This window comes from Rhodanobacter aciditrophus (assembly GCF_042679525.1).
GTDB classification, from domain to species: Bacteria; Pseudomonadota; Gammaproteobacteria; order Pseudomonadales; family Marinomonadaceae; genus Marinomonas; species Marinomonas aciditrophus.
Genome location: NZ_JBHTMN010000003.1, coordinates 1 through 57671 on the forward strand (window position 1 = coordinate 1; position 57671 = coordinate 57671).

Below are 57671 nucleotides of genomic sequence, written 5' to 3' on the forward strand. Positions count from 1 at the left end.
CATGTGAGAGTAGGTCGTCGTCAAGCTTCAAATACGAAGCCCTGATCAGAAATGGTCAGGGCTTTTTTAGATAGCATACTAGATTCTATGCTGTAGCAAATGAGCGGTTGAATAGAGTAAACCCTGTTTGTTCAAGCATGTACCAGTTTGCTTGACGATCATAGAGGCGTTGAACCACCTGATCCCATCCCGAACTCAGAAGTGAAAAGCGCCATCGCCGATGGTAGTGTGGGAGATCCCATGTGAGAGTAGGTCGTCGTCAAGCTTCAAATGAAAAGAACCCCGTCCTGCGAAGCAGGGCGGGGTTTTTTCGTTTTGAATCACGTCACCTGTCTGTCCACTACAATGGATCCATGTGATGACACCATGCTCCGTAGGAGCCAGTGGCAGACATCCGAAGGATGCCCGCAGGGGATGACGCGCAGCGTCAGATCATTGTAGGTCGTCGTCAAGCTTCAAATACGAAGTCCTGATCAGCGATGGTCAGGGCTTTTTTTGTGCTTGTTTAAAAAAGCGATTAACCCCATCCTAGCCTTCCCCTTAGAAAGGGGAAGGAACCTGAGACCTCAGTGCGTGAGTCCGCTTCTATAAAGGGGTCAGATCCCTTTACATACATTAGTCTCTAGTAGCCGCTAACAGGATTAGGATCTGACCCCTATGAGTACGATCCCCATCCTAGCCTTCCTTTTAAAAAAGGGGAGGGCACATTAAGTGGCTAGCATGCGCATTTTGTTCGTCATGCTTGGCATTTATCTGTCATGTCGCATGCTATTATCTTATGGATATCAATTACATCTATCTATTTAGTGCTGCGGAGTAATGAATGTCTCAACCCCATTGGCCTGTGCTTCTCTATCGGCGAATTGTTAAAACTCAAAATGATAATACGGATTCTAAGACCGCTAAGAATTTTTTGAAGCTTATTTTTGCTCAATTCCTAACGAACATCGGCGATGCTTTGGTCAATCCAAAAGTCACTTTACCCTGGCTGATGAACAGTGTTGGTGCGCCAACTTTTTTAATTGGTTGGTTGGTTCCCATTAGGGAGTCAGGTTCGCTATTGCCTCAGTTGTTTATTGCAAATGCTATCAAGCGGTTGAGTATTCGTAAGTGGGTGTGGGTGAGCGGCAGCTCGATTCAGGCATGTAGTTTATTAGGTATGGCGGCTGTGGCCGCGTTAGTTGAGGGCGCTCTTGCTGGTGTTTTGATTCTATTATTGCTGACGGTGTTCAGTTTTGCTCGGGGCTTGAATTCAGTTGCCAATAAAGATGTCTTGGGTAAGGCTATTCCTAAGGCACAGCGTGGACAGGTAACAGGTCTTTCCGCAAGTGCTGCTGGTTTAGTGACTGTTGGTATTGGGGGGTTGATGGCGGCTAGCTATGCCCTAGATTGGAATCAATCCGGTTACTTTGTCTGGGGGCTGGTGTTAGGGGCTGTTATGTGGCTGGTGGCTTCCCTTGTGTTTGCGAAGGTAGACGAGGATAAAGGGGAAACTGAGAATTCCGACTTGTCTGTGCTAGCTGTATTGAAGCAACTTTCTTTGCTTAAAACAGACAAGGCATTTAGGCGCTTTGTTATCACCCGTGCCATGTTTCTAGGAACCGCTCTGAGTGCCCCATATTATGTGTTGTTGGCGGAACAGAGTATTGGTAGCAGTATTTGGGTGTTAGCGCTGTTTATGGTGATCAGTGGCCTTGCTGGTTTGTTATCAGGCCCGTTTTGGGGAAGGTTTTCTGATGTTTCCAGCCGTAAGGTGTTGGTGTTTGCTTCTGCAATGGGGGGCGTTACTGGGGTGTTGCTTTGGGCTATTGGTTTTTGGCTGCCTGACCTGCTGGGAAGTATTTGGTTGTTACCGTTATTTTATTTTTTATTAACGGTATTTCATCAGGGCATTCGTGTGGGCCGTAAAACCTATTTAGTGGATATGGCGGAAGGTAATAAACGAACCAGTTATACCGCGGTAGGAAATACTGCGATTGGTATTTTGCTGTTGATACTCAGTACGCTTGGAATACTGAGTGAAGTGCTAAGTTTGCAGGCGCTTGTGGGAATTTATTCGTGCATTACGCTGGTAGGGGTTGTGTTTGCTCTACGCCTACCGGATGTGTCCCATTCTTAACTAGGTAATGGGACACTGCTACATTGTTTTACTTTGTTCAGGACAACGGTTGAGCTAGCGTCTCGAACACCTTCCATGTAGGCCAAATCTTCGCTTAGGAAATTAGCGAGGGCAGGTAAGTTTTGAGCAATCACTCTTAGCCAGTAGTCGCATTCGCCGGTGACTGAGTAGCACTCTAGGACTGTGTCCATTTGTTCGACTCGTTCTTGGAAATTTTTCCGTGCACGGGTATTACCTTTCTCAAGGGTTACTGTCACGAAAGCTGTTACTTGGTAACCGAGTTCTGCCGTATTGAGTTGGGTATTATAGGATTCGATTAACTTGCTTTGTTCTAAGCGTTGAAGCCGTCTAGAGCATTGAGAGGGTGATAAATTAACTTGTTCTGACAGGGCGACATTTGAAAGTCGAGCGTTAGCCTGTAGGGCTTGTAGCAGCTTCCAGTCGTAGCTGTCGAGTTCGAGTGTGTTCATTCAAGGTTCCTTGGAATTATCGCCCCAGCTTAATTGGTTATCGGAGATTAGCTGGCGTCTTTATAGTTATTATCCTAGGGAATTTTACATAATAAACAAGCACATTCTTTGCTTTATTTGCGAATACTTTGCAGATTTAGGTAGGAAAGTGAATGAAAAAAGGCTGCCCTAGGGCAGCCTTTTTCCTTATGCCTGAGACGGCAAATGTTGGCTTAGCCAAGCGAGCGCTTCGTCATAAGGCGCGGGCATTGTTTTAAGCTCTTTAAGGATGGTTTGTAGTTCTTCTAAATTGCCAGAACAGGCATTTAGATGGCCTACTTTTCGGCCAGGGCGTACTTCTTTTTTGTACCAATACAGCTCTAGGCCTTTGATCGCTAACCAGTTGTAATCCACGTCTACACCAATTAGGTTCACCATCATGCTTTGGTTCTTAATTTCGGCAGGGGCTAAGGGCAGTCCTGCTACAGCACGGATGTGATTTTCAAATTGGTCGACACTTGCTCCCGCTTGTGTCCAGTGGCCACTGTTATGAACCCGAGGGGCTAATTCATTGATCAATAGGTCGTCGCCACAACGGAAACATTCCATGGCCATGACACCAACGTAATCTAGGGCATCCATCAGCTTTCCGAGCATGGCTTCTGCTTTAGGCTGAAGGTGCTCAAGGCGCTGTAACGGGGAAATGGACGCGTACAAGATGCCATTGATGTGAAGGTTCAGAGTCAATGGGTAAAAGTACTTTTCGCCATTTTTACCGCGTACGCCGACAACGGATACTTCTTCGTCGAAGTTGATGGCTTGCTCAGCAATGGCGAAGCCTTTCCAGTCATCTGGAATTTCTGTGGCTTCAGCTTGTTTGAGCCAATATTGGCCCTTGCCATCGTAACCACCTCTGCGGCGTTTCATTAGGACGCGCTCGCCCAATGTTTCATAGGCTTTCGTGGCAGTAGAATCGGCTTCGACAGGGAACCAAGGGGCTGTTGCAAGCTCTAGTTTGTCGATCCATTGCTTTTGCGTCAATCGATCAGCCAGCTGAGGAAAAGTGTTGAGGTTTACAAAATTAGGGTGCGCTGCCAGCTGTTTTGTAGCGGCAGTTTCAGGCCAGTCTTCCCGCTCTGCGGTAACAATGTCGTCCGCCTGAAGGGGTAGGACTTCGTCTGTTTCAATGTCGACTGGCTTTACATCTAAGCCAAGCGGGTTAGCTGCTTGTTTTAGCATAGCGCCCAGTTGGCCTGCGCCAAGTACCCAAATAGAAGACATGAGTTACTCCTCTCGTGGATCTGGGTTAGCCAATACAGTGTCCGTTTGTTCGTCACGGAAGGCGTCAATACGCTGTGCTAGGGCTTCGTCTTCATTTGCTAAGATTTGGCAAGCGAGTAGGCCTGCATTGAAGGCACCTGCTGTACCAATGGCTAGGGTGCCTACTGCCACGCCTTTTGGCATTTGTGCAATAGACAGCAAGCTGTCCATGCCGTTTAGGGCTTTACTTTGAACCGGAACACCCAACACAGGTAAACGTGTGTGTGCTGCCACCATGCCTGGTAAGTGAGCTGCACCCCCAGCACCGCCAATGATGACCTTAAAACCGCGCTCTACGGCGCTTTCTGAAAATTCTGCTAGCTTAACGGGTGTGCGATGTGCAGAGACCACTTCTACATGGTAGGCAACGCCTAGTTTGTCCATGATTTCCGCGGCGGCTTCCATGGTTGCCCAGTCACTTTTTGATCCCATAATAAGGGCTACTTTCGCTTGCAAAATCGTTCTCCTGCGCTGTGCTCCAACGGGTATGAGGGGGAAGTGTCGGAGTAGTGGTACAAATCAGAGGAGGAGCTGTGCTCAACTCCAGCAAATAGGGGCGATAATATAGCCGATTTTCGTCGAAATCGCGAGCTGAGGACGGCTTATAAACGACTTTTTATTGCTTAGAAGTTAGGTGCTCTAAATAAAGAAGGCGAGTTAAAGTCTCGCCTTGAGGTAGGTTTCGTAATCTGGAATTTGCTTCTCAAACGGCGCATCGAACAAAGGCGAGCTGATTAAGAAGTTTGCAGAGGAGACGCTACAAGCAATTGGAATATTCCAAACCGCTGCGACTCGAAGCAAGGCTTTGATATCTGGGTCATGGGGCATGGGCTCAAAAGGATCCCAAAAGAAAATCAGGATGTCGATCTTGCCTTCTGCAATCAGACCACCAAGCTGTTGATCGCCTCCCAATGGGCCGCTGATTAGGGCATCCACAGGAACACCAAGCTGCTTCTGTAATAAATTACCGGTTGTGCCAGTGGCCATGAGTTTATGCTTAATCAGCTTTTCTTTATGCTGAACGGCCCAAGTGGTGAGCTCGGGCTTCATATTATCATGAGCCACCAAAGCAACGCGTTTCTGCGCTGCTGTGGTAACGGTCTTCTTTTCCATTAGGCGACTTCGCCTACTTTAACAACTTTGATCATGTTAGTTGTGCCATGGGATACCAAGTGGTCGCCTTTTGTCACAATAACTAGATCACCCTCTTTTACGTAGCCTAAGGATTTCACCTTGTTCACCAAGCCCGCGATGATGGTATCTACGTTGAATTCTTGTGAAGAGAAGGCAACAGGAGTAACACCACGGTAAAGGGCGGTTTTGTTAAGCGTTTCTTGGTTTGGCGATAACGCAAAGATTGGCAGACCTGATGAAATGCGAGACAGCAACAAAGGTGTTGTACCAGAAGCCGTCAGACTGATGATCGCACGCACACCTTCTAGGTGGTTAGCTGCATACATAGCAGACATAGCAATGGTTTCAGAGATGGACGTAAAGGTCACATCTAAGCGGTGCTTAGAGCGCATAACAGAAGGCTGCTTTTCTGCTCCTAAGCAGACGCGGTTCATCGTTTTAACCACTTCTTCTGGGTAGTCGCCTGCTGCTGTTTCCGCCGATAGCATCACCGCATCAGTGCCGTCTAATACCGCGTTTGCTACGTCGAATACTTCTGCACGTGTTGGCATGGCTTGAGTGATCATAGTTTCCATCATTTGAGTGGCAGTGATCACTGGACGGTTCAACTGTCGGCAGCGTTTGATCATGTGTTTTTGAACGCCGATCAATTCCGCATCACCGATTTCAACACCAAGGTCACCACGGGCAACCATCACAGCGTCAGAAGCTTTGATGATGGAATCTAGGGTTTCGTCGTCCGCAACGGCTTCAGCGCGCTCCACTTTAGAAACGATGCCAGTTTCTAGGCCAGCAGCCAGAGCAAGGGCGCGAGCTTCTTCTAGATCCGCAGCGCTACGTGGGAAAGATACCGCTAAGTAGTCCGCTTTAAGTGCTGCGGCAGTTTTGATGTCTTCTTTATCTTTGTCTGTCAGAGCAGCGGCAGATAAGCCACCACCTTGGCGGTTGATGCCTTTGTTGTTAGACAAGGCGCCACCCACGATGACTTTAGTGATAACTTCAGTGCCTTTTACTTCAAGTACTTCAAGTACTACTCGGCCATCGTCTAGCAATAATACGTTGCCAGGAGAAGAATCCTCAGCAAGTTGAGGGTAGTCGATACCGACTCGAGTTTCGTCGCCCGCATTTTTGTCAAAGCCAACGTCTAGAATGAAGGTTGCCCCTTGTTCTAGATGGATTTTTGTTTCTTTGAAGCGGGCGATACGGATTTTAGGGCCTTGAAGGTCTCCTAGAATGGCAACATGACGGTTGTTTTTCGCAGCCATCTCGCGAACGATCTTTGCTCGGTTGATATGGTCTTCCGGCTGTCCGTGAGAGAAGTTCAAGCGGAATACGTTAGCGCCTGCAAGGATAAGTTTCTCAATCATTTCTGGAGAGCTAGAAGCTGGGCCTAATGTAGCAACGATTTTTGTTCTGCGAGTCATATTCATTCCAAGAAAATTTATAAAGCGTGTGGGAGTAGTATAAGAGACGAAAAAGGCTGCGTCAGCAGCCTTTTTAAAAACGCCTTATTTAGCGTTCATCAATGCGATGGTGTTATCTAACATTCGGTTAGAGAAGCCCCACTCGTTGTCATACCAAGACATCACTTTAACAAGTTTGCCCTGAACGCGTGTTTGAGTCGCGTCAAAGTTAGATGTAAATGTGCTGTGGTTGAAGTCCATAGACACCAATGGCTCATTGTTAACGCACAATACTTGAGCTAGAACTGGGTCCGCTGCGATGGCGTCGGCAATGATTTGGTTAACTTCTTCTACTGTGGTTTCACGAGGAGCTTGGAACGTCAGGTCAACCAAGGAAACGTTGATCGTCGGTACACGAACCGCCATGCCGTCAAATTTACCTGCCAATTCTGGAACCACTAAGCCAACGGCTGCCGCAGCACCTGTTTTAGTTGGGATCATGTTCATCGCTGCTGCACGGGCGCGGTATAGATCAGAGTGGTATACGTCTGAAAGACGCTGGTCATTCGTGTAAGCGTGGATAGTAGTCATCAAGCCACTTTCGATGCCTAGCTTGTCGTTCAAAGGCTTAGCGATTGGTGCAAGACAGTTAGTTGTACAAGATGCGTTAGAGATAACCGTCATATCAGAAGTTAAAACGTCTTGGTTAACACCGTATACGACGGTTGCATCGACTTCTTTACCCGGTGCAGAAATGATGACTTTCTTCGCGCCGGCAGAGATATGAGCACCTGCTGTTTCTTTAGTTGTAAAGAAGCCAGTACATTCGTAAACAACGTCAACACCAAGATCCGCCCAAGGAAGTTTCGCTGGATCACGTTCAGAGAAAGTAAGAATCTTATCTTGGTTGATGTACAGAGCTTCGGCATCAAATGTCACATCGGCATTGAAACGCCCGTGAACTGTGTCATATTTAGTTAAGTGAGCATTGATTTTGGAATCGCCAAGATCGTTAATGGCAACAACTTGGATTTGGTCGCGTTTGCCAGACTCGTAAAGCGCTCGAAGAACGTTACGTCCGATACGTCCATAACCGTTGATAGCTACCTTAATCGTCATATCTCACTCCTAGAATAATTGAAGAATATATCTATCCTAAAGTTAGTGTAGGACAGATTTATTTAGATGTTATTGTAAAAATACTACAAAAATTAAAAATTACTTCCTAGAAAAAGACTTGGATCAACAGATTCAATCGAATCAACTTGTAAGAAGTCTCCAGAGTCTTTGTCCTTTAGCTTGCTAGTCGTCCTATTCTAACCAAAAAAAAGACCGTTGCTACAGTTTTTGGTAAATTAATTACACAAAAGGGCTTATAAAGTCATATTTAGGCTTGTTTGTCCCGATTAAATTATTAAAATGTAGTAAAATTACATAAATTAGATTTTTCAGGCTGTGCCAGCATGCCTGTACGGAGAGGAAGAATGAACCCTATCGTGGAAAAAGTCACACAGGCCATTATTGAGCGTAGTAAGCCACTGCGTACTCAATATCTCGCAGATATGCAGCAGGCTGAGTTGAAAGGTCCACACCGAGGGACGCTGTCTTGCGGTAACTTGGCCCACGGCTTTGCAGCATGTCAGCCACAGGAAAAGCAAAAGCTTAAGTTACTCGATGAAGCGAACATTGCCATCGTATCCTCTTACAACGATATGTTGTCTGCTCATAAACCTTACGAAGATTACCCAAACATTATTCGTAAAGCCGTAGCTGAAATGGGCTCCATTGCTCAGTTCGCTGGTGGTGTGCCGGCTATGTGTGATGGGGTCACTCAAGGTCAAGACGGCATGGAGCTTTCTCTTTTTAGCCGCGACAATATTGCACAAGGGGCAGCCATTGCCTTGTCCCACAATATGTTTGATGCGGCCTTGTTCTTAGGCATTTGTGACAAAATCATTCCAGGTTTGTTGATTGCGGCGTTACGCTTTGGTCATCTGCCATGTCTATTTGTACCTGCTGGTCCGATGCCTACAGGTATTACCAACGCCCAAAAAGCCGCAGTTCGTCAACGCTTTGCGAAAGGTGAAGCGACCCGCGATGAGTTACTGGAAGCTGAGTCCGCTGCTTACCACAGTGCGGGTACGTGTACCTTCTATGGTACTGCGAATTCCAACCAGCTATTGGTAGAAATTATGGGCTTGCAGTTGCCGGGCTCTTCTTTTGTGAACCCTGATTCGCCACTACGTGAAGCTCTGACGCGTCATACCGCTCAGTTGGCCACGAAAACAACCGCATTAGGCAAAGAGTTCCGCCCGATTTACCAAGTGATCGATGAGCGCTCTATTGTGAATGCCATCGTTGGTTTGTTGGCAACCGGTGGCTCGACTAACCACACCATGCACATCGTGGCCTTTGCCCGTGCTGCTGGCATCATTATTAACTGGGATGACTTTGCCGAGCTCTCTAAAGTGGTGCCATTGATGACTCGCATTTACCCGAATGGCCAAGCGGATATTAACCACTTCCAAGCGGCCGGTGGTATGGCATTCCTAATCGAGCAATTGCTAAAAGGTGGTTTGCTTCACGAAGACGTCAATACAATCGCTGGTAAAGGCTTGAAGCTATACACGAAAGAGCCGTTCTTGGATGGGGACAAAGTGGTTTGGCGTGACGGGGTGAGCAAGAGCCTAGATGAAGCGGTGGTGCGCCCAATCGAAAACCCATTCAGTAAAGAAGGTGGTTTGTCACTATTAAAAGGCAACCTAGGTCGCGCTGTGATTAAGGTGTCTGCGGTGAAAGAAGAGAACCGCATTATTGAAGCCCCTGCCGTGGTTTTCCATGATCAAAATGATTTAGCCAATGCCATTGCCAGTGGTGAGCTTAAGCGTGATTGTGTGGCAGTAGTTCGTTTCCAAGGGCCAAAAGCGTTAGGTATGCCAGAGTTGCATAAATTAACGCCTTACTTAGGTAACTTGCAGGATCAAGGCTATAAAGTGGCGTTAGTCACCGACGGGCGTATGTCCGGTGCATCCGGTAAAGTGCCAGCAGCCATTCATTTGACGCCTGAAGCATTGGCTGGTGGTTTGATTGCTAAGATTCAAGACGGTGATTTGGTTCGCCTAGATGCTGTGGAAGGCACACTTTCTGTTTTGGTAAGTGAAGCAGAGCTGGCTAAGCGTGATGCGGCAGAATGTGATTTGACGCGTTCTCATCAGGGTATGGGGCGTGAGCTGTTCAGTGGGCAACGTATGTTGGTGAACGGTGCAGAGCAAGGTGCTTGCAGCTTGTTTAACGATTAAGATTTCTCTGACTACTAACGTTTGTTAGTAATGGTGTTTAGGCCTCCTTCGGGAGGCCTTTTTTTTGCTTTTAAAAGCTAAGGCAAGTAAAAACTAAAGCAATAAAAAAGCCGAGCCCCAAATAAGGCTCGGCTTTTTAGTGTTAGCAGCGGGTGTTAATCAAGAGTCTTTAGCTTACCTTCGTAGGCATCAAAGGACTCTGCCACCTTCTTATCAGGAGCGCCAGTCATGATGCTGACGATGATGATTGCCAAGGTAGATAGGATGAATCCAGGAACAATCTCGTATAGATCAAAGATGCCACCTGAGATTTGCTTCCAAACGACGATGGTGACACCACCGACAATGATACCCGCTAAGGCACCGTTACGATTCATGTTACGCCAGAATAGGCTCAAGATGATCGCAGGTCCAAATGCCGCACCAAAGCCAGCCCAAGCATAGGATACCAATCCAAGTACTGAACTCTCTGGATTAAACGCTAGGACCAAAGCAATGATCGACAAGGCTACTACGCCTAAACGTCCCACATTGACGATTTGCTTTTGGGTTGCATTCGGATTTAGCCAAGTTTTGTAGAAATCTTCCGCTAAAGCCGAAGAAGACACCAATAATTGGGAATCTGCCGTACTCATGATAGCAGCCAGGATAGCCGCCAAAAGAATGCCTGCAACCACTGGGTTAAAGACAGCATTAACCAAAATCATAAAGATTTTTTCGCCATCATCCAGTGCGCCACCCATATGGTTGTCCACATAAACAATGCCCACCATACCAATCAGTAGGGCGCCAATCATTGAGATGGCTGTCCAACCTACGGCGATGCGACGTGCTGTGGCGATGTCTTTATTGGAGCGAGAGGCTTTAAAACGAGCCAAAATGTGTGGTTGGCCAAAGTAACCAAGTCCCCAAGCGACTAATGAGATGATACCGATGGCACTCAGTGGCTCACCATTAATATCGCGCCAAAGGGTTAGCAGCTCTGGGTTCTTATCCGCTAAGGTTGCTGGCAGTGTTGACCAGTCACCTTCCATAATGGCAAAAGGAACGATCGCCAAAGCGGCACACATAAGTAGTCCTTGAACTAAGTCGGTCCAAGAGACCGCTAAGAAACCACCGAATAACGTGTAAGACACCACACAAACGGTGCCGATCACGACTGCCCAACGGTAATCTAGGCCAAAAACGGTTTCGAATAACTTACCACCGGCCACCAAACCTGAGCTGGTGTAAAACAGGAAGAACAGCAAAATAAAGAAAGCTGAAATCGTTTGAATCAACTTGGATTTATCTTGGAAGCGAGTGGAAAGGTATTCGGGAAGCGTCAAAGCATGGGTTTCAACACTGTAAGTACGCAGGCGTTTAGCGCAGATTAGCCAGTTCAAGTAGGTTCCTGCAAGCAAACCACCTGCTAACCAGATAGATTCCATACCCGCCGCAAAAGCATAGCCTGGAAGTCCTAAAAGCAACCAACCACTCATGTCGGATGCACCGGCAGACAAGGCTGTAGGCCAAGGTCCTAGAGAACGGCCTCCTAGGAAATAGTCTTCTGAGTTGGAAGTGCGTTTGTATGCGTATAGCCCTATTCCAAGCATGACAATTAAGTATGCAAGGAAGGTAAAGCTTATTGCTAAGCTGTTTTCAATCATTGTAGTCCCCATGATTTAATTTTATGGCGAAGCCTAAAGAGCGTAATCCTGTCTCTGCTTCAATATAGTTGAAACAATAAAAGACAGTTAAAAGCACGACTGATGGCTTCAAATGTTATTGCTAATTTTCATGACGAAAGTAGGTTGGGTCCCTCAAATTTAACGCTGATGCATGCTAGGCAGTGGGCGTTACGCAACCTAACCGGCGATTTTATGGGGTGTCTTGGGATTAATCTTTCACGATTCTATGAAAAACTTATAAAAAGGTCTGGAATTGAGCGAGGGGAGGGGGATGTCTGAAAGAAACCTACAACACCGAGCTGTGTTGTAGGTGTAATATCAGTCTGCCTTGGGTAGGCGAGTGTCTTGTACGCTTAGTTTAAGCTTACGCAAATGTTCATTGAATTCTGGACCGCGTTTTAGCAAAACACCAGTGGCGAGAGCATCCACCAATGTCAGATACACGATACGGGAACTCATTGGCGTATAAATATCTGTGTCTTCTGTTTCTTCAATTGGCAGCACAATAGAGCAATGCTCAGTGAGTGGAGAACCCGGGTTGGTAATGCCAATGACTGTAGCGCCTGCTTCACGGGCCACACGAGCCGTTTCGATCAAAGGTAAGGTACGTCCAGATAAGGAAATAACCACGACCGCATCACCTGGGTGCGTCCCCGCTGCCGCCATACGTTGTACCAAGATATCCGTGTAAGCCACCACAGGCATATTTAGACGGAAGAATTTATGGTGGGCATCTTTTGCCACAGGGCCGGAGGCACCAAGTCCATAAAATTCAATGCGTCTTGCTTGGGCTAAAACATCTACGGTGCGGCTAATAAGCGTCTCAGGTAGGAGCTCTTGGGCACGGGTTAGGTTGTTCTTAGCGGCTTCAAAAATTTTGTTTGTGATGGCGCCCGCAGCGTCATCTGGCTCTACGTTCAGGTTAACGTAAGGTGTACCTTTCGCGAGACTTTGTGCCAGTGCGACTTTGAAGTCGGGGAAGCCACTGCCGATTAAGCTACGACAAAAGCGGTTGACCGTTGGTTCACTGACTTCTGCTCGAGCTGCTAGCTTGGCAATGCTGGAATGAATGGTGGTTTTCGGATCAGCTAGGATTGCTTCCGCCACTTTTCGCTCGGATTTGCTGAGCGTGGTTAACTTCTCTTGGATTCTGCGAATAATATCTTCGTGCTTATTCATCTATTTGGCTTCAACAGTATTATATTGACTCGAAAGGCTTTCAAAGACATTCTGACAGCGGTTTACCCCTCTGGCAATAAGTGATTGAAAATGTGTGCTCTTTCAGACTATTTGAAGCAATTGAACTCGATTTTGCCGATCAATGGTGAGATTCGCGTTGAAGCCATCGAGGAAGGTTTCACGAATAAGGTTTATAAAATTCTCGAATCAGGTCAGCCAAAATGGGTACTGCGGCTGCCTATGCTAGAGTCCCAGTGCTTTCACATTGATCGCCAAACGGAATTATCCGTGTGGCAGCAAGCCGCACAACAGGGTCTCACATCTCAAATCCTGTGGCATAATCCTCAAGGGGTTGTGCTAAGCGAGTTTTTGACTGGCTCGACCTTACCTTTAGAGGTTCAGCACACTCAAGCTTCGATTGAGCAAGTTTGTAGACTGTTGAAACGCCTCCATGACATGCCTCCTATTAAGCTGCACTATGATGTGCAATTGATCATAGCCGATTGGTTGGAGCAGATTCGTCTCCACGAAAACTTTGTCAGTGTCTCAGCCCAGTGGCGCCAAGTGTCGAACTGGTTTGAGGCCTTGCCTACAGTAGTTCCCCCCGAGCATCTTGTGTTGGCCCATAACGATCTGAACCCTAAAAACCTAATCATCGATGGGCAAAAGCTTTGGTTGATCGATTGGGAAAGCGCAGGGATGAATGATCCGCTGTTTGATGTGGCCGTGTTGGCTCATTCACAGCATTTGCAGCCAGAGCACATTGAAATAGTCTGCCAATATGTACTTGGAAAACCCTTCACTTCAGGGATGGCTAAGCGAGTACTTTTATACCGTAAGCTGTATGTGGTGCGGGAGTTAGTATGGCTATTACTGAAACATCTGACGGCCCCTCAGGAGTTAAACGGCCTAGAGTGGTATCATGTCTTGGCGACAGACACAGATTTTAACCCTTATTTTGATAATTAAACCCCATGACACGATTTCCACAAGACTGGTCTCACTTTCTAGAGCCTGAATTTGATCAAGCCTATATGCAGGCATTAATGGCTTATTTGCAGGAGCGCGAAGCTCAAGGACAGATCATTTATCCACCTCAAACGGCTTGGTTTAATGCTTTTAAAGAGACGCCCCTAAAGAAGGTTAAGGTGGTGATATTAGGGCAGGACCCATATCACGGTGAAGGCCAAGCCCACGGCTTGTCATTTTCGGTACAGCCTGGTGTTAAAACACCACCTTCCTTGATGAATATGTATAAGGAGCTGAAATCTGATTTGTCGATTCCCGTGGCGCCCCATGGGTATCTGCAAAGCTGGGCTGAGCAAGGCGTGCTATTGCTTAATAGCGTGCTAACGGTTGAAGCGGGGAAGGCTGGTGCACATCAAAAAAAGGGCTGGGAACGTTTCACCGATCGCGTCATTGAGGTGATCTGCCAAGAAAATGATGGGGTTGTGTTTCTGTTGTGGGGATCTTACGCCCATAAAAAAGGGCGCAATATAGATCGCGATAAACATCTCGTGTTGGAAGGGGTTCATCCATCACCATTATCTGCTTATCGTGGTTTCTTTGGCTGTGGGCATTTTTCAAAAGCCAATGACTATTTGCTGGCGCAAGGAAAAACAGCCATTGATTGGTCTTCACATTTGTCATTTGCCCCACCACAAGAAACAAAGAAGAGCGCACAGGGCACTCTTTTTTGAATCACATGGTATGCGTCCAGTTAATCTAATGTGTAAGGCAAAGGAAGTAGTGTCATGGGGACACCGTCAGAGCTGGCTTCGCTGAACTCGCTTTGATCCACATTTAAAATCACTTGGGCAACGTGGGCTTCCCCAGCATCGGCCGCGTCAAACACTTGGCCAATGGTTTTACCTTCTTGATTTAAGACATCGCTGCCTACCTGAATCGGCTGTTCAGCGGCAAACAAAGCCAAATGCTTTTTCGACTTACCGCGGTATTTCATGCGAGCCACGATTTCTTGACCGGTATAACAGCCTTTGGTGAAACTGATGCCACCGTTGCGCTGCATGTTGATCCACTGGGGCAATAGTTCTTCAGTATCTTTTTTAGTGAGCAGCGGCCTAGCAGCCAATAACCCCATCACATGGTGAGCCGCTGGGTCTTCTGGATCGGGCAGTTCTTCCGCTTTGGGGGCTAGGGTTAAGGTTTGACGGTAGAAACTGTTATCCAAAATCAATTGGCTGCAATCGTCTTGATGGCTGGTAGGAATCAGTAACGGATACTGCTCTTGTGGGGAAACCGCACCACTGAAGGCAAACATGGAGCTGACCGTAAACTGATCACTGGCATCGCTTAGCTCAGTTTTAAAAAACACAGCGTACTTCTTCAAATGTGTTAACAGCGTCTCTAAGACATCTTGTTTGATGGCTAGAAGATAGGTTTCTGGTGCACTTTGTAATACGAAGAAGTTGCCAATGATCCGACCTTTCGGTGTGCAGACTGCGGCGAAGCTGCTGTTCTGCGTATCGACCTTGTGGATGTCTGCAGTGACTTGTCCTTGTAAAAACTTAGCACTGTCCGGCCCCGTCACACGGATAACGCCCATGTCTTTTGCGTGGGCATAGCTGGTTGCCGGAAGATGGTCATTTAAAAGTTGCTCGAGTTGCATAGTGGCCTCGATAGGGAATGGATGTATAGCTACTTATATGCGGCTAGTGTCTATAATTTCAATATGTCTGAAGGTCAGTTTATTGCGTTGGCGGGTTTGTGTTGAGCAAAGCTCAGAGTTGATGGATTCTGCGATCAACTGATACGAAAAATGCGAATTTTACCGATTAGATTGACTCTCGAACCTGTTCTTCTGACACTGTGTAGGTAGACATTTTTTCACTCTTTTAAGGTGAGAAATGCCATAAAAAAATAACAGTCATCGCGCCCTGTCGCAGGTATTCAATATGTTTTTAGGTTTAGATTTAGGCACATCCGGATTGAAGGGTGTGGTCATTAATGATGCGGGCAATGTGGTTGCTCAGGCGTCTTCATCCCTTACTGTTTCTTCTCCCAAAGCCACATGGTCAGAGCAAGCACCTGAAGATTGGTGGCAAGCCTTGCTGGATGTATGTGGTCAGTTATCTGAGCGTTTGGACCTAAGCAAGATCGAAGCCCTTGGTTTGTCTGGTCAGATGCATGGTGCCACCTTATTGGATGCTGCGGGGCAGGTGCTTCGTCCCTGTATTTTATGGAATGACGGTCGCAGTAAATCCCAATGTGATGCCGTGATGCAAGCTCATCCTGAGTTGTTAACCTTGTCCGGTAACCTTGCTATGCCGGGGTTCACTGCTCCTAAAATCCTTTGGGTCAAAGAAAATGAGCCAGAGGTTTATGCTCAGCTTGATAAAGTGCTCTTGCCGAAAGACTATCTGGTCTACCGCATGACAGGCGTATTTTCCAGCGACTGTTCTGATGCGGCAGGTACCTTATGGCTAAACCCAGAAACACGCCAGTGGGACGAGCAATTATTGAAAATCTGCGGGTTGACCTCTGAAAACATGCCGACAGTATTTGAAGGCCAGCAGGTGGTTGGCCAGGTATCGGCCGATATCGCCGAGCAGTTGGGCTTGCAGCCTATCCCAGTGGTTGCTGGGGCGGGTGATAATGCAGCGGGGGCTGTGGGAATGGGGGTTACTGAGCCTGGGCAGGGCTTTGTGTCCTTAGGAACCTCTGGTGTGTATTTCAGTGTGTCTGAATCCCATAATGCCAACCCGGACAACACGGTTCATGCCTTTTGCCATGCCTTGCCAAATCGTTGGCACCAAATGGGGGTGACGTTAAGTGCTGCCAATTCCCTTTCTTGGTTTGCAAAATTGGTAGATCGTCCAGTACCTGAGTTATTGGATGAGCTGGAAGACAGTGATATTCAACGGGCTCGCGTGGTGTTTTTGCCTTACTTAAATGGCGAGCGAACACCCATTAACGACCCCCTTGCGAATGGTCAGTTCTTAGGCATGGTGAACAGTACCCAGCGTGCGGAGCTCACTTTAGCTGTTTTAGAAGGCATTGCCTTCTCATTGCTAGATTGCCAGAACGCTCTCGCCAGCGCTGGCAGTGATGTAAGCGAATTATCCTTGATTGGTGGTGGCGCTCGAAGTGCTCTTTGGCGTCAGTTGATCGCAGATGTATTGGGTAAGACCATAGACTATCGCGATGGGGGAGATGTGGGGCCAGGTTTAGGTGCCGCACGTTTGGCCCTAATGGGGAAAAAAGAAAGCGAAGGGCAAGACATTGAAGCTTTGATTCAGGAACACTGTCAATTGCCTGAAGTGTTAGCAACCCATCAGCCGAACCCTGATAACGCCGAATACTTTAGCGCCAAGTATGCCTTATACCGTAAAGCATACGAGCAAACGGCCGTGCTCAATGATGCCTTTGGTCAGCTAGTATAAGAATAAAAAAGCCGCAGCGAATAATCGTTGCGGCTTTTGGGTTCCTTTTGTTTTTTATTTTGTACGAACTTATTGCCCTTCAATACGTTTGTAGTATTGGGCTCTAAAGTCCCTTGGCGTAACGCCTTTTAATTCATGAAAACGGCGGTTGAAGTTCGCCACATTATTGAAGCCTACCTGAAAACAGATATTCGCGATTTGCTGATCGGTTTCCGTTAATAGACTGCAGGCACGACTAATGCGCATGCGGTTGACGAATTCAGTAAAGCGGTTGCCCGTCGCTTTCTTAAAGAAGCGTGAAAAATGACTGTCTGACATGCCAATCAAGCTTGCCACATTGGCCAGAGTAATGTCGTTTGCGTAGTTTTGGGACACGTAATCCACTACGGTATTGATTTTACGCTGCAGGGTTTCACTGGATTTTAAGTCGATTTGAACCGTAGACAGCAAGCGGTAGCTTCGACTTTGAGACAATTGGTGCAGCAATGGCAGGGCATTCATCACCCGTTGTAGCCCAGAAGAATCACGCACCTGCGCGAAGGTCTCCTGTAGGTAATCAAAGTCTACGTTAAAGAACTCTATACCAGATTTGGCCCGGGCCAGCATGGGAAGTATTTCCGCTAATTCTGGCACGATTTTACAGCCTTGCTCGAAGGCTTCATGGTCAAAGCGAATGACCATGTCACGAAGTGGCACAGAGGTATCGCTGTTTTGACAGATCCAGTTGTGCGGCAAACGTGGGCCAGTAAGGATTAATTGTCCTGGCTTGTAGTTTCCTATGTAATCGCCGACAAATACCTTGCCAGTAGAGGCCACAATAAAGTGCAATTCGTAGTCATCATGGGCATGCCAACGAATTAATTCACTGGGGTGACCATGCTCCAAATAGCGGATGGTTTCGATGCCTTCATGTACCAGCTCGTATTCTGGTGTGAGTCGTTTTGTCGTCGCTGTTGACATAGTGGTTACCTACTTCGATTAAGCTCTAGCATGCAATATGTCCGTTGCAAAACTCGAGTATCGTAAACACGTTAATCCCGTGATGTGTTGCTATTATTGTTATCTTTGACAGTAGATGTCATTAAGGCACTTAGTGGATAGAACTAAGTGCCTTAAGCCACTTTTGCTAGGCGTCGTATTGCTGTTGCATGGCTTGGATTGCTTGGGTTAGATCAGTCACAAACGCAGGATACTGCGTTGGGATGTCTCCCCAAAGATAACGGTCAGTGGCAAAGTATTTTATGCCTTCTGCGTCATTAGTAAAGCGTTCCATCGAGGCGATGTTCGGCTCATGGTAAGGCGTTGCCACCGTACCTGCCTTCGCTTTGTGGTAATAGGTAAACCATGCCGCGATGCCCTGAATGGTTTTCGCTGGTGTACGGCCTTTGTTGTAACAACCCGCTAAAGAGGGGTAAACAAAGATCGGAAACTTAGCGTAGCCATCGGTACAAATACGTTCCACCGTATCGCCAATGTTAGCATTGCTGAAGCGACGACCGATGATTTTGTAGTAGGCATCAAGATCCACAATGGAGTCGCCAATCGCTGGGATGGAGTCTTCCAAAATGAAATCCACAAAGTACTGACTTAATTCTTCGTCACGCATGGCTTCGTCGAAATAGGTCATGCCTTTGAGTGCGGCTTGATAGACCACGTTGGTATGGCCTGCGTTCAGAATCCGGATTTTTGCTTCTTCGTAAGGCACAACATCGTCCACGAATTGCGCATTGACCAAATCCAAAGCAGGCTTAGCACCCGCAAACTTGTCTTGAATAACCCATTGTAGGTAGTCTTCGCCCATCACCGTCATTTGATCATCGATACCAAAGCGCTCACGCACGTCTTCCACATGCTCAGGGCTTGGTTTAGGGGTGATACGGTCCACCATAGAACAAGGGAAGGCAACGTTATCGGACACCCATTGTGCGAGCTCAGAATCCCCTTTCGCAGCAAGGAATTGCATCAAACCTGCTTCAAGAATTTCACCGTTGTGACGCAAATTGTCACAGCAAAGCAAGGTAATCTTAGCGTTAGAGGTTTGGCTGCGCAGTTTCAGACCCGCATACAAAAAAGCGTAAAGGGTATGACGCTCACCGGCTAGGTCACCTTTAATTGCTGGATGATCTAGCATTAGCTGACGGTTTTCGTCTAGGTAGTAGCCACCTTCTGTCACGGTCGAAGTAATCATCTGAATGGCGCTGTCAGCCATCGTTTGATCTACCGCTTCAGGGTCTTTAGCTCCATCGATTTGACCCACAAGAGAGCGAATGTGTTCGTACTCTGTGTTGCCTTCAGGGTCCATGGTTTTCAGAACATACTCGCCTTTTTGTTCAACAAAGCGGCTGAATGCTGCAGAATCCTGTGGACGTAAGTTGACGCCAATAATGCCCCAGTTTTTGCCTTCAGGGGTTGCCAATAGACGGTCGAAGTAGACTGCCTGGTGGGCGCGGTGAAACGCGCCCACTCCTAAATGCATGACACCGGCTGTGATGTCGTTACGTTGGTAGCCACGCTCAAGCAGTTGATCAGCGTTTTGTGTGGCAATTAGATGATTAGCCATGGCTTGCTTCCTCAGCAATAACAGAGAAGACACGATCGCTTTCGTTGAATAGGATCACTTCTTCACGGTCAACATTGATATGAATGATTTCGCCATCTTTGATGGTGGTACGTGCTGGTGCTTTAACAATGATGGTTTGATCATTTGACAAGCGAACATGTGTGTACGCTTCAGAGCCAAGGTGCTCGATCAGTTCAACTTTACCGCTTAGGTCGCCACCTTCAGCAACAATCTGCATGTGCTCAGGACGAATACCCATGGTCACGTTAGAAGGCAATGGCCCGTGAGTGCGTGATACAGGGAACTCGATGACTTTATTCATCAGGTTCAGCTCTAGGTTTTCACCAGAACGAGTCACACCGTCTAGTGGAATAAGGTTCATTTTCGGCGTACCGATGAACTCAGCAACGAAACGGCTGTTTGGTGAGCGGTAAAGCTCAAGTGGCGTCCCTACTTGCTCGATTTGACCGGCGTTGAGGATCACAACACGGTCCGCAAGCGTCATGGCTTCTACCTGATCGTGGGTTACGTAGATCATGGTGGTGCCTAATTTCTTGTGCAGGCGGGCCAGCTCAAGACGCATCTGTACACGCAATGCTGCGTCCAAGTTAGACAGTGGCTCGTCAAACAAGAAGACTTTTGGTTGGCGAACGATGGCGCGGCCAATGGCGACACGCTGACGTTGACCACCGGACAATTCTTTTGGTTTACGCTCTAGTAGTTTGTCTAGTTGCAAAGAAGCAGACACTGACTTCACTTTTTCTTGGATAACGGCGTTGTCTTCTTTTGCTAGGCGTAGAGCAAAGCTCAAGTTATCCGCTACTGTCATGTGTGGGTACAAAGCGTAAGACTGGAATACCATGGCTAGGTCACGTTTAGAGGACGCCAGCTCAGTGATGTCGCGACCGTCAAGATTGATGGTGCCGCCAGTGCTGGATTCAAGACCTGCGATGGTACGTAAAAGTGTTGATTTACCACAGCCAGATGGGCCAACGAATACGATGAATTCGCCTTCTTCGATGGCCAAGTTGATGCCGCGTAGGGCGTGGTAATCGTCGTAGTGTTTTTGTAGCTCTGTGATGTTTAAGTAAGCCATTATTCTTATTCCTATAAATTATTTCACGGCACCGAAGGTGAGGCCTTGTACAAGTTGTTTCTGACAGAACCAGCCGAATACAACGATTGGCGCACAAGCCAGTGTTGAGGCAGCCGATAGCTTGGCCCAGAACAAGCCTTCAGGGCTGGAGTAAGAGGCGATCATTGCTGTCAATGGTGCCGCTTCAGATGCTGTTAGGTTGAGAGACCAGAAGGCTTCGTTCCAACAAAGCACGATGGAAAGCAGTCCGGTTGATGCGATGCCGCCAACAGACAGAGGCAATACTACTTTGGTCATTTCACCCCATGGAGAGGCGCCGTCCATACGAGCTGCTTCCAAGATTTCTTTTGGCAGATCTTTGAAGTATGAAAACAGCATCCAAACGATGATGGGTAGGTTCATCAAGGTGAAAATGATGACCAAACCCAGTTTGGAGTCCAATAGACCGTAGTTACGGCTCAAAATGTAAATAGGAACCAATACACCCACAGCCGGTAGCATCTTGGTGGACAACATCCAAAGCAAAATATCTTTGGTACGTTTACCAGGGAAGAACGCCATAGAGTATGCCGCTGGGATCGCAATGATCAGGGCAAGAATGGTTGCGCCAAACGACGTCACCACAGAGTTCCAAGCGTGTTTTAGGTAATCACTACGTTCTTGCACGATTGAGAAGTTCTCAAGCGTTGGTTCAAAGAACAATTGTGGTGGTACGGAGATCGCTTGCAGTTCTGTTTTGAAGGACGTAATGAACATCCAAAAAATCGGAAAGAACAACAGCAGTGCAATAGTCCAAGAGGCAATGCCTACCAAGATAGTTTTGAGTTTGCGTTGTTGCGTTAAAGTCATAATGTTGTCCTCACACTGTTAGGTTTTTGCCGACAGCGCGAATCAAGAAGAACGCGACTATGTTTGCAAGAAGTACGGCGAATAAACCACCTGCGGAGGCGACGCCCACATCGTATTGAAGCAGTGCTTGGTTATAAATAAGGTACGCTAAGTTAGTACTGTCGTAGCCTGGACCACCGCCTGTAGAAACATAAATCTCAGCGAAGACCGCCAATAGGAAGATGGTTTCAATCATCACCACAACTGCGATTGGACGTGCCAAATGTGGGATGGTCAGGTAACGGAAAATGTGCCAGCCAGTTGCGCCGTCCATTTGAGCGGCTTCTTTTTGCTCCGTGTCTTGGGACTGAAGTGCCGTCACGAAGACGAGGATGGCAAAGGGGAGCCACTGCCAGCTCACCATGATGATGACCGACATAAGTGGATGGTTAGACAACCAATCGATCGGCTCTAACCCAAAGGAGTTGGATATCCAAGCGAAGATGCCATACACAGGGTTCATCATCATGTTTTTCCAGATCAAGGCGTTGACTGTAGGCATGATGAAGAAAGGCGATATTAATAGTACACGTACAATGTTTCGACCAGCAAAGGGCTTATCAATGAGCGCTGACAGCGCCACACCGAGTACCACGGTAATGATCAAAACAGACAGTAATAGAATCAGGGTGTTTGAGACCGCAATCCAAAAGCCAGGATCGGTAACAAAGAATTCATAGTTCATCCAGCCAACAAAGTTAGTACGACCTGGGTAAAGCAAGTTGTAGTTGATGGTGGAAAAATAAATGGTCATTGATAATGGCACTATCATCCATGCCAGTAGCAAAATGACAGAGGGTGCCATTAGTAAGCGAGTGATGGAACGCTTCATGGGATTTTCTCTCGTTATTAGCTTTTGAGCGCGTCTCGCGACGATGATGTCGAGAATAAACAGGGGCACTATCGCCCCTGTTTAGTATCGATGTACGACAGCTGGTTAGTAGTAACCCGCTTGACGCATTTGACGATCTGCAGAGCGGTTCGCAGATTTAAGAGCTTGATCAACCGATAAGCTGCCTGCCAATGCACCAGAGATCATCTGGCCAGTGGTAGTACCAATTGCTTGGAACTCAGGAATCGCAGCAAATTGAACGCCCACGTATGGAGATGGTTCTAGTGTGCTGTCGTTAGGGTTAGCAGAGTTGATCGCTTTAAGTTCTGCATCAGCAAAGACGGCTGCTTTTTGGAACTTAGGATTTTCGTAAGTGGATTGACGAGTACCTGTTGGTACAGCGCCCCAACCATTCGTTTCGCCTACAAGCTTGATGTAGTCTTTTGAAGTGGCCCAACGTACGAAGGTTTGTGCAGCTTCAGCGTTTTTAGTAGCAGCTGGGATACCAAGCGCCCAAGACCACAACCAGTTAGCGCCTTTCTCTGTTTTAGAGTAAGGAGACTGTGCGAAGCCAACTTTGTCTGCGACTTTAGATTGTTTTGGATCCGTTACGAAAGAGGCAGCGATAGTAGCGTCGATCCACATGCCACATTTACCTTCGTTGAACAGTGCCAAGTTTTCGTTGAAGCTGTTACCGCTTGCGCCTGGAGGGCCGTATTTACCCATCATGTCAACGTAGAAGCTAACAGCGTTTTTCCACTCTGCAGATTCTAGTTGTGGTTTCCAGTCCATATCGAACCAGCGAGCACCGAAAGAGTTTGCCATAGCCGTTAGGAAGGCCATGTTGTCACCCCAACCTGCTTTACCACGTAGACAGATGCCGTAAACGCCATTTTCAGGATCGTTCATTGCTGCTGCCGCATTACGGATATCTTCCCAGCTATCACGGTCACTGATGGTGACACCTGCTTTCTCCGCAAGATCTTTACGGTACATAACCATAGAGCTCTCACCGTAGAATGGCGATGCGTACATAGTGCCGTCGTAAGATAGACCGCCACGGATAGATGGCAAAATATCATCAACGTCATAAGAACCGCTTGTATCGATTGGCTCTAACCAACCGCGCTCACCCCAAATAGGAGCTTCGTACATACCGATGGTCATCACGTCGTATAGACCGCTGCCATTTGCAATATCTTGTGTAACGTTTTGACGAAGGACACCTTCTTCCAGCGTTACCCATTTGACTTTGATGTCAGGGTATTGCTTTTCAAATTCTGGTGTTAGTTTTTGCATCTCAATCATGTGACCGTTATTCACGGTAGCGACTGTGATTTGCGTTTCAGCAAAGGCATTGATTGCTGCGAAGGATACCGCACAAGCGACGGCTGTTTTGGTAAGACTTTTCATAGGTTCTCCCAGTTTGGGTAAGTTTCTTTTTATTGTCGCACCTAGTGGTCTTGATCGTTTGCTGATCAAGTGGAGTAAATATAAGCCATAAAACAATTGACTAACTAGTACATATACAGCCACTTTATGTACTTTTTTGTTTCGTTACTACTTAATTGATCAAAAATGTAGTCAAAATAATACTCTTTTGACTTTGCTCTATTTGCACATAAATCAAGGCTTTATCACTATTTGTAGTCAAAAAAGCATTATAGGTTTGATTTCGCTTATTTGCCCAAAACAGGCCAGTGGCTATAATGGCGGCACCTTTGTGGGAGAGTGTGTATGACAGATGTAATTGATAATAAAGAGTCAATGGGCTTTAAACGTCTAAAGTGGCAATGCCGACGTGGCATGCTTGAGCTGGATGTTTTATTTGAGCCTTTTTTGGATGATGTGTTTTTGACGCTGAGCGAAGAAGATAAACAGCGCTTTTACAAATTAATTGAGTGTGAGGACCAAGAGATCTTCCCTTGGTTTATGCAAAAAGAGGTGCCGGAAGATCCAGATTTAGCGCGTATTGTTGATATTATTGTGACTCGAGTACAACCTGAAAACTATCGTTCTAAATAAATCCTCCCGCCTTGAATGGCTGATGTCGCTGCTGTTTTTGCTGGCAGCGACTGTCCTCATTGTGTATTTACAACTTTCGCAAAGTGCGTTGATACTTTTTTGGCTTGGTGCTCTAACTGTGAGGGGATTGCAGAGGCGAATGGCTTGTCATCTGGTACAGCTTGATGATGGAAAGGTGTCTTTAGCTAGGGGAGAAAAGACCTATCCTGTGCGCCTTGTGTATCAAAATGATGGCTGGATGGTGGTGAGTCTGGCCCCAGCAAATCAGGAAACTTGGCTACAAGGTATTGGCTTTTTCCTAATACAACGTCACCAAGTATTGTATCGAGATCAATTCACCCATGATGACTATCGGCTCGTTCGTTCAACATTAAATGTCGCGAAATTTATTGGCCAGTCAGCATCTGCTAAGAACGGATCCTAGGTTTTAAAATAGTCGCGGAAGAATGCTCTAATTTATCAGGGTAATCTAGAGTGAAATGCAGTCCACGGCTTTCTTTTCTTGCTGCGGCTGATTGAATGATAAGGTCTGCCACCACAGCCAAGTTGCGCAGCTCTATCAAGTCTGCTGAGACCTTGTAATTCGAGTAAAACTCTTCAATTTCAGACAAGAGCAAATCAACCCTATGTTTGGCCCGCAGAAGTCGCTTATTAGTGCGTACTATGCCAACGTAATCCCACATGAAGCGGCGTAATTCGTGCCAATTATGGGTGATAACCACATCTTCGTCCGAGTCCGTTACTTTGGATTCGTCCCAATCAGGGATCATAAAATCCCCCCGTACGGATTGATCAGCCATAATATCCTTGGCGGCAGCTCTGGCATAGACGATACATTCCAACAAGGAGTTGCTAGCAAGTCGGTTTGCCCCATGGAGCCCTGTATAGGAGGTTTCTCCAATGGCATATAAGTCTTTTACATCCGTAGCGCCTTTTTGATTCACCACGACGCCTCCACAGGTGTAATGGGCGGCAGGCACGACAGGAATCGGCTCTTTGGTTAAGTCGTATCCGTATTTAAGGCAGCGTTGATAGATTGTCGGAAAATGCTCTTTAATGAATTCTGGGTCTTTGTGTGAAATATCCAGTAGAACATGCTTCACACCAAGGCGCTTCATCTCATGGTCAATCGCTCTGGCAACAATATCTCGTGGTGCGAGCTCGCCGCGCTCATCAAAATTGAACATAAAACGACTACCGTCAGGTAGCAGTAGGCGACCACCTTCTCCACGAACAGCTTCCGAAATCAGGAAAGTTTTCGCTTTGGCATCGTACAAGCAAGTCGGGTGGAACTGATTGAATTCCATGTTGCCAACACGACACCCTGCACGCCATGCCATGGCAATACCATCACCGGATGCGGTATCAGGATTGCTAGTATACAAATACACCTTGCTACTCCCCCCACAGGCGAGTGCTACGCGGCGTGCGTGAAAGACTTCCACTTGGTCTTCTGCTTGATTCAGTGCATAAGTGCCAATGACTCTGTTTTCCCCAGGGATGCCAAGCTTTTGGGTAGTGACCAGGTCAATGGCCATGCGATCGGGATAAAAATGAATGTTTGGGTGGGCAACGGCGTTTTCAATCAATGTTTTGGAGATGGCTAGCCCTGTGGCATCCGCCGCATGAATGATGCGTCGATGACTGTGTCCGCCTTCTTTGGTCAGGTGGTAGTCGTCCTTGTCACCATGGCGGGTGAAGGGCACCCCTTGTTCGATTAGCCAGTCGATGCTTTCTTTTGAATGCTCCACCGTAAAGCGGATCGCGGCTTCATCGCCTAAGTCGGCCCCAGCAGAAATGGTGTCTTGAACATGTGATTCCACCGTATCTGTATCAGATAATACAGCGGCAACGCCGCCTTGGGCGTAGAGTGTTGAGCCTTCAGTAATATCGCCCTTAGTCAAAATAGCAACTTTATGGGTGGCAGCCAGCTCAAGGGCAAGGGTTAGGCCGGCAGCGCCAGCGCCAATGATGACGATATCGTGGTGTAAGTGTAGGCTCATCTTGTTGTTCTAACTTGTAATAAACTTACCAATAGTACACTGCTTCGCTGTGGCAATGAATACTTTGTGGAGCAAACGCGATTAGACTTCGGCCTGAGAGGCAAATGGAATACAATATTTAACCATTCAGGTTCCGGTTGTCATGGAACTCCTAAACTAGGGTGTTGTCCACTTGTTTAACAAATAGGCGGGCGCAATATGATTTTAAATTATGAGGTGCCTATGCAGCACGAAACGTCCAGTGATGAGGCGTTGGTTAAGCGGGTTCAAACAGGCGATAAACGTGCCTTCGATCTGTTGGTATTGAAGTACCAGCATAAGGTGGCAGCGTTAATCTCCCGTTATATTCAGGACAAGCAAGAAGTGCTGGATGTGGCGCAAGACAGTTTTATCAAGGCATATCGAGCGATTGATAGTTTTCGTGGAGACAGTGCGTTTTACACTTGGCTTTATCGAATTGCCGTCAATACAGCAAAAAATTATTTAGTGAGTCGTTCTCGCCGTCCACCGTCTTCTGACGTGGAGCTGGATAACGAAGACACCCATGCAAGTTATGCAGAATTGTCAGATGTGGGCACTCCGGATGCAAATCTGAATCGTGATCGTCTAGAGACCGAGATCCAATCGGCTATTAGAGATCTACCTGAAGAGCTTCGGGGAGCTCTCACATTGAGAGAGTTTGACGGCTTAAGTTATGAAGACATCGCTCAAGTGATGGATTGCCCAGTCGGTACTGTCAGATCACGAATTTTTCGTGCGCGTGAAGCAGTTGAAAAACGTATTCGCCCCATTGTCGGGGGAGGAGACTAGTTATGTCCAAACATAATGGCAAATTCGGCTCAGGGACTTATGAAAGCCTATCTGCATTTTTGGATAACGAGGCCAATGCAGAGGATATAGAAAGATTGTTGGCAGCAGATAAAAACGATCTTGCCTACAAACTTGATCACTATCATGAGATCTATCAAACCGTACAACCGGATAGCGAACATTTAATTTTTGATTCCAGCGCTTTTTTAGCGGGTATTCACGATAAGTTAAAGAAAGACATTCCAGATAACAATATTGTGGCATTTCCAGTTCGCAATGAGGCCCCACAACGCAACACCTTGGATATTTCTTTGCCTGTAGTGAGCGAGTCAGAATCTAAAAACACCAAGGGGCCGATTTTTGGCGGCCTTGCGGTGGCTGCAAGTGTGGCATTGATGGTGTTATTAGGTGGCAATTTGCTTCTGAGCACACCTGACAACGGCTTCTCCTCGGTAACAGCAACAGCTGCTCGAGCGCCTGTCATTGAGCAAAATGTTGTGCCGGTACAGGAGTTAAGAGGGGAGATGGCTCTGGAAAACAATGAACGTTTGCAAAGCTATTTGAGACAGCACGCACAGCAGGCTTCTATGACAGTTGGACAAGGCATGATTCCTATGGCGCGGGTAGTGAGTTACCCACAAGGCGAGCGTCAATGATACGAGCGTTTCTGACTTTAATCCTGTGCTTGACTCTGCCACTCGCTCACGCAAGTAATGTGGGAGTAGATTGGCTGTCTCGCATGGTGAATTCCTTCGACAACTTGTCCTATGAAGGGGTGTTTGTACACCAAGAAGCTGGTGCTATGAACAGCATGCGTATCCGCCATGGTCTCATTGGTGGTGTGGCATACGAAAGCCTTGAAGATTTAGATGGACAACGGATAGAAGTTATTCGAGTGGATGACAGTGTCATTTGCGTCTACAAGGAAAAAGAAGATTTTGATATTGGATTAGTGCCAAATACACCATTCAAGCGTTTTAAAAAGCTTGATGAGGGACGTTTAGTTCAGACTTATGACATTCGTATTGCTGACAATCATAAACGCATAGCATCACGACAAGCCGTTAAACTGACTTTGATCCCCAAAGACGAATATCGCTATGGGCACTCATTTTGGGTGGATAAAGAAAATGGATTTTTGCTTAAACACGATGTACTGGATAACAACGGAGAGCTGCTTGAACGCATACAGTTCACTTCAGTAAACTTTATACCGGACTTGAAAGCAGAAGATTTTAGCCCTAAAGAGGGATTGCACACCCAACAGTTTGTGAAATCCGACCCAGATCCAGTGCCTAATCGTTGGCAATTTGAGTGGCTGCCTCAAGGCTTTGATCTGGTATGGTCTAATGCCCGTAAAATGAATGACACAACCAACATGATGCTATTGTCAGATGGAATGAGTACGGTGTCTGTTTTTGTTGAGGAGTCTGACCGTAAACGTCCTCAGACCTTGATGAATCTTGGTGCAACCATTGCTGGTGAAAAGTCGATTCAAGTGGGAGATCAAACTTACCTGCTGACCCTTGTGGGGGAAGTCCCTGCGCAAACGATTCAGCGATTGATGACGGCAATAATGCCGAAAGCAGAATATGATTGAAGAACAAGGTACCGTGCTGTCGATTGATGGCGGCATTGCAGAAGTAGAAACCATCCGCACCAGCACCTGCTCAACGTGTCGAGCGCGACATGGTTGTGGCCATCATACCATTGCGAAAGTGTCTAACAGCAACCGAATGCTGATGAAGGTTATTGCTCCAGAGTCTTTAGCGGTGGGGCAAAACGTCACTGTCGGTATACCTGAAGACACTCTTTTACAAGCGTCTTTTTGGATGTATGCCGTGCCTTTACTAGGGTTAGTCGCGGGCGCTGCATTACCTTCACTTTTTACGGAACAATCCATTGTGTCAATTGTCGGAGCACTGTGTGGTTTTTTGGGTGGTTTGTGGACGGCAAAAAGGAAGGCGTCTCGCGAAGCCGATAATCCAGAGTTTTATCCACGCATCTTGAAAATTAATGCACAGGCACCATTCATTCCAGTAGTGCAAAAAGCCTGAAATCCTCTTCACCTGACACAACTATAGCAAGTTAAACTTTGGTACATCTGAGGAGACCAATAAATGAACAAATTGCTAAAACGTGTGAGCCTAGTCAGCGTCAGTGTGCTGATGCTTTTCTCTGCGCTTACCCATGCAGCGAACCTTCCTGATTTTACCGAGCTCGTTGAAGACTCTTCTCCTGCTGTTGTAAACATCAGCACCGAACAGTCGGTATCGTCGAGTAATAGGCAGTTAAGCCCTGATGCGCAGGAGCTTAATGAGTTCTTCCGTCACTTTTTTGGCCAGCAGCCATTCGGTCAACAGCAACCCCAGCAGCCGCGTCAACAACAGCGTCAGCGAAGCTCTCTAGGGTCTGGTTTCATTATTTCCCATGATGGGTATGTGTTGACGAATAATCACGTGATTGATGGGGCGGATGTGATTCATGTTCGTTTGAACGACCGCCGTGAATATGAAGCGACACTGGTAGGGACTGACGCCCGCACTGATTTGGCCCTGCTTAAAATTGAGGCGGAAGATTTACCCATAGTAAAAATGGGCGATTCTGATGAGCTGAAAGCCGGTCAGTGGGTGCTCGCGATTGGTTCGCCGTTTGGTTTTGACTACACAGTGACGGCTGGGATTGTAAGTGCCATTGGTCGAAACTTACCCAGTGATAACTATGTGCCATTCATTCAATCTGACGTTGCAATCAACCCTGGTAACTCAGGTGGACCTTTATTTAACCTAGACGGCGAGGTAGTGGGTATTAACTCACAAATCTACACTCGTTCCGGTGGTTTTATGGGGGTGTCCTTCGCTATACCAGCCAATATGGCCATGTCAGTTGTAGACCAGCTTAAAGCAGATGGTAAAGTTTCCCGTGCTTGGTTGGGTGTCTTGATTCAAGATGTGAACAACGATCTGGCTGAGTCCTTTAACTTGGATCGTCCTCACGGTGCCTTAGTGAGTCGAGTGATGCCTGATTCTCCAGCAGAGGCTGCGGGATTAAAAGCCGGTGATATCATCATGGAATTCAACGGTAAAACCATTGAGCATTCTTCTGAGCTACCTTATCTAGTGGGTCAGCTTAAAGTGGATACTAAGGCGGAAGCGAAAGTGTTCCGTGATGGGGAAGAGCGTACCATTACTATTACCCTGGCTAAGCGTCCTGATGATGAGAACCTAATGCAGAACCAGCAGCAGGAACAACAAGGTCGATTGGGTATGACAGTCGCTCCGGTAACGGATGAAATGTCTGAGCGCTTGAGCGTCGAAGGCGGTGTTGTTGTTCAACAAGTGTTGGGTGGCGCTGCAGCGCGAAATGGCCTGCAACAAGGTGATGTCATTACCATGTTCAATGGGCAGGTGATTAAGGATCCTCAGAGCTTTGCTGATATTGCAAAAGAGGTACCAAATAATCGCTCTGTACCGATGCGTGTGATTCGTGACGGTTACCCTATGTTTATTCCATTTAAAATTGTGGAATAACGATTTAGGTTTGACTTTAAAAGCCCGCTGTAAAGCGGGCTTTTTTGTGTCTCAGCTTGAATAAAAAGATTAGTCATGTAACTATTTTTATCTGATTTTTAGTGGTTTAAAGTCTTTTTTTTATTAGAGTTAAAATAATTTCAGGAGAGTCTGTGGAACAGGTCCTAGAGAAAGGCATTTGTTTTCGTTTAGGGGATGAGCGTTATGTGCATCCATTATCAAGTGTTAAGGAAGTGCTTAGCTATCAATCTCCCGCACCTGTTCCAGGGGCTGGTGCCGGCGTAGAGGGTATGATTGATGTGCGTGGTCATATGGTGACGGTACTGTATGGAACTCATTTACTAAATTTAGATCCTACCCAATGTGAGGATGAAGGACACATTCTAGTGCTGGATTTGCCTACGGGGTACTTTGGCATTCGAGTCGAAGACGTGGAGCAGGTGATGGACTTGCCTAGTGATGAAGAAACGCAAACTCTGGAATACCGCTCCCATGATTGCATTCAAGGGACCCTGCAACGGGATGAAGAGCTGTTTATTCTGGTGGATTTTAGTAATTATTGCGCTGCACTCAATTAATAAGCCAGCGTTTGAACGCTGGCTTCATATCTGAAAAGTTACCTATCTAGAGCTGCTTTGAAAAGATTTTAGAGTTGCGCTGGTAATTGTACAAAGCTTGCTTTTTGGCAGGCAAAGTTGTCAAAGTGGTCTCTTGAAAGCCGCGTTCAACAAACCAGTGTGCGGTTCGTGTCGTCAGCAAAAAGAGAGTGTTCAAGCCAAGCTTTTTCGCTTCTCCTTCAATTCCTTTCAGTAGCCTTTCGCCTCGATTAGAGCCTCGGTACTCCGGTGATACGGCAACACAGGCGAGCTCTCCCGCCCGTTCTTGTTCAAAGGGATAAAGGGCAGCGCACGCAACAATAGCACCATCACGTTCGATCACGATAAAGCGTTCCACTTCGTTTTCTAATAGCTCACGTGAGCGGCGAACGAGAATGCCTTTGGCTTCCAATGGCGCCAGCAACTGCATCATGCCGCCGACATCATCAATGGTAGCGCCACGTAGCTTTTCGTAGCTGTCTTCGTCGATCATGGTGCCTGAGCCTTCCCGGGTGAAAAGCTCACTCAGAAGGCCACCATTCTCATTGAATGAGATGATGTGAGAGCGAGGAACCATACCTCTTACCGCCATCACACAGGCTTCTAAGGCGCTGTGTGTGGCAAATGATAGGGTGTGGCGTGCTAAGATGGTGTCCGCTTGGTTGGCCAGCAATTCTGAGTACAGTTCATCCTTATCATCAAATATGCCTTCGTCTTCCGTGAAGATGATCAGCTTATCGGCTTTTAATTGGATGGCTGCTTGGGTGGCCACATCCTCAGCTTTAAGGTTGAATACCTCGCCGGTTGGAGAAAAGCCTAGGTGTGGCAACAGCACCATGTTGTCATCTTCCAGTAAGCGAAAGATAGCATCACTGTCGATTCTACGAACTTCCCCTGAGTGGCCATAGTCAATACCATCTACCACGCCCAGTGGGCGAGCGACCACGTAATTACCGCTGCACACCTTCAAGCCTGCATTGGCCATAGGGGTATTCGACAGCCCCATGGAAAGCTGGGCTTCCAGCTGTACCCGAACCGCTGCAGAGGCTTGAATGATATCAATCAACTGATCTTGAGGCGTAACACGGTAGCCATCTTCGATAATGGAAGTAAGGCGTCGGTTTTCTAATGCACGGCTAATTTGTGGCCGAGCCCCTTGGATTAAGACAAGGCGGATGCCAAGGGAATCCAGTAGGGCCAAATCATGGATGATATTGGCGAAGTTAGGGCTCTCAAAGGCTTCACCGGGGATCAAGATGACAAGAGTCTTACCACGGTGAGCATTGATGTAGGGGGAGGAGTGGCGAAACCAATCCACATAACTGTGTTCGTCAGACACTTGCTGCCTCATTTTCGTTGCTAGTGACGCAGTAGCGTTTCACTAATCCATTAATAACGTGTTGCATGGGTTTGATCTGATCCAGTCCCATAAACTCATTAGGTTGATGGGCCTGGTCTATGGAGCCTGGACCAAGAATCAGGGTTTCCATGCCTAACTGATTTAAATATCCACCCTCAGTAGCGAAGGCGACTGTATCAGCGGGTTTGTTTGTTAGTCGTTCACAAGCTTGAATGATATCGGACTCTTTCTTCGTTGAGAACGATGGCACACTCGGGAATAGCTCATTTAGCTGAATTTTTGTACCAGTGTTGCGCTCGATTTTAGGCAGCAATGCTGTAATGTCTTCAAGTAGGGCCTGATTATTCATGCCTGGCAGGGCGCGCAAGTCAAACTCAAGTTCACAACGTCCACAGATGCGATTTGGACTGTCACCCCCGTGGATACAGCCAAAGTTCATGGTCGGATAGTCGATGACAAAGTTGGCGTCGCGGTAGGTGTCTTTTAAATGCTGACGATATTGCATCAACTCTGACAAGACACTGTGCATGGCGTCTAGGGCGTTATTACCTAAATTCGGGTTGGAAGAGTGTCCTGCTTGCCCCGTGATACGGATCTTTTCCATCATAATGCCTTTGTGGGCATGAATCGGCGTTAGGGAGGTGGGTTCACCGATCAACGCATAGCGTCCTTTTGGGCGGCCAGCGTCCACTAACGCACGGGCACCTTCCATGGAGCTTTCCTCGTCAGCGGTAGCAAGAATGATAAGGGGCTGCTGTAATTTGCTTAAATCCATGTCGCGTAACGTGTCTATGACGATGGCAAAGAAACCTTTCATGTCGCAGGTTCCAAGCCCATATAAGCGATTGTCTCGCTCTTGTAACGTAAATGGGTTGCTGGTCCAGCGATCTTCGTCGTAGGGGACGGTATCTGTGTGCCCAGATAAGACTAAACCGCCTGCCCCTTGACCTAGGGTAGCGATTAAATTGAATTTGTTTGGTTGTTCTGGGAGAGGCATGATTTCGCATTGAAAACCGAGGCTTGAAAGCCAGTCTTCTAGCAATAATATGACGCCTTTATTTGACTGATCCCAGCTGGCTTGACTACAACTGATAGAGGGCACAGCGATCAACTGTGACATCATGCTGATTAGTGAAGGAAGTTTAGACATTGGATACTCCTTTATCTGATGCCTGTTTAAAGTGTGTATAGCTCCTACCTAGGCTTCTGGTAAACTTACTGCTCTACACTGGTTGTCTCCGGTATACCGGAAGATTGAGAGGTTTTCAATATGGCTACCGAGCTTGAACTTAAATTAATGGTTCAACCCGAGTATCTCAAGTCGGCGTGTGCTTGTCTCGATGCATTTTGTGAAAAAATGAATGATGGGGGGCAGGGCAGCATAAATGTTCGTCAACCGACACTTGATTTAATGAATGGGTATTACGATACGGCGAATGGACTGCTAATGGACAACGGCATTGCCCTACGCATTCGAGCCGTTAATCAACAGTATATCCAAACGGTTAAAACCCGCGGTAGCAGTCGTATTGGCATGCACGAGCGTGGAGAGTGGGAGTGGCGTATCTCCTCTGATGTGCTGGATCTATCGTTATTGGAAGAAGTGCCCTTACCTGAGGCTTTGGTTGATATGGCCTGGTCTCGAGATTTAGTGGAAGTGTTTCGGACAGACTTTAAGCGACATGTGTGGCTGATTGAATACGAAGGGGCCACGATAGAAGTGGTATGCGATCAAGGTGTTGTGTCTTCCAGCTATGGTCAAGATGATATCTCGGAACTTGAATTAGAACTTAAGTCTGGGCCTGAACTTGCCCTTTATCAGTTTGCCAAACATTTGGCGGCTGAGCTGCCTGTCCAAGTCAGCACTGTCTCTAAAGCCCAGAAAGGTACGCGCTTAAAACATCGACGTATTGAGTTTCCTACCAAGCCAAATCCGACTGACTCGTTACAAGCGTTCGCTGAATACTGGTATGAAACCTGGTTAGTTTACTGGGAAGCGATGTTTCACCTAAAAGATGAAGCGCTGTTACAGCCGATCCTGTCTTCGATCGTGCAACTGCAAAAATGTACTCCCGAGTCCGTGGCAACTCCACTGGCAGCCCTTGAAGCTAAATTCGAATCCTTGTTTGAAGATGATGACAGCTCTTTACTGTCTAAGCTTGCTGGCACCACAGACACGGGAGTGATAATGCTTGAAGTTGGATACTGGTTAAATAAACAATTGGACAAAACACAATAATAAAAAGGATTGAAGTTTGAGCCTTACGCCCCTTCCTGATGTGCAAGCCCTGTACTCCCAAGATTATGTTGTTAACAAGCGCCAAGCCATCTTGGATGCTATTGAGCGACGTATTGGTTTAGAGATCACTGAAGAACGTCTACAGCAAGCGGAACGCCTCTGGCTGTTGAGTGACTATGTCCACAAACAACTGGTGCGCTTTCCCCATTGGTTAGAGACCCTATTTGATAGTCAGGAAGCCCTGGCTCCTCCTTCTGTGAATCAATTGGCTGCCGGTGAAAAGTGCTGGGGGAAAGGGGCTGACACTGATTTAGATGACTTACCAGACTGGGACGAAGCGACCCTAATGCAGCAATTACGCCGCTACCGTCATTGGTGGATGGTACGCCTAGTCGCTGCTGACATAGAGCAAACCATGCCGTTAGAGCGTTTAACGGCATTGTTGAGCCAATTGGCGGATGTCACAGTCAATGTTAGTCAGATGTGGAGTATTCGCCAATATCAGGGACTTTATGGACAAGCCTTAGACTCCAAGGGCCAGCCGCAGAAATTGATCGTAATCGGCATGGGGAAATTAGGTGGGTATGAGCTGAATTTGTCCTCAGACATCGACCTAATTTTTGCTTTTAGAGAGCATGGTGACACCCAAGGTGGGCGCAAGAGTCTCTCCCATCAGGAATACTTTACCAAGATTGGTCAAAAGTTGATTCAGCACTTGGATCAAGTGAATGCGGAAGGCTTTGTATTTCGGGTAGACATGCGCCTAAGACCGTTTGGTCAGTCTGGTGCCCTCGTCATGAGCATGGACTCCCTAGAGAACTACTACCAAGATCAAGGACGGGATTGGGAGCGTTATGCCATGATCAAAGCCCGTGTGATGGCGGGTGACCCCCTTGATGTGCAGGAGTTCGAAGCCCTTCGCCGTCCATTTGTCTATCGCAAATATTTAGACTTTGGGGCCATTGGTGCCTTACGTGACTTAAAAGCCATGATCGCCAAAGAAGTGCGCAGACAAGGCATTGAGCACAATATAAAGCTTGGTGAAGGCGGCATACGGGAAGTTGAGTTTATCGTTCAGGCCTTGCAAATACTCCATGGGGGGCGTGATCAGGCGCTGCAAAATGCGGCGTTGTTTTCTGTGTTACCAGCACTTGGAAAACATGGTTATTTACCAGATGAAGAAGTTCAAGAGTTATTGTCCGCTTACCGTTATTTGAGGCGCGTTGAACATGCCTTGCAAGGGGCATGTGATGAACAAACCCAGTTATTGCCTGATACGGAGACAGAGCGGCAGAGGTTGGCTTATCACGTTGGGGAGCCAAATTGGCAGGCGTTAAGCGACAAGCTTTGGGCCCACCGGCATCGTGTGCACCACTACTTCTTAGATTTGATCGACGATGGCGCAGAAGAAACCTCCTGTGATGTACGTCAGCAAGAAGCTTGGCGTGTTTTAATTAAGCACCCGGATGATCTGGATGGGATCAAAGACGCTATTGCCGATGTGGCATGGCAGAATCCAGAGCAAGTCCTTGAGCAGCTAAGTCGGTTTCTAGGAGCTCGCTCAGTGGTTTACATGCAACCCATCGGTCAAGAGCGTTTGGCGGTATTCTTAGGGACCTTATTGAGCCATCTGGAAGCTGAGCAAAATCCTGATGTGGTGCTTGAGCGTGTTATTCCGATCATGGAGGCTGTCAATCGACGAACCTCCTATTTAGTTTTGCTCTCGGAAAATCAGAGTGCCATCGTGCATTTGATGCGACTGTGTCGAGAAAGTGTTTGGTTCTCTGAGGCCATCAGCAACTCTCCCGCATTGTTAGATGAGCTACTGGACGCGAATACGTTATTTTCGCCGCCCTCAAAGGACATGATGGCCTTGGAGCTCAAGCAGACCCTTCTCAGGCTGCCTGAAGAGGATGAAGAAGCCCATATGGATGCTATGCGTCGCTTCAAACGATCCATTACGTTGCGTGTGGCCGCCTGTGATATTACGGGAGTGCTCCCTTTGATGAAGGTGAGCGACCATTTGACCTGGTTGGCTGAAGTATTGCTCGAGCAAGTATTGCAGCAATCTTGGCATTATCTCACCCAACGCCATGGATATCCTACCTCTGACAGCGGTATGGCGGCCCATCCAGAACTTGTCATTGTGGGCTATGGCAAGTCAGGGGGCATTGAGCTTGGGTATGACTCTGATTTGGACCTAGTGTTTATCCATGATGCCCCCTTAAATCACGCCACGTCAGGGGAGCGCAGTATCGATAATTTGGTATTTTATACTCGCCTCGGACAGCGCATGATTCATTTACTCACCAGCTTTACTGGGGCGGGGCGTCTTTATGAGGTGGACATGCGCCTACGTCCTTCCGGCAACTCTGGGCTACTGGTGGCCAGTTTAGATGCGTTCTGCGCGTATCAGGAAAGCGAAGCGTGGGTGTGGGAACATCAAGCGCTCTGTCGTGCTCGGGCCCTAGCGGGAGATGCTCGATTAACTCAAAAGTTTGATGACGCCCGGCAGCGAATTTTGGCACGTCCTAGGGACCGTACAGCCCTTAAGCAAGACGTGATTCAAATGCGTGAGAAAATGCGCGCCCATTTGGACACCAGCGGTGCTGAAAAAGGCTTTGATTTGAAGCAAGGTGCCGGCGGTATCATCGACATAGAATTCATGGTGCAGTACTTGGTGTTGGCTTGGTCCAATGAGCACCCAGAATTGATGCTCTATTCCGATAACATTCGGCAACTCGAAATGGCGGTAAAATCTGGCTTAATGGAAGCCAGTACGGTAGCGAAGCTTGTCGACGCTTATACCTTTTATCGCGCCACCGCACATAGACAAACCTTGCAGAAATTAGGGCGTTTAGTGCCACTGGAAACTCTTGAGCAAAATCAGAACGTCATCACTCAATATTGGGAAGCGTTTGTTCAACAAGAGGCAGATGAACGATTATAAAAAATCCCCTAACAAGGCCATTGTTAGGGGATAAGAAAGGAAACCTTAGACCTACTAGCACACTTCGATTACCGAAATGTGCAGTGGTTTTATGTTAGAAGGCGACTTTGATCTTGGCGTGGTAGCGACGACCATCTTGAATGCTACCGTAAGTATCGCTATCAATTTCTTTGTCTAATAAGTTATAGATCCCTGCATAGAGGGTGACACTTTCCGTTGCTTGATAAGCTAAGCCAGTGTCAATCAATGTGTAGTCTGGGTAACCTTCTGCCATGCTGGTACGGGAGAGTCCATCAGAGGTTTCACCCACGTAGTTTAACTCACCCCAAACATTCAGCTTATCGGTTGCATCCCAAGATAGATTGGTATGCACGCGATGTTTCGGAATACGGTTCAAAGGTTCGCCTTTGAACTCTCCAGATTTCTGTTCGGAGTCAGTTAGGGTGTAACCAATATCCCAACTTAGGTTGTCAGTTAACATGGTGCCGAAAGAGGCTTCAATACCTTGTGTGACAACATCATCCACGTTGTAGCGAGTGCTGATGAAGTCATAGCCGCCATCACAGCTCGCGTCCCCTGCATCTACGTCACAGATGCGCTCTTCTGTAATCTTGTCTTTAAATTGAGTGTAAAAAGCTGTTAATTCCGCTTTAGTTCCTTGGCGATTATTCCAAGCGATGCCCACTTCATGACTGATGCTCTTTTCAGCTTCAAGATCCGAGTTACCAAGAATCATACCGGAACCACGACCAGTAATTTGTCCCCAACCGTCTGTTGCCTGACGTAGGTCCGGAGAACGGTAACCCGCGCTAATACCGCCTTTTAAGCTAATGGTATCAGTGGTATGCCAAACACCGTAAATGCGAGGTGTCACCGCAGTGCCATAGTTTTCATCTTCGTTCACCCGTAGGCCTGTGGTTAGGGCAAAATCATCAGTTAGATAGAATTCATCTTCAGCAAACACTGCTGCTTGCCAACGTTCTAGCTGATCAACGTCAGAGCTTAACTGGTTGCCTGTATCCGTTAGCTTTTGATTTTCAAATTGTCCACCAACGGTTAGGGTGTGACGATCAAAGAACAAATGGCTCTGATGGTTTAGTACAGTAGACTCATACACCATTTCACGAGTCTTATTGTCGTTCTCTTCATAGCTTAAATAAGTCGTATGTTGCCCTGAGTTAGTGTTTAACTCATTGGTGACAGAGAAATGATCCCGTTGATAATCATTGGTGCTGTCTGAATCACTACTGTTGCCAGTTGTTCTGTCACGATCTTGTTTTTCAGTACCCGCTTCAAACTTAAGGGATTGCTGGTCGTTGATCTGCCAGGTGGCTTTACTGGTTAGGTTTTTGATGCTTTGTTCCGCATAGCCATCTTCGATGTTGTCTTCATCCCGTTGCGAGATTTGACCATATACTTCGAGACCTAGTTTGTTTTCAACAACAGGGCCAGCGACATAGAAGTCCGCTTGACGAGAGTCGCCAGAATCACTGTCTTCTTGGATAACAGTGCCAACGCTCACTTCACCATGCCACTCGGGTTGTACTTTCTTGGTAATAATGTTGATAACACCGCCGAGAGCGTCAGAACCGTACAAAGAGGACATAGGGCCACGTACTACCTCAATACGCTCAATCGCTGTGACCGGTGGTAGCCAACCTTGTTCGATACCTGGGCCATCAGAGTTTGGGCGTGTCTCACGGCTGCCTTGGCGTTTACCGTCCACCAAAATTAGAGTGTACTTGCCTCCCAAGCCACGCATGGTAATGTCTGAGGTCGAGCCACCGCCAGAGACATAGACGCCAGGAACGGAGGCTAGGGCATCTGTGACATCACGGTAGTTTTTCTTTTCGAGTTCATCGGCGGAGATCACCGTAATTGAAGCGGCAGCATCTTCGGTATTTTGTTCGTAACCTGAGGCGCTGACGACCAATTCTTCCAGGTTGACGGTGTCTGCCTGAGCGCTGTGTGCGAAAAGTAAGCTGGCAGCTACAAGTGTAAAGGGAAAGTGCGTGCGAGACATGCTGGGTTAAGTCCTTTAAAAAATATGAATACAAAAAGGAATGCGAATCCTTATCATTTATATTTTGCATTAAATGTTTACACTTGTGGTGAAATGAGCCGTTGCAGAAATTAGAACACCTTGGGAAGAGATGATTGGATTATGTACGATTTGAGTGATTTGCAGAGTTTTGTCTCTGTTATTGAAACAGGAAGTCTTGGGGCCAGCGCCAAAGAGCTTGGCGTATCCAAATCCACCTTGAGTCGACGTATCTCTCATTTAGAGGATGTGCTCAAGCAACCGTTAATGAGACGCCAAGCGAATCGAATCTTTGCCAATGATGCGGGGCGTGCTTTCTTGCCCTATGCCAATACTATTCTTGAAATGGTGGGACGCGCCCATCGTAAGGTTGATGAGTTAAAGGAAACCGTATCAGGGAAACTAAAGGTGGCTCTATTTTCCGGCTTGAGCCGCTCTTGGGTGACCCGGGAAATTTTCAAATATCTCGCTGAATACCCAGAAATCAATATTGATGTGTATACCGTAAGTGCGTTGGAAGATGTGCAATCCGCAACCGATGTAGTGATCTGGATTGGAGAGCTGGAGGAAACAGACCTGAAAACTGAGCTAATGGGGGAAATGCGCTGTGGTTTGTATGCTAGCCCCGATTATTTAACTTCCGTGGGGGTGCCAGAAACGATTGATGAGCTAGGTCAAAAAGATTGGGTCAATCTGCATAATTTCTATTCATCGGATCACATGCTTTCACTCTTCCATGAAGAGCATGGCTATGCAAGCCTCAAAATGCCGACCTCTAGATTGTCTACGGATTTAATGAGTTTCCATCTGGATGCCATTGTTAACGGTCGAGGCATTGGCGTCTTGCCGGAATACTTGGTCGCCTCCCGTGCAAAATTTCATTCGGATGATTTGGAGATGGTATTGCCCGAGTGGCAAGCTCCGAGTTTACCGCTTTATTTGATGTACCCTTATGGCCATCTTCCAAAGCGTTGCCAAGAATTTATGAAGCAGATTAAGAAGGCTTACCAAGCAACGCTCTAGCATTACGCTAGAGCGGGCTTTTCAGAAGAGCTTTTGGCTGTTTCTGAGGGGGTAGGATTAGACGTTTGTCTCTGACTGCGTCGAACATTAACTAAAATGGGGGCGCCAGTGCTTGGGTCTTCCAGAAGATCACAGTGCACCCCATAAAGGCTGTCCATTAATTCCGACGTGATAATGTCCTTTGGCGCACCCTGGGCCACGATTTCCCCTGACTTCATAGCGATTAGATGATCCGCATACCGAGCCGCCATCGCTAAATCATGGACCACCATTACTAGGGTCTTTCCTTGCTCCGCCAGCTCCCGAATCAAATCAAACACTTCAATCTGATGACCTAAATCCAATGCCGAGGTCGGCTCATCCAAAAGCAAGACTGGCGTCTCTTGAGCAATGGACATGGCAATCCATGCCCGCTGACGTTGCCCACCGGAGAGGGTATCCAGTAAACGGTCGGATAAGTCTTCCAGGTTAGCTGCATTTAAGGCGAAATTAATCGCTGTACGATCATCCATGCCCCATTGCTTTAAAAAGTTTTGATGGGGATGACGACCAAAGCGAATCAATTCCTTCACCGTGATGCCATCTGGCGCCGAAGTTTCCTGGGGCAGCAAAGCAAGCTTTTTCGCCACCTCTCTTGAAGGGAGTGAGTGGATGTCCTTGCTATCTAAAATGATTTGTCCGGCAGCAGGTTGATGAACCCGTGACAGGCCATTTAATAGGGTCGATTTACCGCAGCCGTTTGGGCCCACAATGGCAGTTACCTTGCCTTTTGGAAACGAAACAGACAAACCATCTATGATGGTATGGTCTGAATGTTTTAGAGTCAGCTTGTCGGTCAGTAGTGGTGAAGTTGTCTGGCTCATAATGTGCTCTGTTTAGGCTTGCGAATTAAAATCCAAAGTAAATAAGGGCCACCAATAATGGCAGTTATAACCCCGACGGGCAGTTCGATAGGGCTCAATGCTGTACGTCCAACAAAGTCTGCGAGCACCATCACAATGGCACCGCAGAGGGCACTGGAGAACAGGGGCAATCCCCGGTGGCGGGCAAAGGTTCGCGCCATTTCTGGTCCGACCAACGCCACCAATCCTACGGGTCCAGCTAAAGCAACAGCGAAGCCAGTTAAAGCGACAGAGATGATCACAGCCACCAATCTAAGCTGATTGGGGCGATTGCCTAGGGCAGTAATAACCGGGTCACCAAAGGCCATCAACTGAAACCAACGGGCCAATACAAGACTCAAAACTAAACCTATTAAGGTGACCCAGCCCATGATGGGAATTTCATCTTCAGGGCGACCGGAAAGACTGCCAACGGTCCAAGGATACGCCGCGTTAGCGGTATCAATGTGAACCTGAGATAGGAGTAATTGCGAAATGGCTGCTGACACAGAGCCTACCGCTAGGCCCGCCACAATAAAACGGTAGCCACGAGTGCCACTGCCACCTCCTATTATAAAGGCGAGAGCGGTGGCGGTGGCGGCTCCCGTTAGGGCCATGGCTGATGGCGCTAAACTAATACCTACGCCTACGACTGATGCCACAGCAAAGGCCATGGCAGCGTTATCGATGCCGATAATGCCAGGGGTGGCAAGACGGTTTCTGGCAACGGTTTGCATCAAACAGCCGGCCACACTAAATGCGGCCCCCGTATAAATACCTGCTAGTAGTCGATTCAGACGCAGTTCGTTTATTACAAACTGAGTCATGGTATCCCCATAACCAAACAGCGCCATGACGACTTCATTAGGGGCAATAGACAAGGTGCCAAAGCCCAAAGAAATGACGCTAACGACGATTAAGGCAATCAACAACATACCATTACGTCGTGCTGCTGCCATATCGATGAGCAGGCTGCTTCGCCCCCATTCCAAAAGACGCGTATTCCTAGGCAGGGCTCGGTTGTCAGCGTTGTGAGAATCAAAGGAGCTATTAGATAATGACATAATACATCTCACCTAGGACAAAGTTGGTAAACGTTTAGCGCGTACAATCAACATCAATACAGGTGCTCCGACAATAGCGGTCAGAACCCCTAGGGGCATTTCTGTAGGTTGGGCAATTAAACGGGTGAGAATATCGGCGCAGATAATCATTAACGGCCCAATGGGCAAACACATGATCATGGTGCGGCGGATGTCTGGTCCTACGAGTGCTCGGGCTGCAAAGGGTACCACCAAACCCACAAACATAATGGGTCCCGCAATGGCCGTAGCCGTGCCGGTTAGGATGGCTACGATCAAAATCACTAAATAGCGGATAGTACGAGGTTTATGGCCTAGTCCAAGTGCGACTTTTTCGCCCAAGGCAATGGATGCCAAGGGTTTAGCCACATAAAGAATCAAGCCAGCCGCAATAGCGAAGTAGGGGAGCACGGGGTAGAGGGAATCCATGGAACGCCCAGCAACACTGCCAGTGACCCAAAAACGAATTTCATCCGCTGCGCGCTCATCGTACATCAGGAGGATGGAAGTGAGTGCAGACAATAGGGAAGACAAGGCTGCCCCCGCTAAGACCAAGCGAACAGGGTCTTTGAATTGACCTTGTAGACGGGCTGCTGCCATGACGAAGACGCATCCAGCTAACGCACCAAGCTGCGCAACGCCCACGGCTAAGGTGGCGGCACTGGCACCTAAAATGAGCGCAATCGCTACCGCAAAGGATGCCCCCGCACTGACGCCAAGAAGCCCAGGTTCTGCCAATGGGTTGCGAGCAACGGCTTGCATTAAGGCACCAGAGAGTCCCAATGCCATGCCCACGACCACTGCAATTATGGTGCGCGGCAGGCGTAGTTCAGAGACAACAAATATGGCTTCATCTGAGCCTTGGCCTATGATGGCTTGCCATGCATGACTAGGCGTGACTTCTCCAGCGCCAATTAAAAGGGAGACAATGCACGCAGCCATTAGTAGCGCTGTGGTCATGGCCACACAAACGACTAAAGGGCGCTGTGAAGGCGCCCTTTTTGAAAGGAAAAATATACTACTAAACGCTGTGGTCATTATTGGGTATTCGCTTCCAATAGTGCTTCGATGTCATCCAAAATCACATGGGCTGCCAGCGGTCCAGAAGTACTGCTCCAAACCTGACCATCTACAGTTGCGGTATGGTTAGACTTCACCACATCTAAGCGAGCGAATGCAGGGGATTTTTTAGCCGCATCTAACGCTTCTTTACCATCATCATTCAGTGTTGCAAGGAATAACCAATCGCCATCAATAGTGCTTAGGTTTTCTAGGCTAAGAGGGCTAGAGTGAGGGCGCCCCGGTTTTAGTAGGCCACCATCGTCTGCTTTAAAACCGACTTGGTTCAACAAGGAGCCTACAAACAGGTCTTTTGACATAACAATGGCACCTTGTGGCATCCAGCGAGCGATAAACGCAGTACGTTGATCCGCTGGAATGTTGGCATCGACTTTTTCTTTGATGCTGGCGGCACGGTCGTCAACGGCTTTTAACGCTTGCTCAATCGCGTCGCTTTGACCGATGGCTTTGCCGTACAAGCGGGCATCTTGTTTCCAGCTGCCAGGGGTAGTTGATGTGGTGTCAGGAACGATAGTCGGAGCGATTTTTGACAGGACATCGTATTGTGCTTTGGGCAGACTGGAAGACGCTAAAATAACGTCAGGGCGCAAACCAATGACCGCTTCGATATTTGTTTCCCGCGCGGTACCAACGATTTGAATGCCAGCTTGCTTGTCTTCTAAGTAACGAGACACTGTGTCACTGCCTCGCGTAGCAACAGAACCTGCTACCTCAACATCAATGGCAGACATTACGTCTAGGGCGCTTTCCGCCAGAGTAACAACCTGAGTTGCGTTGTCTTTGACAGTCACCTCACCGTATTTTGTGGCAACGGTTACGTCAGCTAATGCTGCGCTGGTGGCGAGTGCAATAATGGAAACTGCAGAGACTCGCTTAAGGTGGTGAATCAATGACATCGGGGAAACTCCTTGTTAATCTTTAAAAGTTAAAATGAATGATAATGCTTCCTATTTAACTAAGGAATGTTTTTAAGAGGGTTTTCCTTATTGTTTTCTTGAATGCGGCGTTGCAGAAAGTGCAACGGCTTTTGCGGAACTAACTTCAATGGCAAATTTTCTGTAACGGGTTAAGAAATTTGCGTAGCGGTCGATAGGGATTGGTAATGGATTGTAAGTGGTCCTTTCCTAAGGGCTGCTGGTGAACTATGGTAAGGATTCCAATTAAGAGGGCTTACTATGAGCAACGTAACAAACGTCAGTACTTCCTATGCAATGGAAATGATGGGTGTCGCGATGGCAAAAACTCAACAAGAGGAACAAGGGCGTCAGTCTTTGCAACTACTTGAGAGTGCTGCTGCATCTTCGCAGCAGATTCAGTCGAGCGCTCCCGCCACAGGAAATCTTGGGCAGAATATCAATATCAAGGTATAGCTCATCTGTGGGTCAGTAAAAGCCGCGCCTCTAACAAAGGACGCGGCTTTTTTGTGTCCGCTAATGGTCTGATAGGGAGGGTGCTAGTACCGTTTTAGCGGGCTGTCCTGGGATCTCCTTGGCGAGGCGAGGCATTAGGTAACCGGGTAGAATCTCTGCCACTTGGCCCATGAGTTTTTGGGCTTCCGTGACTGAGATATCGAAGTGAGCGCCCCCTTCGATGGGATCAAAGGTAAACATGTAATAGGGTAGAATGCCTGCGGCAAACAGGCGTTCGCTGAGATCTACTTGCGCTTTGACGCTGTCATTCACTCCTTTCAGTAGAACCCCTTGATTTAACACCGTTACCCCAACTTGTTTTAGTTGCGAGACTTTCGCTGCGATCTCTTGGTTGATTTCATTGCCATGATTGCTGTGCAGAACTAACACGATATCCAGAGGGCTGGAGGCCATCCAAGCCAATAGTTCATGATTCACGCGACTGGGAATCACCACAGGTAAACGGGAGTGAATCCGTAAACGCTTGAGTTGTGGTAGGGCATTCAGTCGCGCCACATGCTTACTAAGTTGCGAATCTTTTAGCATCAGCGGATCTCCGCCGCTCAAAATCACTTCGTTTACTTCTGGGTGTTGCTCTAGGTATTCGATCACATGATCCCATTCCCGTTGGGCCAGTTGATTGTTACTGTAAGGAAAATGACGACGGAAGCAGTAACGACAATTGACCGCACAGGTGCCAGTGGTAATGACCAGCACACGATGTTTGTATTTATGGACGATGGCTTTGCGCGGGGTGTGATTTCCTTCGTCCAGAGGGTCTTTGCTGTAGCCTGACACAGGTGTCATCTCGATATTGTCCGCTAACACCTGTCGTAATAAAGGATCGTTAGGATTGCCTTGTTCCATGCGGGCGACAAATGGGCGAGGTACCAGCATTTTAAATGCCTCTTCTGCATTGTTTGACTCGGGTAACTGATGGGGCGCTAGTTGGAGCAGTGTTAGAAGCTCTGAAGGAGAGCGAATCGCCTGGGTAAGCTCCATGGACCAATGGCTCTCGGTGTCATTTTGAATCGGGATCACGTCAAATATCTGCAAAATTGAGTTAAGTTGGGTTATTATGTGCGCCAATCTTCGGCCGATTGGCCTCCGCTCTTGAAAGTCTCGCATTATTACGCCGCGATGGACTTCAACGAATACCATATTCGTTTAGAGCTTTTTATCTAAATCATGACATTGTGAGGATTTATGGCGAGTTATTCTACCAGCGATTTGCGCAGCGGTAACAAAGTAATGGTTGACGGTGATCCTTGTGCTGTATTGGACAACGAACACGTTAAACCAGGTAAAGGTCAAGCGTTTAACCGCATCAAGCTACGTAACCTTAAAACAGGCCGTGTTTGGGAACGTACCTTCAAGTCTGGTGAATCTCTAGAAGCCGCTGATGTAATGGATACGGACATGGAGTATCTATACACCGATGGTGAGTTCTACCACTTTATGCTAACCGACGGTTCGTTTGAGCAGCATGGCGCGGACGCAAATGCGGTAGGCGAGACTGCTAAGTGGTTGAAAGAGCAAGAATCTTACGTTGTGACACTATACAACGGTGCGCCTTTGGCTGTAACGCCGCCAAACTTCATTGAGCTTGAAGTGACAGAAACAGATCCAGGTCTAAAAGGTGACACGGCAAACGGTGGCTCTAAGCCAGCGACCTTGTCTACTGGTGCTGTGATCCGTGTACCATTGTTTATCAACATTGGCGAAGTGCTTCGTGTTGATACGCGTACAGGGGAATACGTTTCCCGCGCAACAGGTAAGTAATTGTTTTCAGAGAAGCCCTCAAGTCCTATGGCTTGAGGGCTTTTTTGTGTCCAGAGGGTAGGGTGAATGTTTCAAGTAGATCAGTGGCAACCAACGGCTTCCATGGCCATGCTGACAGAGAGAGCCAGGCTGTTTCGTGGCATCCGTGAGTTTTTCTTTCAGCGAGATGTAATGGAAGTGGATACCCCTTGTTTGTCCCTGGGCAGTATCAGTGACCCTCATATTGAAGTGTTGACGGCGACCACTCGAACCCTAGGAAAGGATGTTACCTATTACTTACAGACCTCACCTGAATACGCCATGAAACGGCTTTTAGCGGCAGGAGCTCCTAGTATTTATCAGCTGGGTAAGGTGTTCCGTGCTGAGGAAATTGGTCGTCGCCATAGCATTGAGTTCACCATGTTGGAATGGTATCGCCTTGGATTTGACCATTGGCAACTGATGACAGAAATGGACGATTTACTGTCTGAGTTAATGGGGCAAGCAATCTGCTCTGAGCGGTTAAGCTACCGTGACGCCTTTATTCGCCATGTGCAGTTGGACCCTTTTACCGCCCCCCTTGAAACTCTGCAAACTACTTGTCATCAACATACAGAATTCGGCTTAGGGGAAACGGATCGAGACACACTTTTGGAATTGTTATTCGCCACCTTAGTGGAACCTAATATAGGACAAGAGGTACCCTGTTTTATTCATGCATACCCAGCGTCTCAAGCGGCCCTTGCAAGACGTCAACAGGATGAAGAAGGGGGTGTGACGGCAGCACGATTTGAATGGTATTGGCAGGGGATGGAACTGGCCAATGGTTATTACGAATTAACTGACAGTCAGGAACAGTCAGCTCGTATGGTGGCCGAAATGCAGGAACGAGCAAAGCAAGACAAGCCTTGGCGGCAAGCGGATGAGCGATTGATTAAAGCCTTGGCGTTGGGGCTTCCAGAGTGTGCGGGAGTCGCCCTAGGGGTCGATCGTCTGCTAATGTTGTTAACAGGCCAGAAGCATATAGACCATGTGATGCCATTTGCGGGTGCTCACGTATAACGTCTTTTTAACTCAGAGATTTTTATGACCACTTCGTCCCCATCTTTTCGAGATTGGTTGTTACGCGGTAGCCAGCGTCGTTTGCTGTGGCTATATGTTGCGGTGTTTGTGATTTGTCTGCTGACCCTATGGCGCGGTGGGGACGCCTTAAAACAGCAGCAAATTGAAGATTTAAACCGGGAAACCCAAGAACAACTGGATCAGCTGGCCAGTGTGGTGGAAAGTGCCATCGCCAAATATCAGCACATGCCTACCTTGCTCGCTTCTAATGATCGGGTGCGAAAAGCCCTGCGAGATGGCCTGCCTTCGGACATTAACCAACTCAATCGTGAGTTAGAGCAAATCAACCGTATTACCGAAGCGTCAGACAGCTACATTATCGACATTAACGGGGACACCATAGCGGCTTCTAACTATCGGTTGAGCACCTCGTTTGTTGGTGGGAATTTTGCCTTTCGTCCTTACTTTCAAGAGGCCATTCAAGGCAAAGCGGGACGCTATTATGCCTTGGGTACCACTTCTAATCGTCGTGGTTATTACTTTTCCTATCCGGTTTATGAAGGCGATACCATCATAGGCGTAGCTGTGGTGAAGGTGGACCTGAATCAGTTTGAAAAGCGTTTTAGCAATCAAGCCTACGAGTTTTTAATGCTCGACCCTGATGGGGTGGTATTTAGTTCTTCCCGTGCCAGTTGGCTGTACAAGGTCATGGGGGAATTGTCCTACGAAGAATTATCACGTATTGCTGAGTCCCAGCGATACTTTGATCAATCCATTGAAACCCTGCCGATTGTAGCTCGACGTCGCTTTGCTGAGCGCGCATCTGTCATTGAAATGCTGGATGAAGTCAGTGATAGCCGAGGTGACAGCCTTGTTGAACGTCATCGCTATCTAACCATGGAAAAGCCGATTCAGTTATTGGGCTTTAAAATTTCTGTGTTAGTGCCACTGACGGCCATTGAAGAACAAATTGCCTTATGGCGTGCTATTTTTGCCGGTGGTATCACCATCACCATGTTGATCATGGGCTTGGCTCATTTGCGCTCGCGTATGTTGCAGGAGCGTTCAGATGCCATCGAAATGGCTTATCACAACCAAGCCTACATCCGTGAGGTGATTCAGCATACTCAAGCGGGCTTGGTGACCCTAGATGGGCAGCGCCGCATTGAGGCCTTAAATCCAGCGGTCGAAAAGCTGGTGGCGAGTCCCTTATCTGGTTTGATTGGACAGCCCCTGACAGAGCTATTTTGGCCATCAGAAACGGATCAAACTCGCTGGATGAAGGCTTTGCAGGCTGACTTTGATAACGCAGTGAATCGCTCCACAACAGTGGAGGGGACCTTGCAAATTGAAGGGCATAGGGAAGGAGTAGCGGTGGAAGCAACCATCTGTGAACTCCAGTTGCCAAACCGACGTAGCTACCTAGTGACTTTCCATGACATGACAGAGCGTAAGCGTTACGAGCAGGAAATCACAGCAGCCCGTCATGCTTTGGAACTACGGGTCAAAGAACGCACCTTTGAATTGGAGGAATCCAACCACTTGTTGCGCCATGAGATCGCTGAACACAAAACCACCCAACAAGAGCTGATTCAAACTGCCAAGCTGGCGGTGCTTGGGCAGATGAGTGCGGGCTTAAACCACGAGCTCAACCAGCCCCTGACAGCCATCCGTTCCTTTGCGGAAAATGGCTTGAAACTGCTGGAACGTGAACGCTATGAATTGGCAAAAGGCAATCTACAACAAATCAATCAGCTAGGGCATCACATGGGCGATATCATTGCTCGCTTTAAAGTGTTTGCTCGAAAAGGCAACGTGGCTCATACCCCTATTGATGTGCAAAGTGCTATTAATGGTGCACTGAAAATCATGCAGCCACGATTGAAAGAAGCTTCAATTCAGGTGCAGAGTCCTCAATCCGTTGAGCTGGCAGTGTTGGCGGATATGGTGTTTTTAGAACAGGTGCTGGTGAACCTATTAGCCAACGCCACTGATGCGATCATGGAGGCGCAACCTGAAGATAAGTGGATTAAAATCGCTGTGGATTCTGATGACAGCCAAGCGCGTATTTTTGTTCAAGACTCAGGGAAGGGCTTATCAGAAGAAGCCCTCGCACACCTTTTTGAGCCTTTCTATACTTCCAAGCCATCGGGGTTAGGATTAGGACTAGGCTTGTCCATCAGTCAGCGAATTATGGACTCTATGAACGGTGACCTGTCCGCTTGCAACCCCACTGAAGGTGGCGCTCAATTTTGTGTTACCCTTAATCTTTTTCTGCCTGACCAATCCTAAGGATACATTCCATGTCTGATCTTGATCGAGTGATTGTCATCGATGACGAACAATCTGTCCGTATGGCGATCTCGCAAACCCTGCAATTGGAAGATTTTGATGTGGTGGAATACGGCAGTGCTCAAGGGGTCTCTGAAAAAATTTCCATCGATTGGCCGGGCGCAATTGTCAGTGATATTAATCTACCTGGTATGAGTGGCTTAGAGTTGTTCGAAGCGGTTAAAAAGATCGACGCTGAAATCCCTTTTATCTTAATTACGGGTCATGGGGACATCAGTATGGCAGTCAATGCTATCCGTGATGGGGCCTATGATTTTATCGAAAAGCCATTTTCCAATGATGACTTTGTGGAAGTGGTCCGACGTGCCTGCGAAAAGCGTCGTTTGACCTTGGAAAACCGTAATCTAAGACTGGAGTTGGCGGCACAAAACGCCCCCGGTCCACGTATTATTGGTAACACCCCAGGCATCCATCGTTTACGCCAAGCCTTGCTACATGTGGCGGATACTGCCGCCGATATCCTAGTGCAAGGGGAAACCGGTACGGGTAAAGAAATGGTGGCCCGTTTTATCCATGAACACAGCTCCCGTAGAGGAAAGCCATTTGTCGCCATCAACTGTGGTGCTGTGCCCGACTCCATTATGGAGTCTGAACTCTTTGGTCATGAAAAGGGCGCTTTTACCGATGCAAAGACTCAACGTATTGGTAAGTTGGAGCATTCCAATGGGGGCACCTTGTTTTTGGATGAAATCGAAAGCATGCCCATGTCCATGCAGGTACGCTTATTAAGGGTGCTCGAAGAACGTAAGGTGGAGCGTTTAGGCTCCAATAAAGGGGTAGATCTAGACCTGCGTATTCTCGCGGCGACCAAGGTGGATTTGAAAGAGCTGAGCGAGACAGGAACCTTCCGTGAAGACCTGTATTACCGTTTAAATGTGGTGCGAGTGGACATCCCACCACTGCGGGAACGCAAAGACGATATCCCTTTGTTATGGCAACATTTTTGTTTGGTAGCCACAGCGCAATACAAACGGGAATCAGAGCAGCTTTCTGCGGAACGCATGCACAGCTTACTGAGTTATGATTGGCCCGGTAATGTACGGGAGCTGCGCAACCTTGCGGAACGGTATGTATTGATGGGGGAAGCGGGGTCTTTTGAGTTTGATCAGATCATCACCAACGAGTCGAATCCTGGCATGATGACCTTGCCCGAGCAGATGGAACGGTTTGAGAAAACTCTTTTAGAACAAGAGCTTTTGCGTCAAAAAGGCTCGATTAAAGGAACCATGGATGCATTAGGCTTACCCCGTAAAACCCTTTACGACAAGATGCGAAAATACGACCTTGATAAGGATTTGTACAAGTCCTAAAGCGAGTGCGCATAGTCGCTATTCACCACACTATTAAGCCCAGCTAGATGCCCATGCTAGCATGGGATTTTCCCTTCGGTTTTAGGATCTAACCGTGTCAGAGTTCTTTTTAAATGGTCTGTCGCCAGCGTTATTTTGGTTACTTGTGATCACAGCAGGTTTTACTTCTTTGTTTACCGCCAGTTTTGGTGCAGGGGGCGGTGTTATGCTCTTGGGCGTGATGGCCCAAGTGCTTCCACCCCAAGTGATCATCCCGTTACATGGGGTTGCTCAATTAGGCTCTAACGCCGGACGCGCGGCCATGAGCTGGCGTCATATTGACTGGCGTTTGATCGGGTTGTTTCTACCCGGTGCCTTAGTCGGGGCATTGATCGGGCAGTTGGTATTGAAAGCCCTAGATCCATCGCTCATGTATCTTTCTATCGCCTTGTTCATCTTGTTTCTCTGTTGGGGGCCAAAGCTACCAAAACTGGCTTTAGGGAAATTTGGCACCATGGTAGCAGGGGCGTTGACGACCTTTTTGACCTTGTTTGTTGGTGCCACTGGCCCTTTAGTTGCTGCCTTTATCAAGCAAGTGTTTGTGGATCGCTTTCGCACGGTAGCCACCTTCGCCACGGCTATGTCCTTACAGCATGTCCTAAAAGTGGCGGTGTTTGAGCAAGCGGGCTTCCCGATTGGTGCTTGGTTACCCTTGTTGGCCTGTATGGTGATCAGCGGTGCTATCGGTACCTGGTTTGGCTTAAAGGTTTTGAAGAAAATGCCTGATAAGCACTTTCATCGAATTTTTAACGTGATTTTAACGATTTTAGCAGCACGTTTGATTATTCAGGCTTATCAGCTCTGGTAAGCCTGCCCCCTCGCTTATACGCACCTGACTTCGAACGCTTGCCGTTCTGCATCCCTCGCCGTATGTTTGATAGCACTTAATCAGCCTATATTGAGGGAAAAAACATGCTGGATGCGTCCATCATTACCGTTTTGTTAATTGTGTTTGTGGGCCAAGCCAGTCCAGGGCCTGCTACCTTGTCCATTGCTGCCACTTCTATGGGGCAAAGTCGTGGTCATGGGGTTGCTTTAGCGTTTGGCATTATAACGGGCTCGTTAATTTGGTCTGGTTCTGCGGCGATGGGGCTGGCGGCCTTGATGATGCATTTTGAGTGGGCGCTGGTGTTACTCAAATATGTAGGAGGTGCCTATTTACTCTGGTTAGGTTATCGCTCTTGGATGTCCTCACGGGGTGTGGCGTCAGTGGATTTAGCTCTAAACCCAGTTCAGGTTTCGTCCTATCAACGTAGCTATTGGAAAGGTTTTGCTATTCATATTACCAATCCCAAGGCGATTATGATGTTTGCTTCCTTGTATAGCTTCGGTTTACCAGCGGGAGCCACCTCTCAGACGGTCTGGGTTATATTCGTGTTGGTTGCCATACAAAGTGCTTTGGTCAACTTAGGTTATGCGTTCTTGTTTTCCACGCCGTCCATGCGTAAAGGTTACCTTAAGTTAAAGCGTCCATTGGACAGGTTAGTTGCGGTATTCTTCGGGGCAGCAGGTAGCAAGATGTTGTTGTCATCCAGTGTGCAAAATTAGCCATAAAAAAAGCGCCCCGAAGGGCGCTTAAAACATGACAGCACGCTGTCATAAAAGGATTACTGAATGATCTCAGGGCCCATGATTGCGTAAGGCAATGCGGTAGAAAGCGCTGGGATGTAAGTCACCAAGATCAAGAATACGAACAATACCGCTACGAATGGCATGGCTGCTTTCACAACGCGAGCCAAACTCATGCCGGTGATCCCCGAAGTAACAAAGAGGTTCAGACCGATCGGCGGTGTGATCATACCGATTTCCATGTTCACTACCATGATGATACCTAGGTGGATTGGGTCCACGCCTAGTTCCATCGCGATTGGGAAAACCACAGGTGCAACGATCACAAGTAGACCAGATGGCTCCATAAACTGACCGCCAATTAATAGCAGGATGTTTACTGCGATTAGGAAGGTGAACCAGTTGAAACCTACCCCTAGCATCCACTCAGTAATGGCTTGTGGAATACGTTCTGCGGACAAGGTGTGTGCAAACAACAGAGCGTTGGCGATGATGAACATCAGCATCACAGTTGTTTTCGTACCTTCAAGCATGGTTTTGCGTGTTTCATCGCCAAACAATGCTGGGAAAAAGCCGCGTACCATCAAGGAAATGTTGCGTCCCCAGATTGGCATACCTGCAGCCAAGCACCCACCAAAACCAGCTTCTAGGTGTTGGCCACGCTTAGAGATGTAGAATAAAGCCACTAGAACGCCTAATCCTAGACCTACCAAAGCACGCACACCCCCAGTGAAGGTTTCACTGTCTGCAAAGGCAAAGAAGGACATGATTTCCCATACTAGGAACAGGGAGACACCGTAAACCGTGCCATTGAAGCCCACGCGAGCGGCAGCAGAATCACTGTCGTTAGTCCAAGTCTGGCCTTTTAAAGGGCCCATATCACGGTAGACAAACAATGCGATAAAGATGGAGTATACGGCTGCCACTACAGCGGCTTCAGTCGGTGTAAACGCACCGCCGTAGATACCACCCATGATGATCACGATTAGGAACAAGCCCCAACCAGCATCTTTACCACCTTTGATGATGGCGCCAAAACCTTTCCATTCTTCTGCTGGCAAGTTTTTGATACGGGCTACCACGTAGATAGCAAGCATCAACATACCACCGGCCATCAAGCCTGGAATCACACCAGCCAAGAACATACGACCTACGGAGACGTCGGTAGCTGCAGCGTATACCACCATTACGATGGATGGTGGGATCAAGATTCCCAGTGTGCCTGCGTTGGCAATGATGCCAGAAGCAAACTCTTTGGAGTAACCCACTTGGCGCATGCCCGCGATAGCAATGGTACCGATTGCAACCACGGTTGCAGGTGAAGAACCTGACAAGGCTGCGAACATCATACATGCCAAGACAGAGGCCATTGCCAAGCCACCACGGAAGTGACCAACGGACGCGATAGCGAAGTTAATCAAACGTTTCGCCACACCACCTGTGGACATGAAAGATGATGCCAAGATGAAGAACGGGATCGCCAGCAAGGTGTAGTGTTGACCTGCACCAAATAGCGAGATTGCCACCGATGACAAAGAGTCATGGGAGAAAAATGTAATGAATAAGATGGACGACAAGCCCAATGAGATACCAACCGGTAGCCCGATAAAGAGCAGGGTTAGTACCATTCCGAATAAAATTAAAGCTTCCACGATACTCTCCTAACCAATTAGTCTTTCAATGCGCCTTTGTTCTCTTCAACAAGGTCTTGCGCTTCGTGACCACTGATCAACATGTCGCGTTTACCTGTTGCAATGGCCCAAAAAGCCTGCAGAGAACGGTAAGAAAGAAGAGCCAAACTGATCGGTAGAATGACCAGCACCAACCAACGGTGTACACGAGGTTTCAGGTCGAACATCTCTACCATAAACGCTGGGTAGCGGAGTTCTTCTTGACCTAGGCCAATGCGCCACATCTTGTACCAGTACTCGATGGCACCACCGCGTACATCGACACCTAGCATGGCCAGCCAAGTGGAATCTAGTAGGATCAACCCGTATAGCATGGCACCTGCTGCACCAACCAGTGAAAGGAACTTCATTAGTGGGCGTGGCACTGCGTTAAGCAAGATATCTACCCCTAGGTGAATACCTGTCTTAATGCCGTAGCTCATTCCCAATAGAATTAGCCAAGAGAACATAACCGTGTTGAATTCAAGTGCCGCAATCCAGCCAGTATTGAACGCATAGCGAGCAATAACCTGACCAAATGACACGATCATGATGGATGAAATTACAAGGACTAATAAGTTCTCTTCCAATCGTTCCATGAAAGTTGGGAAACGTTTTTCCAGTACCCAAAGAACGAGAACAAAAATTAGCAGATACAAGTGAGGCCAATATGCCATGGGGTTACTCCTGATCGTCGAAACACAGCGTAAAAAAGCCTTTCACTGCCGTGAAACACACGGCGTGATCAAAATAAGTGAAAGGCTAAGGAGCTGGCTAAGTCCTGAAATTGAAAGGCTTAGCCAGCATTGCTGCATGGTCTAGCTAAGTTTATGCACCAGCTGCGGCATCAATTAGATCTTTGCCGATGTCGCTTTCAAACTGCTTCCAAACTGGCTTCATTGTCTCAACCCACTCAGTACGTTGCTCAGGGGTTAGAGTGTTGATTGTGCCGCCAGATTTCAGAATGTTTTCGCGGTTAGCTGCTTCTTTTGCTTTTACAGATTGGTTCGCCTCTTGGGTTACTGCATCTGCAATGGCAAGGAATTGCGAGCGATCTTCATCACTTAGGCTAGATAGGAACTCAGAAGACGTCATGAACAAGTAAGCCAACAACTGGTGGTTGGTTTCTGTCACGCTATCTTGTACTTCGTAGAATTTTTTCGTGTAGATGTTAGACCAAGTGTTTTCTTGACCGTCTACTACACCCGTTTGCAATGCGCCGTATACCTCAGAGAACGCCATGGCTTGTGGCGATGCGTCCATTGCAGAGATCATCTGCTTAGCAACGTCAGAGGTTTGTACGCGGAATTTAAGACCAGAAGCATCGCTTGGTACGATCAGTGGTTTGTTAGCAGAGAAATACTTCATGCCAGACATCCAGTAACCTAGACCAACGAAACCTGCGTACTCGTCCATCTCAGTAAGAAGTGCTTTACCTTCTTCTGTTTGTGTAAAGCGGATCGCGTGATCCATGTCTTTAAAGATGAATGGTAGGTCGAAGACACCGTATTTTGGTGTGTAAGAACCGAATTTAGAAAGGGAAGGAGCAAGCAATTGAACATCGCCAAGTAGCAATGCTTCAAGCTCTTTGGAATCACCGAACAAAGTAGAGTTAGGGAAAACTTCAATACAAAGTTTGCCGTTCATTTCTTTGTTTACACGCTCTGCGAAGTTGTTGGCCGCAACCACTTTAGGGTGAGTTGTACCCCCAGTTACGTGACTGAACTTAACAACGCGCTCGCCAGAATCACAGTTTGCAGACGCAGTAGTCGCAGTGAAAGCAAGTGCAGCGGTAGTGAGTGCAAGGCTGATTTTTTTCATTTTTGTATGACTCCAATTTTGAGTATTTATTATTGTTAGCTTGGTCTTCGCCAAACAGGCAACAATTTTCAAGTTGCTGTCCTAACTTATTACACAATCTGTGCCAATTCTTTGGGTTTTGTTTAAGTCATTGATTTTAAATGTAATATTTTTTATTTGATGAGTTTTGTTAGAGATGGGGAAGGGGTTTTAGGGTGGGGTTTCCCCCCACTGGCTTGATGCCATGGGTGGAAATCCACCCATTGTTGTTAGTTGAAAAGATGCTTTCGGATAACTTGCTTGAGTGCTTGGTAAAAGGCTTTTTTACCCGTGTAGCCCAAGGATTTGGCGTCTGATTCAATCAGTGTATTTCGGCTACAGCCCAGTAATAACGCATCATCGGGCCTATCAGGCTTGAGTAAATGCAGGGTTAAGAGGTGCTTAGAAAACACCAAGAGCGGTGCGCGTATCGTATCGTAAGGTCTATGGTGCTCACAAAAATAGGTCAAATCTGAAACATCTTTATCCGTCAGTTTAAAAAGTGGCGGATATTCGCCCTTTGGGAATTCTGCTTCGATTAGAGCCATTAAAGGGGCTTCAAGTTCACGAAGTGATAACGGCTTGCACAACCACCATTGGCGAGCAAATAAGGATTGCCAGTGGCATGTGAGCCTATGACTGTCGCCTGTGACAGCACGCAACATCATTAAAGAATAATTTCCGCTGG

51 protein-coding genes and 1 rRNA gene (1 of these 52 running past the window's edge) are annotated in these 57671 nt (G+C 47.6%); 24 read left to right on the top strand and 28 right to left on the bottom strand.

All coding sequences use genetic code 11. From position 1 onward, the window contains the following. The first annotated feature begins 150 nt into the window (after positions 1-150). Positions 151-265 (top strand): 5S ribosomal RNA (gene rrf / locus ACFQ45_RS00750). 558 nt (positions 266-823) lie between these two features. Then, positions 824-2119 (top strand): MFS transporter, encoded by a 1296-nt coding sequence (locus ACFQ45_RS00755; protein ID WP_377364320.1) that lies wholly within the window; start codon positions 824-826, stop codon positions 2117-2119. Here ACFQ45_RS00755 and ACFQ45_RS00760 read toward each other — a convergent pair. From ACFQ45_RS00760 to gap, 6 genes are all read right to left on the bottom strand, one after another. Next, complete coding sequence (locus ACFQ45_RS00760; protein ID WP_377364322.1) at positions 2116-2589, bottom strand: Lrp/AsnC family transcriptional regulator; 474 nt, start codon at positions 2587-2589, stop codon at positions 2116-2118. The two genes, ACFQ45_RS00755 and ACFQ45_RS00760, sit on opposite strands and share 4 nt — an antisense overlap. Before the next feature lie 186 nt (positions 2590-2775). Beyond that, complete coding sequence (gene purK, locus ACFQ45_RS00765; RefSeq protein WP_377364324.1) at positions 2776-3849, bottom strand: 5-(carboxyamino)imidazole ribonucleotide synthase; 1074 nt, start codon at positions 3847-3849, stop codon at positions 2776-2778. A 3-nt stretch (positions 3850-3852) separates the two neighbouring features. After that, positions 3853-4344, bottom strand: a complete 492-nt coding sequence (gene purE / locus ACFQ45_RS00770) for a 5-(carboxyamino)imidazole ribonucleotide mutase (protein WP_377364326.1) — start codon at positions 4342-4344, stop codon at positions 3853-3855. A gap of 201 nt (positions 4345-4545) precedes the next feature. Then, complete coding sequence (locus ACFQ45_RS00775; RefSeq protein WP_377364328.1) at positions 4546-5001, bottom strand: methylglyoxal synthase; 456 nt, start codon at positions 4999-5001, stop codon at positions 4546-4548. Further along, positions 5001-6446 (bottom strand): pyruvate kinase, encoded by a 1446-nt coding sequence (pyk, locus tag ACFQ45_RS00780; protein WP_377364330.1) that lies wholly within the window; start codon positions 6444-6446, stop codon positions 5001-5003. Before pyk ends, ACFQ45_RS00775 begins: the two co-directional genes overlap by 1 nt. Positions 6447-6530: 84 nt before the next feature. After that, positions 6531-7544, bottom strand: a complete 1014-nt coding sequence (gene gap, locus ACFQ45_RS00785) for a type I glyceraldehyde-3-phosphate dehydrogenase (RefSeq protein ID WP_377364332.1) — start codon at positions 7542-7544, stop codon at positions 6531-6533. A gap of 365 nt (positions 7545-7909) precedes the next feature. Between gap and edd the strand changes: the two genes are divergently transcribed. Beyond that, the gene (edd, locus tag ACFQ45_RS00790; protein WP_377364334.1) at positions 7910-9724 is read left to right on the top strand and encodes a phosphogluconate dehydratase; all 1815 of its coding nucleotides are present in this window, start codon (positions 7910-7912) and stop codon (positions 9722-9724) included. Between the two features lie 155 nt (positions 9725-9879). Here the strand turns inward: edd and putP are convergent, their stop codons facing one another. Further along, on the bottom strand, positions 9880-11373 hold the full coding sequence (gene putP / locus ACFQ45_RS00795; protein ID WP_377364336.1) for a sodium/proline symporter PutP: 1494 nt from the start codon (positions 11371-11373) through the stop codon (positions 9880-9882). A 339-nt stretch (positions 11374-11712) separates the two neighbouring features. Next, positions 11713-12573: a transcriptional regulator HexR gene (gene hexR, locus ACFQ45_RS00800; protein WP_377364338.1), complete on the bottom strand. Its 861-nt coding sequence runs from the start codon at positions 12571-12573 to the stop codon at positions 11713-11715. Between the two features lie 90 nt (positions 12574-12663). Here hexR and ACFQ45_RS00805 point away from each other — a divergent pair, with 90 nt between their 5' ends. Continuing rightward, a complete protein-coding gene (locus ACFQ45_RS00805) occupies positions 12664-13542 on the top strand; it encodes a phosphotransferase (RefSeq protein ID WP_377364340.1) in 879 nt (292 codons plus the stop codon). 5 nt (positions 13543-13547) lie between these two features. Continuing rightward, complete coding sequence (ung, locus tag ACFQ45_RS00810) at positions 13548-14273, top strand: uracil-DNA glycosylase (protein ID WP_377364342.1); 726 nt, start codon at positions 13548-13550, stop codon at positions 14271-14273. Positions 14274-14293: 20 nt separating this feature from the next. Here the strand turns inward: ung and ygfZ are convergent, their stop codons facing one another. Continuing rightward, entirely contained in the window at positions 14294-15202 is a 909-nt protein-coding gene (gene ygfZ / locus ACFQ45_RS00815; protein WP_377364344.1) for a CAF17-like 4Fe-4S cluster assembly/insertion protein YgfZ, read from the bottom strand. A 286-nt stretch (positions 15203-15488) separates the two neighbouring features. Between ygfZ and xylB the strand changes: the two genes are divergently transcribed. Then, complete coding sequence (xylB, locus tag ACFQ45_RS00820; RefSeq protein WP_377364346.1) at positions 15489-16976, top strand: xylulokinase; 1488 nt, start codon at positions 15489-15491, stop codon at positions 16974-16976. 69 nt (positions 16977-17045) lie between these two features. Here the strand turns inward: xylB and ACFQ45_RS00825 are convergent, their stop codons facing one another. From ACFQ45_RS00825 to ACFQ45_RS00850, 6 genes are all read right to left on the bottom strand, one after another. Then, complete coding sequence (locus ACFQ45_RS00825) at positions 17046-17936, bottom strand: helix-turn-helix domain-containing protein (protein WP_377364348.1); 891 nt, start codon at positions 17934-17936, stop codon at positions 17046-17048. Between the two features lie 166 nt (positions 17937-18102). Next, complete coding sequence (locus ACFQ45_RS00830) at positions 18103-19536, bottom strand: mannitol dehydrogenase family protein (RefSeq protein ID WP_377364350.1); 1434 nt, start codon at positions 19534-19536, stop codon at positions 18103-18105. Next, entirely contained in the window at positions 19529-20632 is a 1104-nt protein-coding gene (locus tag ACFQ45_RS00835; protein WP_377364352.1) for an ABC transporter ATP-binding protein, read from the bottom strand. Before ACFQ45_RS00835 ends, ACFQ45_RS00830 begins: the two co-directional genes overlap by 8 nt. Before the next feature lie 18 nt (positions 20633-20650). Then, positions 20651-21481 (bottom strand): carbohydrate ABC transporter permease, encoded by an 831-nt coding sequence (locus ACFQ45_RS00840; RefSeq protein ID WP_377364354.1) that lies wholly within the window; start codon positions 21479-21481, stop codon positions 20651-20653. Positions 21482-21491: 10 nt separating this feature from the next. Further along, on the bottom strand, positions 21492-22352 hold the full coding sequence (locus tag ACFQ45_RS00845; protein ID WP_377364356.1) for a carbohydrate ABC transporter permease: 861 nt from the start codon (positions 22350-22352) through the stop codon (positions 21492-21494). 105 nt (positions 22353-22457) lie between these two features. After that, complete coding sequence (locus ACFQ45_RS00850; RefSeq protein WP_377364358.1) at positions 22458-23765, bottom strand: ABC transporter substrate-binding protein; 1308 nt, start codon at positions 23763-23765, stop codon at positions 22458-22460. A 324-nt stretch (positions 23766-24089) separates the two neighbouring features. Here ACFQ45_RS00850 and ACFQ45_RS00855 point away from each other — a divergent pair, with 324 nt between their 5' ends. Continuing rightward, positions 24090-24377 carry an FAD assembly factor SdhE gene (locus ACFQ45_RS00855; protein WP_377364360.1) on the top strand — a complete coding sequence of 96 codons (288 nt, stop codon included), beginning with the start codon at positions 24090-24092 and terminating at the stop codon, positions 24375-24377. A gap of 139 nt (positions 24378-24516) precedes the next feature. Beyond that, the gene (locus ACFQ45_RS00860; RefSeq protein WP_377364362.1) at positions 24517-24801 is read left to right on the top strand and encodes a hypothetical protein; all 285 of its coding nucleotides are present in this window, start codon (positions 24517-24519) and stop codon (positions 24799-24801) included. On the opposite strand, the gene nadB is transcribed toward ACFQ45_RS00860, so the two are convergent. Continuing rightward, positions 24785-26380, bottom strand: a complete 1596-nt coding sequence (gene nadB, locus ACFQ45_RS00865; protein ID WP_377364364.1) for an L-aspartate oxidase — start codon at positions 26378-26380, stop codon at positions 24785-24787. The genes ACFQ45_RS00860 and nadB overlap by 17 nt on opposite strands. Before the next feature lie 222 nt (positions 26381-26602). Here nadB and rpoE point away from each other — a divergent pair, with 222 nt between their 5' ends. The 6 genes from rpoE to ACFQ45_RS00895 all read left to right on the top strand — a co-directional run bounded on the left by rpoE (position 26603) and on the right by ACFQ45_RS00895 (position 31298). Next, positions 26603-27190 (top strand): RNA polymerase sigma factor RpoE, encoded by a 588-nt coding sequence (gene rpoE, locus ACFQ45_RS00870; protein WP_377364366.1) that lies wholly within the window; start codon positions 26603-26605, stop codon positions 27188-27190. A gap of 2 nt (positions 27191-27192) precedes the next feature. Beyond that, positions 27193-27846, top strand: coding sequence for a sigma-E factor negative regulatory protein (locus ACFQ45_RS00875; RefSeq protein WP_377365083.1), 654 nt, complete (start codon positions 27193-27195; stop codon positions 27844-27846). Beyond that, positions 27843-28790: a MucB/RseB C-terminal domain-containing protein gene (locus ACFQ45_RS00880; protein WP_377364368.1), complete on the top strand. Its 948-nt coding sequence runs from the start codon at positions 27843-27845 to the stop codon at positions 28788-28790. The genes ACFQ45_RS00875 and ACFQ45_RS00880 overlap by 4 nt, the downstream gene beginning before the upstream one ends. Continuing rightward, positions 28783-29247 (top strand): SoxR reducing system RseC family protein, encoded by a 465-nt coding sequence (locus ACFQ45_RS00885; RefSeq protein ID WP_377364370.1) that lies wholly within the window; start codon positions 28783-28785, stop codon positions 29245-29247. Before ACFQ45_RS00880 ends, ACFQ45_RS00885 begins: the two co-directional genes overlap by 8 nt. 63 nt (positions 29248-29310) lie before the next feature. Next, complete coding sequence (locus tag ACFQ45_RS00890; protein WP_377364372.1) at positions 29311-30720, top strand: DegQ family serine endoprotease; 1410 nt, start codon at positions 29311-29313, stop codon at positions 30718-30720. Positions 30721-30872: 152 nt separating this feature from the next. Further along, positions 30873-31298 carry a chemotaxis protein CheW gene (locus ACFQ45_RS00895; protein WP_377364374.1) on the top strand — a complete coding sequence of 142 codons (426 nt, stop codon included), beginning with the start codon at positions 30873-30875 and terminating at the stop codon, positions 31296-31298. Between the two features lie 46 nt (positions 31299-31344). Here ACFQ45_RS00895 and argA read toward each other — a convergent pair whose 3' ends face one another. Together argA and argE are read right to left on the bottom strand one after the other, a co-directional pair. After that, complete coding sequence (gene argA / locus ACFQ45_RS00900) at positions 31345-32655, bottom strand: amino-acid N-acetyltransferase (protein ID WP_377364376.1); 1311 nt, start codon at positions 32653-32655, stop codon at positions 31345-31347. Then, positions 32648-33826, bottom strand: a complete 1179-nt coding sequence (argE, locus tag ACFQ45_RS00905; protein ID WP_377364378.1) for an acetylornithine deacetylase — start codon at positions 33824-33826, stop codon at positions 32648-32650. The genes argA and argE overlap by 8 nt, the downstream gene beginning before the upstream one ends. 120 nt (positions 33827-33946) lie before the next feature. Between argE and ACFQ45_RS00910 the strand changes: the two genes are divergently transcribed. Continuing rightward, complete coding sequence (locus ACFQ45_RS00910) at positions 33947-34915, top strand: CYTH domain-containing protein (protein WP_377364380.1); 969 nt, start codon at positions 33947-33949, stop codon at positions 34913-34915. A gap of 16 nt (positions 34916-34931) precedes the next feature. Continuing rightward, the gene (glnE, locus tag ACFQ45_RS00915) at positions 34932-37865 is read left to right on the top strand and encodes a bifunctional [glutamate--ammonia ligase]-adenylyl-L-tyrosine phosphorylase/[glutamate--ammonia-ligase] adenylyltransferase (RefSeq protein ID WP_377364382.1); all 2934 of its coding nucleotides are present in this window, start codon (positions 34932-34934) and stop codon (positions 37863-37865) included. Positions 37866-37959: 94 nt separating this feature from the next. On the opposite strand, the gene ACFQ45_RS00920 is transcribed toward glnE, so the two are convergent. After that, positions 37960-39888 (bottom strand): TonB-dependent receptor domain-containing protein, encoded by a 1929-nt coding sequence (locus ACFQ45_RS00920; protein ID WP_377364384.1) that lies wholly within the window; start codon positions 39886-39888, stop codon positions 37960-37962. Between the two features lie 141 nt (positions 39889-40029). On the opposite strand from ACFQ45_RS00920, the gene ACFQ45_RS00925 reads away from it, so the two are divergent. After that, positions 40030-40929 (top strand): LysR family transcriptional regulator, encoded by a 900-nt coding sequence (locus ACFQ45_RS00925; RefSeq protein WP_377364386.1) that lies wholly within the window; start codon positions 40030-40032, stop codon positions 40927-40929. Positions 40930-40931: 2 nt separating this feature from the next. On the opposite strand, the gene ACFQ45_RS00930 is transcribed toward ACFQ45_RS00925, so the two are convergent. The 4 genes from ACFQ45_RS00930 to ACFQ45_RS00945 all read right to left on the bottom strand — a co-directional run bounded on the left by ACFQ45_RS00930 (position 40932) and on the right by ACFQ45_RS00945 (position 44868). Continuing rightward, on the bottom strand, positions 40932-41792 hold the full coding sequence (locus tag ACFQ45_RS00930; protein ID WP_377364388.1) for an ABC transporter ATP-binding protein: 861 nt from the start codon (positions 41790-41792) through the stop codon (positions 40932-40934). Next, positions 41789-42874, bottom strand: a complete 1086-nt coding sequence (locus ACFQ45_RS00935; RefSeq protein ID WP_377364390.1) for a FecCD family ABC transporter permease — start codon at positions 42872-42874, stop codon at positions 41789-41791. Before ACFQ45_RS00935 ends, ACFQ45_RS00930 begins: the two co-directional genes overlap by 4 nt. 12 nt (positions 42875-42886) lie before the next feature. Then, the gene (locus tag ACFQ45_RS00940; protein WP_377364392.1) at positions 42887-43852 is read right to left on the bottom strand and encodes a FecCD family ABC transporter permease; all 966 of its coding nucleotides are present in this window, start codon (positions 43850-43852) and stop codon (positions 42887-42889) included. A gap of 77 nt (positions 43853-43929) precedes the next feature. After that, positions 43930-44868 (bottom strand): ABC transporter substrate-binding protein, encoded by a 939-nt coding sequence (locus ACFQ45_RS00945; RefSeq protein ID WP_377364394.1) that lies wholly within the window; start codon positions 44866-44868, stop codon positions 43930-43932. A 279-nt stretch (positions 44869-45147) separates the two neighbouring features. Between ACFQ45_RS00945 and ACFQ45_RS00950 the strand changes: the two genes are divergently transcribed. Next, on the top strand, positions 45148-45342 hold the full coding sequence (locus tag ACFQ45_RS00950; RefSeq protein ID WP_377364396.1) for a hypothetical protein: 195 nt from the start codon (positions 45148-45150) through the stop codon (positions 45340-45342). A 60-nt stretch (positions 45343-45402) separates the two neighbouring features. On the opposite strand, the gene epmB is transcribed toward ACFQ45_RS00950, so the two are convergent. After that, positions 45403-46422 (bottom strand): EF-P beta-lysylation protein EpmB, encoded by a 1020-nt coding sequence (gene epmB, locus ACFQ45_RS00955; RefSeq protein WP_377364398.1) that lies wholly within the window; start codon positions 46420-46422, stop codon positions 45403-45405. A 165-nt stretch (positions 46423-46587) separates the two neighbouring features. On the opposite strand from epmB, the gene efp reads away from it, so the two are divergent. The 6 genes from efp (at position 46588) to ACFQ45_RS00985 (ending at position 53453) form a co-directional block, all read left to right on the top strand. Next, complete coding sequence (gene efp / locus ACFQ45_RS00960; RefSeq protein ID WP_377364400.1) at positions 46588-47163, top strand: elongation factor P; 576 nt, start codon at positions 46588-46590, stop codon at positions 47161-47163. Positions 47164-47229: 66 nt separating this feature from the next. Further along, positions 47230-48204, top strand: a complete 975-nt coding sequence (gene epmA, locus ACFQ45_RS00965) for an EF-P lysine aminoacylase EpmA (RefSeq protein WP_377364402.1) — start codon at positions 47230-47232, stop codon at positions 48202-48204. 24 nt (positions 48205-48228) lie between these two features. Further along, complete coding sequence (locus tag ACFQ45_RS00970; protein ID WP_377364404.1) at positions 48229-50496, top strand: ATP-binding protein; 2268 nt, start codon at positions 48229-48231, stop codon at positions 50494-50496. Between the two features lie 11 nt (positions 50497-50507). Beyond that, a complete protein-coding gene (locus tag ACFQ45_RS00975; protein WP_377364406.1) occupies positions 50508-51866 on the top strand; it encodes a sigma-54-dependent transcriptional regulator in 1359 nt (452 codons plus the stop codon). 94 nt (positions 51867-51960) lie between these two features. Continuing rightward, complete coding sequence (locus tag ACFQ45_RS00980; protein WP_377364408.1) at positions 51961-52713, top strand: sulfite exporter TauE/SafE family protein; 753 nt, start codon at positions 51961-51963, stop codon at positions 52711-52713. A 104-nt stretch (positions 52714-52817) separates the two neighbouring features. Continuing rightward, positions 52818-53453 (top strand): LysE family translocator, encoded by a 636-nt coding sequence (locus ACFQ45_RS00985; protein WP_377364410.1) that lies wholly within the window; start codon positions 52818-52820, stop codon positions 53451-53453. A 59-nt stretch (positions 53454-53512) separates the two neighbouring features. Here the strand turns inward: ACFQ45_RS00985 and ACFQ45_RS00990 are convergent, their stop codons facing one another. The 4 genes from ACFQ45_RS00990 to ACFQ45_RS01005 all read right to left on the bottom strand — a co-directional run. Next, positions 53513-55126, bottom strand: a complete 1614-nt coding sequence (locus ACFQ45_RS00990) for a TRAP transporter large permease (protein WP_377364412.1) — start codon at positions 55124-55126, stop codon at positions 53513-53515. Positions 55127-55143: 17 nt separating this feature from the next. Beyond that, positions 55144-55821: a TRAP transporter small permease gene (locus tag ACFQ45_RS00995; protein ID WP_377364414.1), complete on the bottom strand. Its 678-nt coding sequence runs from the start codon at positions 55819-55821 to the stop codon at positions 55144-55146. A gap of 151 nt (positions 55822-55972) precedes the next feature. Continuing rightward, positions 55973-56965, bottom strand: coding sequence for a TRAP transporter substrate-binding protein (locus tag ACFQ45_RS01000; protein WP_377364416.1), 993 nt, complete (start codon positions 56963-56965; stop codon positions 55973-55975). Between the two features lie 248 nt (positions 56966-57213). Continuing rightward, positions 57214-57671, bottom strand: partial view of a GNAT family N-acetyltransferase gene (locus ACFQ45_RS01005; RefSeq protein ID WP_377364418.1) — the final stretch only. 1549 nt of this gene lie beyond the right edge of the window; the window shows 458 of its 2007 coding nt (coding positions 1550-2007); the start codon falls outside the window, past its right edge; its stop codon occupies positions 57214-57216.

Excerpts from the sequence above, each read along its gene's own strand:
- ACFQ45_RS00755 (WP_377364320.1), top strand. The coding sequence starts at position 824 with ATGTCTCAACCCCATTGGCCTGTGCTTCTCTATCGGCGAATTGTTAAA.
- ACFQ45_RS00760 (WP_377364322.1), bottom strand. The coding sequence starts at position 2,589 with ATGAACACACTCGAACTCGACAGCTACGACTGGAAGCTGCTACAAGCC.
- purK (WP_377364324.1), bottom strand. The coding sequence starts at position 3,849 with ATGTCTTCTATTTGGGTACTTGGCGCAGGCCAACTGGGCGCTATGCTA.
- ACFQ45_RS00775 (WP_377364328.1), bottom strand. The coding sequence starts at position 5,001 with ATGGAAAAGAAGACCGTTACCACAGCAGCGCAGAAACGCGTTGCTTTG.
- pyk (WP_377364330.1), bottom strand. The coding sequence starts at position 6,446 with ATGACTCGCAGAACAAAAATCGTTGCTACATTAGGCCCAGCTTCTAGC.
- gap (WP_377364332.1), bottom strand. The coding sequence starts at position 7,544 with ATGACGATTAAGGTAGCTATCAACGGTTATGGACGTATCGGACGTAAC.
- edd (WP_377364334.1), top strand. The coding sequence starts at position 7,910 with ATGAACCCTATCGTGGAAAAAGTCACACAGGCCATTATTGAGCGTAGT.
- putP (WP_377364336.1), bottom strand. The coding sequence starts at position 11,373 with ATGATTGAAAACAGCTTAGCAATAAGCTTTACCTTCCTTGCATACTTA.
- hexR (WP_377364338.1), bottom strand. The coding sequence starts at position 12,573 with ATGAATAAGCACGAAGATATTATTCGCAGAATCCAAGAGAAGTTAACC.
- ACFQ45_RS00805 (WP_377364340.1), top strand. The coding sequence starts at position 12,664 with ATGTGTGCTCTTTCAGACTATTTGAAGCAATTGAACTCGATTTTGCCG.
- ung (WP_377364342.1), top strand. The coding sequence starts at position 13,548 with ATGACACGATTTCCACAAGACTGGTCTCACTTTCTAGAGCCTGAATTT.
- ygfZ (WP_377364344.1), bottom strand. The coding sequence starts at position 15,202 with ATGCAACTCGAGCAACTTTTAAATGACCATCTTCCGGCAACCAGCTAT.
- xylB (WP_377364346.1), top strand. The coding sequence starts at position 15,489 with ATGTTTTTAGGTTTAGATTTAGGCACATCCGGATTGAAGGGTGTGGTC.
- ACFQ45_RS00825 (WP_377364348.1), bottom strand. The coding sequence starts at position 17,936 with ATGTCAACAGCGACGACAAAACGACTCACACCAGAATACGAGCTGGTA.
- ACFQ45_RS00830 (WP_377364350.1), bottom strand. The coding sequence starts at position 19,536 with ATGGCTAATCATCTAATTGCCACACAAAACGCTGATCAACTGCTTGAG.
- ACFQ45_RS00835 (WP_377364352.1), bottom strand. The coding sequence starts at position 20,632 with ATGGCTTACTTAAACATCACAGAGCTACAAAAACACTACGACGATTAC.
- ACFQ45_RS00840 (WP_377364354.1), bottom strand. The coding sequence starts at position 21,481 with ATGACTTTAACGCAACAACGCAAACTCAAAACTATCTTGGTAGGCATT.
- ACFQ45_RS00845 (WP_377364356.1), bottom strand. The coding sequence starts at position 22,352 with ATGAAGCGTTCCATCACTCGCTTACTAATGGCACCCTCTGTCATTTTG.
- ACFQ45_RS00850 (WP_377364358.1), bottom strand. The coding sequence starts at position 23,765 with ATGAAAAGTCTTACCAAAACAGCCGTCGCTTGTGCGGTATCCTTCGCA.
- ACFQ45_RS00855 (WP_377364360.1), top strand. The coding sequence starts at position 24,090 with ATGACAGATGTAATTGATAATAAAGAGTCAATGGGCTTTAAACGTCTA.
- ACFQ45_RS00860 (WP_377364362.1), top strand. The coding sequence starts at position 24,517 with ATGGCTTGTCATCTGGTACAGCTTGATGATGGAAAGGTGTCTTTAGCT.
- nadB (WP_377364364.1), bottom strand. The coding sequence starts at position 26,380 with ATGAGCCTACACTTACACCACGATATCGTCATCATTGGCGCTGGCGCT.
- rpoE (WP_377364366.1), top strand. The coding sequence starts at position 26,603 with ATGCAGCACGAAACGTCCAGTGATGAGGCGTTGGTTAAGCGGGTTCAA.
- ACFQ45_RS00875 (WP_377365083.1), top strand. The coding sequence starts at position 27,193 with ATGTCCAAACATAATGGCAAATTCGGCTCAGGGACTTATGAAAGCCTA.
- ACFQ45_RS00880 (WP_377364368.1), top strand. The coding sequence starts at position 27,843 with ATGATACGAGCGTTTCTGACTTTAATCCTGTGCTTGACTCTGCCACTC.
- ACFQ45_RS00885 (WP_377364370.1), top strand. The coding sequence starts at position 28,783 with ATGATTGAAGAACAAGGTACCGTGCTGTCGATTGATGGCGGCATTGCA.
- ACFQ45_RS00890 (WP_377364372.1), top strand. The coding sequence starts at position 29,311 with ATGAACAAATTGCTAAAACGTGTGAGCCTAGTCAGCGTCAGTGTGCTG.
- argE (WP_377364378.1), bottom strand. The coding sequence starts at position 33,826 with ATGTCTAAACTTCCTTCACTAATCAGCATGATGTCACAGTTGATCGCT.
- ACFQ45_RS00910 (WP_377364380.1), top strand. The coding sequence starts at position 33,947 with ATGGCTACCGAGCTTGAACTTAAATTAATGGTTCAACCCGAGTATCTC.
- ACFQ45_RS00920 (WP_377364384.1), bottom strand. The coding sequence starts at position 39,888 with ATGTCTCGCACGCACTTTCCCTTTACACTTGTAGCTGCCAGCTTACTT.
- ACFQ45_RS00925 (WP_377364386.1), top strand. The coding sequence starts at position 40,030 with ATGTACGATTTGAGTGATTTGCAGAGTTTTGTCTCTGTTATTGAAACA.
- ACFQ45_RS00930 (WP_377364388.1), bottom strand. The coding sequence starts at position 41,792 with ATGAGCCAGACAACTTCACCACTACTGACCGACAAGCTGACTCTAAAA.
- ACFQ45_RS00935 (WP_377364390.1), bottom strand. The coding sequence starts at position 42,874 with ATGTCATTATCTAATAGCTCCTTTGATTCTCACAACGCTGACAACCGA.
- ACFQ45_RS00940 (WP_377364392.1), bottom strand. The coding sequence starts at position 43,852 with ATGACCACAGCGCTACTAATGGCTGCGTGCATTGTCTCCCTTTTAATT.
- ACFQ45_RS00945 (WP_377364394.1), bottom strand. The coding sequence starts at position 44,868 with ATGTCATTGATTCACCACCTTAAGCGAGTCTCTGCAGTTTCCATTATT.
- ACFQ45_RS00950 (WP_377364396.1), top strand. The coding sequence starts at position 45,148 with ATGAGCAACGTAACAAACGTCAGTACTTCCTATGCAATGGAAATGATG.
- efp (WP_377364400.1), top strand. The coding sequence starts at position 46,588 with ATGGCGAGTTATTCTACCAGCGATTTGCGCAGCGGTAACAAAGTAATG.
- epmA (WP_377364402.1), top strand. The coding sequence starts at position 47,230 with ATGTTTCAAGTAGATCAGTGGCAACCAACGGCTTCCATGGCCATGCTG.
- ACFQ45_RS00970 (WP_377364404.1), top strand. The coding sequence starts at position 48,229 with ATGACCACTTCGTCCCCATCTTTTCGAGATTGGTTGTTACGCGGTAGC.
- ACFQ45_RS00975 (WP_377364406.1), top strand. The coding sequence starts at position 50,508 with ATGTCTGATCTTGATCGAGTGATTGTCATCGATGACGAACAATCTGTC.
- ACFQ45_RS00985 (WP_377364410.1), top strand. The coding sequence starts at position 52,818 with ATGCTGGATGCGTCCATCATTACCGTTTTGTTAATTGTGTTTGTGGGC.
- ACFQ45_RS00995 (WP_377364414.1), bottom strand. The coding sequence starts at position 55,821 with ATGGCATATTGGCCTCACTTGTATCTGCTAATTTTTGTTCTCGTTCTT.
- ACFQ45_RS01000 (WP_377364416.1), bottom strand. The coding sequence starts at position 56,965 with ATGAAAAAAATCAGCCTTGCACTCACTACCGCTGCACTTGCTTTCACT.